The organism is Streptomyces sp. NPDC001714, from assembly GCF_042892755.1.
Lineage (GTDB): Bacteria > Actinomycetota > Actinomycetes > Streptomycetales > Streptomycetaceae > Streptomyces.
Map to the genome: position 1 here is coordinate 1 of NZ_JBIAUL010000002.1, position 56,210 is coordinate 56,210.

The window sequence follows — 56,210 nt, forward strand, 5'->3', positions numbered from 1 at the left end:
GATTCCACCTCACCACCCTCAACACCTGACGGCAGACATGCCCACGATCGGCTCCAGAGTCAACCCCCGAAGGATTTCCGGAGGGGACCACTAAGTGGCACACCATCGGTATGTTGTGAAATCATGCCGCAGCTTCTGTCTTGATCAGTCCGGTCGACCAGCGGGGTACGGACGGGGGCGGGTAACGTCTGAGTCATGCCGTCGCGGCGGCTGCGGCTCCGGATTCTCGTCGGCGTGGGGGTCGCTCCATGGATCATGTCGTTGGCGCGGTACCGCTCGCCGAGTCGCTTGACGAACGGCGGTACCTGCTGGACGTCGCATGCCGCGCGCTCGGCAGCCGCGTCGCGGCCGAACGCGTCGTCGACGAGGCCTACCGGCGGTGGTACCGCCTTACCGATCCGGAGCGGGTCCGGATGCCGTCCCCCCGCGTCTGGCTCACCCAGGTCGTGGACGAGGCGTGTCTGATGCGACCGGCGTCGGCCTGGCCCGGGGGGAGGAACGGGAGATCCAGGCCCTGCGGGCGTTGTGCGACGAAGACGTGGAACCGGTCGAGCGGGCCCTGTCGAGCGTGGGTGCGCGGCGTGCGCGGCCCGTGTCGGCGCGTCGCGAGGATGAGATCACTGTTGCCGTGCGGCAGGCGTGCAGCGATCAGGACGGCCCCCGACTGCGGTCGCTGCTGGCCCCCGATGCGACGGCCTTCTTCGACAGCGGCGGCAAGATCCGGGCGCTGACCCGGCCCGTCCGCGGCGACGAGCAGGTCGCCCGCAGCCTGTTGGTCCTGCTGGCCGAACAGCGGCGTGTGACGCTGTGCACCGGATCGGTCAACGGGCGCACCGGCCTCGTCGCCCGGTGCGACGACCAGGTCGCCGCGGTGCTGACTCTCGACATCGCGGACTCGCTGGTCGTTCAGGTCTGGGCTGTTCTCAACCCCCGACAAGCTGCGTAGCTGGAACCGTTCCCTTCCCGGGTGAGCTCACGCGCCACGGCGTCCACGGGACGCGAGGGCAGGGGCGCGCCGTGGGCGCGGGATCCGAGGAAGGCGGCGATCTTGTCGGAGGTGAACACCCACAGAACCCGGTGGATCCCCCGCCGTGTGGCGGCGACGGTCATGAAGGTGGCGGGCCGGCCGTCCCGGTACAGCAGAACCCCGGCGCGCCCGTTGGCCTGCACGGGTGCGACCTCGACCGTCGCCCAGAAGCGTGACGAGGCGGTCGACAGGTTCGCCACCCGGGCACGACCGACCACGGGTACGCGGGCCGCGCCGCGCAGCCCGTTGCCGTCGGACAGACTGACCGCGTCGGGCGTCAGGAGCGCTTCCAGCGAGGCAACGTCCCCTTCCTGGGCGGCCGCGACGAAAGCATCGAGCAGCCTGCGGTGTTCCTGGACGTCGACACTGTCCCGCTCGTCGTCCTTGAGGTGCTTGCGCGCCCTGCTCACGATCTTCCTGGCGTTGACCGGGGTGAGGCGAAGTATCTCCGCGATCTCCGAGTAGCCGTACTCGAACGCCTCCCTCAGCACGTAGGCGGCCCGTTCGACGGGTGTGAGCTTCTGCAGGACGAGGAGCAGGGCGAGCTCCAGGGCCTCGGCGCGTTCAGCGCCGGCCACCGGGTCGATGCTGGTGTCGATGGGCTCGGGCAACCAGGGCCCGATGTAGGTCTCGCGGCGCACGCGGGCGGACTGCGCCACGTTGATGGCCAGCCGAGTCGTCGTGGTCGACAGGAACGCCGCAGGGCTGACCACCGCCGAACGGTCGGTCCGCTGCCAGCGCAGCCACGCCTCCTGCACGACGTCCTCGGCCTCCGTCGCGCTGCCCAGGACGCGGTAGGCGATACCGAAGAGCCGTGGCCGCAGTTCCACGAAGGCGGTGACGGCCTCGGTGAGGTTCCTGTCCGCGGGAGGTGCCTCTGGATACATGTCCCTCTGACTCCATTCCTCCGGGGCCCGGGTTGTCGGAATGCGGCCACGAGGCGCTCACAGACCCGGCGATCGTTCGCCCTCAACGACCGAGGGACCAAGGATGCTGTGACAGTGCTTTTTGGAGCACTTTTCAGCGGCGTGGATGCGGAATCGGCCGTACGCGCCGGCTGGTCTACGGCGCCGTACAAAAAATGGGCCTGTCGTGCCACGGGTCGTGGCACGACAGGCCCAGGAAGACGCGCCTACTGCTGATGGGCGAGCCAGTCGACGAAACGGGTCTCGCCGATGCGGGCGTCCGGGCCGGGAAGCAGCGTGGTCTCCTGCAACTCGGCGCCGAAGTACGGGGCGTGCACGTCGGCGACGACCGTACGCGCATCGTTCTTGGCGGCCAGGCCGTTGCGGATCAGCTCGTCCAGCTGGAAGGTGTCGGGACCGGCCACCTCGACCACACCGTTGACCGGCGTGCCCACGGCGGTGCGGCCCACAGTGGCGGCGACGTCGTCCGAATAGACGGGCTGGATCTTCACCGGGGCCAGCTTGACGGTGTCACCCTCGGTCGCCGACTCGGCGATGCCCTTCATGAACTCGAAGAACTGCGTGGCATGCACGATCGACCACGGGATCCCGGAGGCCTTGATCAGTTCCTCCTGCGCCTGCTTGGCACGGAAGTAGCCGCTCTCCTGGAGCCGTTCCGTACCCACCACCGACAGGGCGACGTGGTGGGTGACACCGGCGTTCGCCTCAGCCTTGAGGAGGTTGGTGGTGGAGGTACGGAAGAACTCCATGACGGCGTCGTCCGCGAAGGAGGGCGAGTTGGAGACGTCGATCACGACGGCCGCGCCCTCCAGCACCTCGGCCAGGCCCTCGCCAGTCAGCGTGTTGACGCCGGTGTTCGGGGCGGCCGCCACCGCCTCGTGGCCGTGTTCGTTGAGCTTGCTCACGACCTTCGAACCGATCAGTCCGGTGCCGCCGATCACTACGACCTTCATGGGGACGTTCCTTTCACTTTTTCTCATCTGCTGCCTGCACGAGGTATGACCGGGAATTGGTCGGCGCTGTGACGCCTTTCGTGAAATTCCGTAAATACCATCCCGGCCGGGGCGGTTCCTATTCGACGAGCTTTCCGTCCGCCGAGACGTCCTCCATCAGGGCCGCGATCTCGTCGGGGACAGGGCTGATGGGCTCGCGGGTGATGCCGTCGGTCGGAGACCAGACGAGGTTCACCCGCAGCGCGGGATCCATGTCGGGGTAGTCGCTGCGGTTGTGGCACCCGCGCGTCTCGCGCCGCTCCAGCGCCGCTTCCAGTGTGGCCCTCGCCGCCAGGGCCGAGGACTTGAGGTCGAAGGCGTGGGCGAGGTCCTGGAAGCCCGCGATGTCCGGATGGACGCCGACGTTCTCCATGCGCTTCTCGATGGCGTCCAGCTCCGCCAGCCCGGTGCGCAGCCCCTCCTCGTCACGGACCACGCCCGCGTGCTCGGTCATGGTGTTGCGGATCGCGCGCTGCAGGGCACGCACGTTCTCAGGTCCGTCCGCGGCGAGCAGGTCGTCGACCTCCGCACGCGCCTGGGCCACCGCGGCGGCCGAGCGCGGCTGCGCGGTCAGGGACTCCGAGTAGGCGGCGGCCGCCTGTCCGGTGATGCGGCCGTACACCAGCAGCTCGATCAGGCTGTTGCCGCCGAGCCGGTTGGCGCCGTGCAGTCCACTGGAGGCCTCACCGATGGCGTACAGGCCCCGCACGTCCGTGCTGTGGTCCTCGGGGCGCACCCACACACCGCCCATCGAGTAGTGCGCGGTGGGCGCGACCTCGATGGGATCCCGGGTGATGTCCAGCATCTGCAAGTCCAGCAGTGTCTGGTAGACGCGGGGAAGCCGGTTCATGATGGTCTGCCGGGGGAGGTGGGAGACGTCGAGCCACACCCCGCCGTTGGGCGTGCCGCGGCCCTCCTTGATCTCGGTGTAGGAGGCGAGGGCGACCCGGTCGCGTGTGGACAGCTCCATGCGTACGGGGTCGTAGCGGTTCATGTACCGCTCGCCGAGCGCGTTGCGCAGGATGCCGCCCTCGCCGCGGGCTGCCTCGCTCACCAGGGTCCCGGCCGCGTTCTCCGGCTCGATGATGCCGGAGGGGTGGAACTGGACGAGTTCCGGGTCGCGCAGCCGGGCTCCGGCCTCCGCGGCCAGCCGGAAGGAGTCGCCGGTGTTCTCGTCGCGCCGTGAGGAGGTGCGCCGCCAGATCCGGGTGTGGCCGCCGGCCGCGAGGATGACGGCGTCCGCGTGCACGAGGTAGCGCCTGCCGTCGGCAAGGCCGAAGCCGTAGGCGCCGAAGACGGCGCCGTCGTGGACCAGGAGACGGGTGATGTAGACGTTGTCGAGCACCGGTATGTCCAGCTGGTTCGCGCGCCGGATGAGCGTGCGCTGGATCTCCAGGCCCGTGTAGTCGCCCGCGAAGGCGGTGCGGCGGAACTTGTGGGCGCCGAAGAAGCGCTGGGAGATCCGGCCGTCCTCCTCCCGGGCGAAGGCCATGCCATAGCGCTCCAGGTCGTCGATGCCGAGGGCGGCTCCCCGGGTGACGATCTCGGCGGTGCGGGGGTCGCCGAGGAGGTAGCTCTCCTTGAGGGTGTCGGCGGCGTGCTGCTGCCAGGTGTCCTCGGGGTCCATCGTGGCCAGGGCCGCATTGATCCCGCCGGCGGCGAGAGAGGTGTGGGTGTCCTCCTTGGGGCGCTTGCCGACTGCGAGGACATCGACGCCGGCCTCGGCCAGCTCGATGGCCGCGCGCAGGCCCGCTCCGCCGGTGCCGATCACCAGCACTGTGGTGGAAAGACGTTGTTCGGTGGCAACCACGATTGCTCCCATCGCTCGGGGTGGTCACCTGCTATGACCAGGTGGAGTGACGGTTTGTGACACCGCCGCCCTGGCCCAGGCCCGCCTGTCCGTGTCACACCCCGGCGGCCGGGCCGGTCATACCGCACACCGACCGGGCGCACGAAGGCCGTGCGGTCCGCAACCGCCGGCCGGCGAAGAGGAGGTGGGGACGATGACCTACGTCATCGCGGAGCCGTGCGTCGACGTCAAGGACCGGGCGTGTGTGATCGAGTGCCCGGTCGACTGCATCTACGAGGGCGAGCGGACGCTGTACATCAATCCCTGGGAGTGCGCCGACTGCCACGCCTGCGAGCCGGTCTGCCCGGTCGAGGCCGTCTTCCGCGAGGACGACCTGCCGGCACAGTGGGCGCAGTACGGGTCCGTGAACGCCGAGTACTTCCGCGACGGGCCGGGGGAAGGCACCGGGCGGTCGGAACGGGCCGACCTTCCGGTGGTCGCGGCCCTGCCCCCGCAGCATGCGGTCAAGAACGACCTGTCCGGATTCGCCGCCCGGAAGGAGGAGACCGTCGACGCCGACCTGTGGTTCCCGTCGTGAAGCGCCCGGGCCCGGGGCGTGCGGCGGACCGGCGGGTCAGGCACCCAGGGACGGCGTGCAGGGGTGCGGGTCAGGCCCCCAGGGACAGGACGTAGGGGTTCAGCTTGACCGGGTTCATCACCCACATGATGCGCTCGATGCCGGCCTCGGACGCGTCCACGCACAACAGGGCCACCGGGGCGTTGTCCCGTGCGACGAGCACGGCGGGCCGGCCGTTGGCCTCGACGAACCGGGTCTCGGCATCCGGCCAGAACCGCGGGGCGAAGGCAGCCAGGTATCGCGAGACGTGATCGCGGCCGATGACGGGGATCCTGGACGCGCCGCGGATGCCGCCGCCGTCCGAATAGCTGACGACGTCCGAGGTCAGCAGGTTCTCCAGGGTGGAGAGATCTCCCGTGCGCGCGGCGGAAAGGAAGCCTTCGAGCAGACGCCGGTGGGCCGCGGGGCTGACGCGCTCCTTGCGCTCGGCGCCCAGGTGCTTGCGCGCCCGGCTGACCAGCTGCCGAGCGTTCGCGTCGTTGGTCTCCAGGATGTCGGCGACCCGCTGGTAGGGGTAGTCGAACGCCTCCCGCAGCACGTAGGCGGCGCGTTCGATCGGGTTGAGCTTCTCCATCAGCAACAGCACCGCCAGCTCGACCGCCTCGGCGCGTTCCGCCCCCAGGTGCGGGTCCTGGGTGGTGTCGACCGGCTCGGGGAGCCAGGGCCCGACGTAGGACTCCCGGCGTACCCGCGCGGACTGGGCCAGGTTGATCGCGAGCCGGGTGGTGACCGTGGTCAGGAAGGCGGCTGGTTCGTGGATCTGCGCGCGGTCGGTGTTCTGCCATCGCAGCCAGGCGTCCTGGACGACGTCCTCGGCTTCGACGGCACTGCCGAGGATGCGGTACGCGATGCCGAACAACCGGGGTCTGGCCGAGAGGAAGTCGTCGAGACCGCGGTCGAACGTGTCGGGGTGGGCGCCGGCGCGCATGGGTCGTCCCTTCTGGCTTTGCGCCCTACATGCTACGCGCGAGGGGGGGGAGCGTACGCGCTGCGGGCCGCATCTGCTCACGCTATCTCCTTCACGATCCCCGGTCACACGGTGGCAATCGTCGCGCCCGATCCGCCAGGTTTGCCCTCCCGGAACACTGCCCGCCCCGTGCTTCGGAAGGCCGCGATCGACAGGTGAGAGGACGGTGTGAGAGGCCGGTTGTCACACATGCGCCCGGTCCCCGGTCACCAGTGACGAACGATGTTCACGCCTACGGAAGGTGCAACACAGTGTCGGACAACATGACAGCACACGACCACTCCGCCCACGGCCACCACGGGCACGGCGACCAGGAGGCCGCCGGCTGGATGACGGCGGCGAAGGTACTCCAGGACGCCGCACCGATCACCGTCCCGGAGGGGGCGTCGGCGATGACCATTCTCGTCGAGTGGGAGCCGGGCGACCCGGGCACGCCCCCGCACCGGCACTCCGGCCCCGCCTTCGGCTACGTCGTCGAGGGCGCGGTCCGTTTCGAGCTCGAGGGCGAGCCCGAGCGCGTGGTGGAGGCGGGCGGCACCTTCTGGGAGCCCGGCGGAGACGCCATCCACTACCAGGACGGCAACGCGCTTTCCGACGCGCGGACCCGGTTCGTGGTGACCATGATGTGTGCTCCGGGCAAGCCCATGCTGGAACTGGTCGACGAGAAGGAACTGGCGGAGCGCGCCCACCTGCGGGCACCGCGCCCCACCGCCTGACCGGGCACGGAGCCGGAATGGGCACGCCCGTCGTCCTGGTGCACTGCCTGCTGACGCTGCTGTTTGCGGCGGTGCTCCTGCATGGGCTGGCGCGGGGCGTCGGGTCCCCCGGTACCGGGTTCGGTGTCCGGGTGGACCGGCTGCTGGCCGCCGCCATGGCCGTGTCCATGGCGGCGATGCCCTGGATCGACCTCCGCGCGGGGCCCGCTGCCGTCGCCGGCGGTGTCTTCACCGCCGGCGCGGTGTGGTTTCTCCTGCCTGTCGGCCGCCGGGAGGCCGCGAGGAGGGCGGCGATGACCCACCGGCTGCCGCACGCGGCCGGTATGGCCGCGATGGCCTGGATGCTGCGCGTGCCGCACACCGGGACCGGACCGGCGCACGCACACCTCGGGTTGGCTGCGCACTCCACCGGGCCCGGCGCTCCGGGCGCTGGTGTTCCCCCCGGCGGCTCCGTGATCACGCTGATGCTGGCGTCCTGTCTGCTGGCGTATGCGCTGTGGTCGCTGACCCGCCCCATGCCCGCGCTGCGCTCGGCCGTGAGCGCGGCGCGCCGTGCCGCGGCGGCGACGCCGTCACGGCACGTGGGTGAAGGGGCGATGGCGCTCGGGACGGCCGTGATGCTGGTCCTGCCCCACTGAGCGCGGGGAAGGACAACGGGCGCGCACCGGGCACGGTGAAGGCGCGGTGGCCCGCGGTCATGCGCTGAGTGACCGCGGACCACCGCGCCGGACGGTCGGAGCGACGGTCGTCGCCCTACCGAGGGGCGGGCGCCGCCCACGGCAGGCCCGCGCCGAAGGAGGCGAGCGCCGTTCAGGAAGGGCCCTCGTAGACCGCCTTGCTCCGCATCAGGAAGTCGGAGAGATAGCTGTCGTGGGGGACGCCCGGCGACATCCAGTGGGTCGGCTGATCGCCGAAGTACACGTTGGCGATGCTGGGTTCCGCGACCAGGGCATCCCACAGGTCCCGGTCCCGGGTCAGTGCCGACAGCACCAGCGTGTTGCGCAGCGGCGCCATGCCGTCCGCGCGGGTCCAGGGGGCGATCCACACGCAGGGGAAGGGCAGTTCGGTGCGCAGTTGAGGGGCGCGGGCGCTCGCGGTCTGGTGCACGGCGGGGCGCAGCACGGCGCTCCCGTCTCCGAGGCCGTCGGCGATCCCGTCGCTGCCGAGCCAGGCGTGCGTCCCGGCCGCCACCGTTTTCAGATACACGCTGAGGGCTCGCGCCCGCTCCTTCGGACACACCGGCAGACGGGCCCTCTCGTCTTGCGGGGGAAGGCTGGGCAGGACGGCCAGACGTGCCGCGAGGGCTTCGGCGAGCGGGGCCGGGTCACCCTCGACGAGGATGGCGGTGGCGTTGACGCACGCGGTGCCGCTCTCGCCGGCGACGGACGCGACGAGGGCGTCCAGATGGTCACGCCAGTCGGTGTCCGCGGTGACGAGGATCTTCGACCGTCCCGGCCCCTGCGGCAGGATCCTCGCGTCGTGCGCGTACTTGGTCACCACGTCGTCGCCGCCGTAGACCACGGCCCGGTCCGCGCCGTGGACGAGCGTGTCGGCGGTCGCGTGGTCGGTGGGCAGCAGCATGAGCTGGTCGTCCCGGATTCCCGCCTGCCGCAGTGCCGCGACGAGCCGGTAGGGGGTAAAGGGCTCGCGCCGGGACGGGCGCACGGCGACGCGGTAACCCAGCGCCAGTGCCTCCAGCCAGACACGGTGTACGCCGGGATGGTTGCCGGACGCGTTGACGGCGAACACGTCGCCTTGACGCGCCCACACCGTGTGCGTCTCATGCAGGACGGGGTCGCTGAGGTCGCGGGCGGCGCCGCGCGGCCTTCCACGGTCGGCGGAGGAGGCGGCGTGTCGAACGAAGTGCGCCGTGCCCCGGGTCGCGGCGCGCACCACGGCGAGCGGTGTGCCCGAGGTCCGGCTGACGTGACGTTCGTATTCCCGGACGCTCAAGCCCCCCACGGTGCCCGCGGCGAAGGCCTCCCCGGCGGTGACGAACACGGTCTCCATGCCGGCCGCGGCGATCGGCGGTGCTTGGCGCAGGGCGTCGATCGCCCGAGCCACGTACAGCGGGGGAACCAGACTCAGCCGCGCGATCGGTGCACCGGCCACGTCGGTCACTGTGCTCGGCACGCGTGTGCGGTAGGTGCCCCGCGGGCCCAGGGCGTCGAGGTGCAGCGGCTCGGTGGTCGGTACGGGGGCCATCAGTAGACTCCCTCGATGACCGTCTCACCCTCGAGCGCGGGAACCGGCGCGACGTCGGCGACGGCGTCCCCGGCGTGGCCGTCAGCCGGGCGGACCCGCAACGCGGTGTCCCGCTCCCTGTTGTTGGGGATCAGCATGGACTTGCTGACGTGGCTCACCACCACCTGGCCCCGCTCGCCCTCCGCCACCTGTTGCCCGGTGCCGGGATCCACGATGCTCAGGAAGACGTACGGCGAGACGGGGTCGAACACACACGGCTCCGAAGCCGTGAGACCGACCCGCTCCAAAAGCGCGGTGAGCATCATGGTGTTGCCGTACATGCCGATCAGTGGCACGTCGGGAAACACCTCGGTCCGCAACAGGTCCCGGGTGTCGGGATCCATGTGGGTGCCACCCCAGATGATCGCCTGGGCTTTGCCGTTGATGACCTCCACGAGGTCGCTGTCCCGGGCGAGGCGCTCCAGCATCGGGGTGGTGGCGGCTATGACACCGATGTCCTGGCCGAGCAGGATGCGCCGGCACTGGTCCACGAGATGGTCGGTGTAGGCGTCGACCTCGTCGCGACGGCCCGCGGCGACGAGCTTCTTGACCCAGCGGGGATCCATGTCGACCCCCAGCCCGGGGCTGCCGAGACTTGCCGCAGCCCGTTGCAGCACATCGCCCACGAGGTGCGGGCCGGTCGGCGCCACGGTCAGCCACAGCGCGCCGACCGGCAGTGCGTGGTCCCGGAGCCGGCGGGTCACCTGCTCGCTGCCGTGCCGCGCCCAGTCGTCCATCTGCACGACCCGCTTGGGTGCCCCGGTCGTGCCGCCGCTCTCGAACACGTGCAGTGGTCGGGCCTGCGGACCGTAGCCGCGGGGGACGAGATCGGACACCTGCACATCGCGCAGCTCGTCGGTCAGGTCGGGAAAGAGCGCCAGGTCCGCCACGCCTTTGACGTCGTGGCGGGGGTCGAAACCGAGCCGGTCGACCCGTTCCAGCCAGTACCGGGACCCCGTCTCGGGAGCGAAGTGCCACTGCATGGCCGCCCTGACGTAGTCGTCGGGGTCCACCCCGTCGAAGGGTCCGGCGTCCAGAACGGTGAATGAGCCGATCGGCATGGAACCGCCTTTCTCGAAGTCGCTGAGGGCGGACGCGTGAGAGCCGCGCGTCCCGGGCGGTCCCGCGGGCCCGACCCGCTCTCGCAGAGAAGACCGAGGAGTGCAGGCGGATGTGACAGTCCGCGAAAGAGCGGCAGCGCCCCTGGCACCGGCACACGTCACAACGGCCCGTGTCCCCCGGTCTGATGACTGGGCCAACGCCGACCGGCGGTGTGCCGAGGGCGAGGGAGAGGGACATGCGACAGGGACTGCGGATCGTACGCGTCGACCAGGACGACGAGCCCCGTGTGGCCGCTCTGCACCGCCGGTGCTCCACCGCCACCCGGTGGCACCGCTACCACCGGGCCATGGGCGACCCCGACTCCTACCTGGGGCCGTTGCTGTCCCGGCCCCACTCGGTGCACCTGGCGGTGCAGGACTCGCGAGAGCGGCTCGTCGCGATAGGGCATCTGCTGTCGGACGACGGTGATGCCGAGGCAGCGCTGCTGGTGGAGGACGCCTGGCAGAACAGGGGGCTGGGCACCCGGCTCCTGGAAGAACTCGGCCGGTCCGCCGTCGCGTTGGGCGTACCCGAGGTCTACGGCGTCATCCACCCCGACGACGCCCGCATGGCGACCGTGCTGCACCGCACCGGCGTTCCGCTGCGCACGGTCCTGGAGACGGGCAGTGCGACGACGGTCCGGGCCCGGACGCAGGACATCAGCCTCGCCCTCGCCTGCTCGTCAACGCGAGGTGGGTGGTGGCAACGCGGCGCTGGAAAGCACCGTGTGTCGGGGTCGTCGGCACGCCCGTCGGCCCCCGGAGCTGGAGTTCCGCGCGTCCTCCGCCGCTCCTTCGAGGATGCGTGGCCTACTTGCTGAACCCGCACAGCGCAATACGTGTGACACCATTGAATGAGATAGTGTTTCGGCTGTCGCTCGACGGCGGGTGTTTCTCCCCGCGGTTCGATGCGGGCGGCTACGAGCGAGGGGATTGCCATGGCCGAGCTGTTCTATGACACCGACGCCGACCTGTCCATCATCCAGGGCCGCAAGGTCGCGGTCATCGGTTACGGGAGCCAGGGTCATGCCCACGCGCTGTCGCTGCGTGACTCGGGCGTGGACGTGCGCGTGGGGCTCCACGAGGGTTCCAAGTCCTGGGCGAAGGCCGAGGAGCAGGGCCTGCGCGTGGTAAAGGTGACGGAAGCCGCTGCCGAGGCCGACGTGATCATGATCCTCGTCCCGGACCCGCTCCAGGGCGAGATCTACCAGCAGCACATCGCCCCGAACCTGAAGGACGGCGACGCACTGTTCTTCGGGCATGGTTTCAACATCCGCTTCGGCTTCATCGAGCCGCCGGCGAACGTGGACGTATGCATGGTCGCCCCCAAGGGCCCGGGCCACCTGGTGCGTCGCCAGTACGAGGAGGGCCGCGGCGTTCCGTGTCTGGTGGCGGTCGAGCAGGACGCCACAGGAAGCGCCTTCCCGCTGGCCCTGTCGTACGCCAAGGGCATCGGTGGCACCCGTGCGGGTGTCATCAGGACGACCTTCACCGAGGAGACCGAGACCGACCTGTTCGGTGAGCAGGCCGTGCTTGCCGGTGGCGTGTCAGCCCTGGTGAAGGCGGGCTTCGAGACGCTGACCGAGGCGGGCTACCAGCCGGAGATCGCCTACTTCGAGTGCCTGCACGAGCTGAAGCTCATCGTCGACCTCATGTACGAGGGCGGACTGGAGAAGATGCGCTGGTCGATCTCCGAGACCGCCGAGTGGGGCGACTACGTCACCGGCCCGCGGATCATCACCGACGCCACCAAGGCCGAGATGAAGAAGGTTCTCGCCGAGATCCAGGACGGCTCATTCGCCGGGAACTGGATGGCCGAGTACCACGGCGGTCTGAAGAAGTACGCCGAGTACAAGCGGCAGGACTCCGAACTGCTGCTGGAAAGCACCGGCAAGGAGCTACGCAAGCTGATGAGTTGGGTCAACGACGAGGAGCACGCGTGATCGTGCCGGCCTGCACGGAAGGGAACCGGTGACGGTCTCATGACGACACTGCATGTCACCCTGCTCGGCGGTCTCCGCGAGATAGCCGCCGTACCACTGCCCGCGGCGGAAGCCGCGCACGGCACACGGTCGCTGCGCCGCTTCGTCCTGGAACTCCACGTGCCGCCGGAACGGCAGCCCGCACTGGATGCCGAATTGCAAGCTGCCGCCGCGCCGGACGGCACGTACCTGCAAGGCACCGACGGGATCTGGCGCGTGGTGGAAGGCTGGACCGTCGCGGCCAACGGCCTGCGGACCGGGATCCACCGGTACAGGGTGGAGATCGAGGAGGTGGAGGACACCGGGCAGGCCGACACCCGCGCTGGCGGGGAGGGCGCGTCAGCCGATGCGGGCAACCTGCCCGCCGGCGAGAGCGCCGACGTCATGCAGCTCAAGCTGGCCGTCCTGGTACTGCCCGTCTCGGACGTCGACCGGGCGAAGTCGTTCTACGAGGCCGTCGGGTTCCGACTGGATGCCGACCATGCCATCGACGCCTCCTATCGCGTGGTGCACATGACGCCCCCGGGATCGGCGTGCTCGATCCTGTTCGGGACCGGAGTCACCACGGCCGCCCCAGGCTCGGTGCGGGGCCTGCACCTCGTCGTCTCCGACATCGAGCGGGCCTGCCGGGAACTCGCCGCGAGGGGCGTGGTGACCGGCGGAATCTTCCATGACACGAGCGGTGTGTTCCACCGCAGCACCGATGAGAAGCGGGTCGAGGGACCCGACCCGCAGCGTCGTGACTATCACTCCTACGCCGAGTTCAGCGACCCGGACGGCAACGAATGGGTGCTTCAGGAGGTACCGGCGCGGGCCTGAGAGGCTCCTGCAGTGTTCAGTCGCGAGGGAGGGCGTCCTCCGGGGATCCGGAGCGACGCTCACCTGCGCCGTGTGTCGTCGCGGTGCCGCGCAGGGTCTGGAGGGACTCGGCGATCGACGCGATACGTGTGTTCACGACGTGAACGGCCTCACGGAGCTGGCGCAGTCGCCCCTCGAGAGCCGTCGCCTCGGCCGTGAGCGACGCCGCAACCCTGGCGGGGTCCGCCTGAAGATCAACACCTTGGGACATCTTCCTGGTCCTCCTCGGATCGTGTCGGACACCAATCCCCGTACTGACCGGACACGGGGCGCGCTTGTGACAGCCGGAGGCGTCGTACCCACAGGGCGGGTGGCCCGGGGCGTGGCCGCGGCTGACAGGTCCTGGGTTCAGCAGGCTTCCAGGGCGAAGTCGCCCAGGATGTGGTGTCGTATTCGCCGCACCTCGGCGCGATCGGGTTCCACGAGCCCCTGGCCGCGGGCGTCGCGCTCGGAGGCGCTGCGTGCCCGGCGCACCGCTGCGCACAGGGCTTCCGCGCTGTCCGGCGCCTCGCGGACGACGTAGTACAGCCAGACGATCCGGGAGTCGTCCGACCGGCACGGCAGCCCGACCAACCAGATGCGGGAGTCTGAGTCTCTGGGTGTGCTGAACATGAGGTCTCATCTCCGTTCTCTGCCGGCGGCGATGGCGGCAAAGGTGGGTGGGGCTCCGCGAGGAGTTCCGCCCTTTCTTCATTGACTGGACAGCGCCCCGGTTCGTGACAGCGAATCGGCCTGTGGCAGCTGTCCCCCTCGACTGCTGTGGCGCGGCTCGTGGATGGAGATCTTGGTGTCACAGAGACGTGTGTGCCCCTGTCTCATGAGCGAACAGATCGGGCCAGGCAGGAGAAAAAGGGTGTGCGTTCCGTGAGCCGCCGACACTCGTGCGTGGAGCCGCCATCGCCTCTCGCCGCACGAAAGACCACACATGAGCATCCCCATTCCGCGGCCGGACGTTCCGGCCGTCGATCGCTGTGGAGGACATCGGGCTCTCGAGGCCCGTCCCCGTGGGGACTTCTCCTTCTGCCGCGACCTCCGCGTGGTTCTGCTGTCCCAGGACGAACAGGACGCGGTCCACGTCCGGTGGCTGCTTCCGGACCGGCTGGCCGATGCGCTGGTTTGGCACACGAGCGTCGAGGAAGGATGCCGCACGTCCGGCACCCACGGCCCGCTGTGCGTTCTGGTGGGCAGCACACCGGCCGGACGGACCTTGGCCGACGTCGTCACCCGGGTACGCCGCCACGCCCCCGACGCGGCCGTGCTCGTTCTTGACGGCGCGCATGCGTCTCACGCCTTCCGCTCTGTCGCCGACTCGGTGCAGGGCTGGGCCGATCACCGCCGCAGCGCTCCCGACGAGTTCTGCCGGAGGATCTGGGTGGCGCTGCAACGTGCCGTCGCGGGGCGCACCGTGGCGGGCGAGGAGATCGCGCGGGACAACGCCCTGCTGGAACGGGGCCTGTTGCCCGACCTGACGCTGCAGGCAGATGGCTTCACGACCGCCTTCCACTACGCGCCGGGCCGGGCGCACACTTTGCTGGGCGGTGACTTCTGCGATGTGGTGCGCGGCGACGACGGCAGCGCCCACGTGGTCATGGGCGATGTGTCCGGGCACGGTGCCGCCGCGGCCGCCCTCGGTGTCCACCTGCGCCTGGCATGGCGCACGGCCGTGCTGTGCGGGCAGAGCCAGCTGGAACAACTCCATCTGCTCGAACGCATTCTGACCGCGGAACGAGCGGAGGAGGAGACCTACGCGACCGTGGTGTCCCTGGTCCTGTCGCCCCACCGCCGCACCCTGCGGACGGTCACCGCCGGCCATCCGGGCTTTCTGCACCGGCACAGGGGAGAGGTCCGTTGGGTGGAGCCGCCGCCAGGTCTCCCGCTGGGACTCTTCCCCGGGCAAGGGGACTGGCGCGAGAGCGAGATGGCGACGTCGGACGGGGACGGCATCGTGCTGTTCACCGACGGACTCTACGAAGGTCGTACAGCCGGCGGACGGCTCGGGGAGGAGGGCTTGCTGAGGCTGGCCGGTCGGCTCGCGCATCTGGAGGCGCAAACGTTCGTCGATGCCTTGGTAAGCGGCGTATCGCTGCTGGCCGCCCCGTTCGGTGGGCTACGGGACGATGTGGCGGTGCTTCATCTGTCCTGCGACGAAGGGGGCGGGATTTGACGTTCTGCCGACCCGCAGGACCTGCCCGGCCTACGGACGAAGCCGGTTCCCGCCGGGGAGGGGGCGGGAACCGGCTGGCACATGCGCCCCGGCCGGGGAATCTCGGCTCTCGACCTAGTCGAGAGCCCGGTGATGGGCGAAGCGCGACACCAGCGGCGGCTCCATCAGCCAGCCGTGAGCCCGGCCGTGCCGTGCGTGAGAGGTGTCGGCGGTTTCGCGCAGCAGGGCGAAGGCCATCACCGCTCCGATGGCCAGCAGGCCCGCGCACAGGGGCATGGCCCGGTTGAACGCCGTGTCGAAGGAGCCGGGGGAGCGGTAGGCGTCCGGGCTCATGCCGACCAGCAGCGGCAGTGCGGCCACGGCGACCAGCCCGGCCGCGCGTGCGGCCGCGTTGTTGATTCCGCTGGCCAGGCCCGCGTCGGCGGCCTCGACCGAGGCCAGCAGCGTCACGCTCAGCGGAGCGACCATGATGACCATGCCCGTCCCCATCACGAGCAGGGCGGGCAGAACGTCGGCGAAGTAGGAGGCGTGCGTGCCCACCCGCACCGTCATCACCATGCCCGCCCCGCACACCACAGGGCCGACGGTGAGCGGGATGCGCGGTCCCAGGCGTTGGGCGAGCGTCCCGGAGCGGGCGGAGAACAGCAGCATCAGTACCGTGCTCGGCAACATGGCAGCACCCGCCGCCAGTGCCGAGTAGCCGGCGACGATCTGCAGTTGCAGGGCGATCAGGAAGAAGAACCCGCCCAGCCCGGCGTAGACGCACAGGGTGATCAGGTTGATGGCCGTGAACGGCCGCGACGAGAAGATCGACAGGGGCATCATCGGGTCGCTGCTGCGCCGCTCCACCAGCAGGAACGCGGCCCCGGCCGCGATGCTGCCCGCGGCCGCGGCAAGGGCGACGGGCCCGCCGGAACGGGCTTCGGTCAGCGCGTAGGTGGCCAGAGCGAGCGTCAGCGCGCCCAGCGCCGCACCGGCGAGGTCGAAGCCCCGCCGGGACGGGGTGTGGGTACCGGTCGGGACGGTGGGCTGCTGGGGCCTGCCGACGGACTCCGGGACGTGGCGCATTGCCAGGGGCACGCACAGCAGCGCCGGGGGGATCGTCAGCAGAAAGGTCCAGCGCCAGCCGGGGCCGTCGACGAGCCATCCGCCGAGAAACGGCCCGAGTGCCGCCCCGATGCCGCCGAACCCGGACCACAGGCCGATGGCGCGCGGCCGGTCGTCCGGGTGGAAGGAGGCTTCGATGATCGCCAGTGAGCCGGGGGTGAGCAGCGCTCCGCCGACGCCCTGGAGCGCGCGGGCTGCGATGAGCGTGGTCGTGCCGGGAGCCAGTCCGCACAGCAGGGACGCCGCAGCGAACCAGATGATGCCCAGGACGAAGATCCGGCGCCGGCCGAAGCGGTCGCCCAGGGATCCGCCCAGCAGGATGAGTCCCGCCAGGGTCAGCATGTAGGCGTTCACGGTCCACTGGAGTGCGGTGAGGTCGGCGTCGAAGTCGTCGCCGATGTGCGGCAGCGCGACGTTGGTGACGGTCGAGCCGAGCAGCACCACGCTGGAGCCGAGGACGGTGGCCAGAAGGGTCCATCGGCCGCGGGCGCTGGCGATGCGCAGGAAGGCCGGGTCGCTCGGGGCGGGGGAGGGGTGCATGTCGTCTCCTTGGGACAGTGGGCCAGGAGGCGGCCGGTGCGTTCGTGCCGGGCAGCGGGTGCGGCGGGTCGGTCTTCTCGTCTACGCACGGGTGCGCCGGGTGGCGCGTCGCGTACGCCCGGGGTGCGGTGGTTCGCGGGTGGTCCTTCGCGTGGGACCCGGGGTGCTGCGGTTCGCGGTGTGGCGTCGTGAGGACGCAGGGTGTCCGAGGGTCCGTCTCCCGCTCGGTGGGCCGGGGCGAGCGGGAGACGGACGGTGTGCGTCCGGCGGGGCGGAGCGCGCGGGTCAGCCGAACATGCCGGGCTTGTAGCCGCCGGCGGGCTGTTGGTTGATGACGTTGATGCGGTTGTAGGCGTTGATGATCGCGATCAACGAGATCAGCGCGGCGAGCTGGTCCTCGTCGTAGTGCTTCGCAGCGTTGGCCCAGGCCTCGTCCGACACACCGCCCGCCGCGTCGGCGACGCGGGTGCCCTGTTCGGTGACCTCCAGCGCCGCGCGCTCGGCGTCGGTGAAGACGGTGGCTTCGCGCCAGGCGGCGACCAGGTGCAGCCGCTGCTGGTCCTCGCCCGCGGCGGTGGCGTCCTTGGTGTGCATGTCGGTGCAGAAGCCGCAGCCGTTGATCTGGCTGGCCCGGATCTTCACCAGTTCCTGGGTGGCGACGGGAAGCGCCGAGTGCACAGCGGCCCCGGCCGAGTTGAGGTGCTTCATGACCTTGCCCGCGAGAGCGTTGCCGAAGTAGTCGATGCGCGCGTCCATGTAGGGATCCTGATAGTCGAGTGATGGGAGATGAACTGTCGTGAGGTTGCTGCGATTTCGGGGCCGTGGGCTCCCGGCTCGCCGTTACTGCTTGCTGCTCCAGTCGGCGAAGTGCGTCTCGCCGAGCTGTGCGTCGGGGCCGGGCAGCAGGTCGGACTCCTTGAGGGCGGCGCCCCAGTAGAGACCCTTCGGGTCCGTCACGACCGTGCGGGGGTCGTTGTGGGCCGTGAGGGCCTTGCGGATGAAGTCCTCCAGGGTGAAGGTGTCGGGGCCGGCGACCTCGACGATTCCGTTGACCGGAGTGCCGACCGCCGTGCGGCCGACGGCCGCGGCCACGTCGCCTGAGAAGATGGGCTGGATCTTGATGGAGGCGACGGACACTGTTTCACCGCTGGTCGCCGAGTCCGCGAGGGTTTTGGCGAACTCGAAGAACTGCGTGGCGTGGACGATCGAGTACGGCACTCCGGAGTCCCGGATCATGTCCTCCTGGACCTGCTTGGCCCGGAAGTAGCCGGACTGCTGGAGACGGTCGGTGCCCACGACGGACAGAGCCACGTGGTGTGTGACGTCGGCGGCAGCCTCCGCGGCGAGCAGGTTGGTGGTGGAGGCGCGGAAGAACTCCATCACCGCGTCGTCGTCGAAGGAGGGGGAGTTGGAGACGTCGACGACGACGGAGGCGCCCTTCAGGACGTCGGCCAGGCCTTCTCCGGTGACCGCGTTGACTCCGGTGTTCGGGGAGGCTGCCACCGCCTCATGACCGTGTTCGTTGAGCTTGGAGACGACCTTGGAACCGATGAGTCCGGTTCCGCCTATCACTACGACCTTCATGGACTTTCCCTTCACTGATCTCGCACGGTGCCCGGCGGGTCTGCGGCGACCTCGCCCACGGCACCGGCCGCGATGGCTCGTACCCTCCTGACCAGGCGACCCCGGCATCTGTGACAGGGCGGCGCACAAAGATTTCGCGCCGCTGTCGATCGCCCTCACACGGCGGGTCCGGCATAGTCGGACGCGTCGCGTCACGGCTCGGTGATTCCGGTCGGGGCGGGCCACAGGGGTGTGCGGCGCACGCCGGTCGTCGCGGACCACACCATGGCGTCCGGCAGGACGGGCGCGGCGCCGGGGCGCTCGGACCGGTGGTGGGTCCTGGGGCCCGAGCCGCTCCCGAGCGCACTGGATGGTCGCCTGGGCGGTGAGCACGGCGGATCTGAGGTCGTAGGCGTGCGCCAGGTCCGAGAAGCTGCCGATGTCGATGTGCACACCGATGTCCGCCGTCCGGGCCTCGACAGCGGCTCTGCGGCGACGTCTCAGCCGAGTGCCGCTCCCCGGTGTCGCCGAGACGGGCGGGGGCGGGCGCCCACTCGGCATCGTCCCACGCCGCGCCGGCCTGGGCGTCTTCGCGGGCCCGCTGCGTGACCACGACGACCGCGACCCCGGCCTCGGCGACTTCGATGGCCGCTCGGAGGCCTGACGCACCGCTTCCCACCACTAGGACAGACGTGGTGAGCTGGTCTCCGAGCGAAGACATGGGTCCTCCTATGACAGCGCGCGGACAGGATCATTGGTTGGGATCGACCGGACAGGGCCCCGATTTGTGACAACCTCAGCGTGTTTCCGGGCGTGGAAGTAGTCACACCGTCTGTCCGCACCGCGGGGGAGGGGCCGCGGGTACCGTGACAAGGATTCTTCCGAACACCGCTGTGGGAGCACTGTTCCCCCCGGATCCCGCCGAGGAGCCGAGTCGCATGATCGCCAGCCCGCTTCCCGCTCTGGTCGGCCGGCAGCGTGAGTGCACAGCGCTCGACGACCTGCTGGCCGGCCTTCAGGCCGGTGGTTCCCGCGTCATGGTCGTCCGGGGCGAGGCGGGCATCGGCAAGTCGGTGCTGCTGGAGTACACAGCTGCGCGGGCGTCCCGGGTGCAGGTGACCTGGGCACGCGGTGTCGAGGCCGACATGGAGCTCCCTTACGCGAGTCTGCACCAGGTGTGCGCGCCGTTCCTGGACGGTGTCGAAGAACTGCCGCAACCCCAACGTGACGCCCTGCGCGTGGCATTCGGGACGGCGGTCGGCGATCCGCCCGACCGTTTCCTGGTCGGCCTCGCCGTTCTGACCCTGCTCACCCGCGCCTCGGAGACCCGGCCGGTGCTGGTGCTGGTGGACGACGCCCAGTGGCTGGATCAAGTGTCGTTGCAGACAATTGAGTTCGTGGCCCGGCGACTGCTCGCGGAGCAGGTCGCCATGGTGTTCGCAGTCCGCGACCCCGAGGGGCAGTCCGCGCTCGCGGGCCTGCCGGCGCTGCAACTGAGGGGACTTGACGCCGCTTCGGCTGGGGAACTCCTGGAGGGAGCTGTGGGGGGACGGTTGGAGGAGCGGGTCCGGGACCGGTTCGTGGCCGAGACACACGGCAACCCGCTCGCGCTGCTGGAATTCTCCCGGGGCCGCAGCGCCGCCGAACTGGCCTACGGCGCCGACGCGTCGAGTGCCCCGGTCGTCCAAGGGCCGGTGGCCAGCCGCGTCGAGCGCGATTTCGCCGGGCGGCTCGGCGCGCTGCCGGCCGCGACTCGCACCCTGCTGCTGATCGCTGCGGCGGAACCGGTGGGCGACGTGCGCCTGTTGATCCGCGCGGCCGCTTCCCTCGGTATCACTCCGGACGCCGCACCGGCCAAGGCAGCCGGCCTGATCGAGTTCGGCGAGCCCGTACGGTTCCGGCACCCGCTGGTCCGTTCGGCGGTCTACCACGGAGCCGAGCCGGAGGATCGACGTGCGGTGCACCGGGCCCTGGCCGAGGCCACGGACCCCCTCCTGGACCCTGACCGGCGCGCCTGGCACGCCGCGCAGGCGGCCGACGAGCCGGACGAGGAGGTCGCCGCAGGACTGGAGCAGGCCGCCGATCGCGCCCGGCAGCGCGGGGGCATCGCGGCCGAGGCGGTGCTGCTGGAACGCGCGGTGGAGGTGACGCCCGATCCCTGGCCGCGAGGGCGCCGGGCCCTTGCGGCGGCCGAGGCGCACTTCTCGGCCGCCGCGCCCGAACGGGCCACGGAATTGGCCGCGGTGGCCGACCTGTATCCCCTCAGCGTCCTGGACCGGGCCCGCCTGGCACGTCTGCGGGCCAGAATCCTGTTCGCCCGCAGCCGCAGCGACGAGGCGGCACCACTGCTCCTGAACGCGGCGGCACAGTTCACCGCGGCCGGATCTCCCCTGGCACGGGAGACGTACCTGGAGGCGATCAGCGCGACCATCTTCGCCGGCCGGGTCCACGGTCCGACAGGCGCCCGCGCCGCGGCGATAGCGGCCCGCGCGTCCGGGGCGCCCTCCTCGGGCTCCAAGGCCGCGGACGCTCTCCTGGACGGTGTGGCGGCCCTGCTCGCGGACGGCCCGGAGACGGCCGTCCCGGCCCTGCGCGAGGCACTCGACCTGCTCGAGCACGAAGAGCTCCGCACGCGGGAGGCGACCGTGCGGTGGCTGCTGCTGGCCCCGGTCGCGCTTGAGTCGTTCATCCACTGGGCCTGGGACCTGCATGCCTGGGACACACTCTCGACTCGCGCAGTGCGTCTGGCCCGCGACGTCGGAGCACTCGGCAGCCTGCCGCCGGCTCTGATCTACGCGGGCGGGGTGCACATCCACTACGGCGACTTCGCCGAGGCCGACCGGATGATCGACGAGGCCGACGCGATCGCCACCGCGACCGGCCACGCCCCGCACAAATACGCCACGCTCGTCCTGGCCGCGTGGCGGGGTGAGGCGGATGTCGCCGCCGGCATCATCGAAGAAGCGAGAGAGCGCGCCGTGCAGCGGGGCGAAGTATCCCTGCTCGGTGCCATGGGTTACATCCAGGGCGTGCTCTTCAACGGACTGGCCCGCTACGAAGAGGCGCTCGAGGCCGCCCGCACCGGTATCGAGCACGACGGGTTCAACTTCACTGGTCTGTCGCTGGTCGAACATGTGGAGGCCGCGACGCGGTGCGGTGAACTCGACCAGGCTCGCGCCTCGTTGGCCCGCCTTACCGAACTCACCCGCGCCGCCGACTCCGGGTGGGCGCGGGGTGCGAGGGCACGCAGTGAGGCGCTGCTGGTCGACGGTGAGACGGCCGACCGCCTGTACCGCACAGCGATCGAGGAATTCGGCCGCGGCGGGGTTGTCGTGGAGGTGGCACGCACCCACCTGCTGTACGGCGAGTGGCTGCGGCGCGCACAGCGCCGCGCGCAGGCTCGCGAGCATCTCCGCACGGCCTACGACATGTTCGGCGCGATGCCGGCTCACGCGTTCGCCGAACGGGCGCGCCGTGAGCTGATCGCCACCGGCGAGCAGGTGACCGCGCGGGCGACCACGCCGGCGAACGCTCTCACCCCGCAGGAGTCGCAGGTCGCAGCCCTCGCCGCCGACGGCATGACGAACGCGCGGATCGGCGCGGAGCTCTTCATCAGCCCCCATACCGTGGAATGGCACCTGCGGAAGGTCTACGTGAAGCTCGGCATCAGCTCCCGCCGAGCCCTGCCGGACGTCCTCGACATCGCACGGGCACGGTGAGTCAGAACTGACAGCCATCACGAATCCGCGGGGGCCGCGCACCTATGGGTGACGGCATACAGCGCCTGGATCCGGTGCGCTCGGTCCAGCCGCACCACGGCGGTCACTGCCTCGCGCAGGCGAGGAGCGAGGCCGGCCTCGCCCCACCTCGTGATGGGCGACGGGGAGGACAGAGCGGGCGGCCACTGGTCCCAGCTGCCGATCCGGTCCTGATCACGACGGCGCGCTGGGAACCAGTGCCCCGGTCCACGCGTGTGCATGACACGGGGAGTTGGTGATCTTCGCCGACCCGGCCGGACGTCTCTTGTGGACTGGAATTGCTGGCGCGATGAGACGTCGTCGAACAGAAGTCGCCCGCCCCATCAGTGAGAGTGTGACACGCTGCACGACGATGCATTGGTACCGTGTACTCGACTATACGCACAGCGTATAGTCGACCTGGGCATCGCAGATGGCGTTCATGCCCGTCCTCTGCCCACCCTTGCGCCGCGAGACGGCACCCTGTCCCCAGTCGTACGAGAGGAACATTGTGATCCCACCTGCACGTCGGCGTCTCGGAGGTCTCCGCGCGCTCGCCCTCGGCGCTCGACTCGCGCTCTTCGGCGGGCGGAACAGCGCGATCCGCACGTCTCTTACAGCTGTCGGAGTGGGGCTGGGTGTGGCAATGTTGCTGTTCGCCGCGTCGGTGCCGACTGCCAGACACCACCGGGACCAGCGGATCCACCATCGCATCGATGTCAACCTCAGCGACCGCGCCATCCCGCGCTCGGATCACACTGTTCTTATCAGGGACATCGACACCGTGTTCCGGGGCGAGAAGATCCGAGGGCGCATGGTGCAGCCGGAGGGGCCTGCGGCACCGCTGCCGCCCGGAGTCCAGCGCTACCCACGCCCAGGGGAGATGGTCGTCTCTCCTGCACTGCACAAACTGCTGGCCGCACCGGGAGACGGCCTGCTGCGCGAGCGCCTCGCCCATCCCGTCGCGGGTGAGATCGGCGATGCAGGTCTGCTCGACCCGGGCGAGCACGTCTTCTATCTGGTCGCGAACCACATGGCGGCCGATGCAGGGCAAACGCGACGGCTCGACCACTTCGGCAAGGCCTACGCGAAGAAGCCCCTTCCCCCCGAACTCGTCCTCCTCTGCATCGCAGGAATCGTCGTACTGCTCCTCCCCGTCGGTGCTTTCATCGCCGCGGCCGTACGGTTCGGTGGTGAGCGACGGGACCGGCGGCTGGCCGCCCTGCGCCTGGTCGGCGCGAACCGCGGGATGACCGCCACCATCGCAGCAGGCGAGGTCGCGCTCAGCACACTGGCAGGTATCGCCCTAGGTGCGGTCCTCTTTATGACGGGACGTCAGTTCGCGGGAACGGTGGAGATACAGGGGCTCGGTGTCTTCACCGAAGATCTCACGCCACAGCCCCTGCTGGCGGCGCTCGTGGTCGTCGCCGTACTTACGCTCTCCCTCGGCATCACACAACTGTCGATGCACCAGGTGGCCGTAGAGCCCCTTGGAGTCGTCCGGAAGTCCGGCAGCACCTCGCGACGCCTGTGGTGGCGCATGGCACTTCCCCTGCTCGGACTGATCTTGCTGCGGATCTCCGTACGCAGCCCTGCCGACCTGCACGGCACCTCCGGTGTCGTCCTGGTGCTCGTCGGCATCCTCTCGCTGCTCGTCGGAGTCACCGCGGTGCTGCCGTGGGCCGTGGAACGCCTCCCCCGACTCTTCGGCGGCTTCGGCCCGGTGCCTTGGCAACTAGCGCTGCGCGGCCTGCAGTTGAACGGCGACTCCGCCACCCGCTCGGTCAACGGAATCGCGGTTGCCGTGGCAGGGGCCGTGGCCCTCCAGACCCTCCTCACCGGACTCTCCCAGAACCCGGTGGACAGCACCGCCCGAGGGGCACATGGCCCCTCCGCCTCCACACGCGTCGCTATCGCCCGCCTCGACGACGGCGGGAAGCGAGGGGCGCAGTACGCCCCGGTGCTCGCCACGACTCCTGGCGTCCAACGGGCGATTGAGTACAAGGAGTTGTCGGTGAGTCCCCTGAACGGTGGGTTCCCTCAGTCCGTCCTCATCGCCGACTGCGCTCATCTGCGCCTGCTGGCACAGTTGCCTTCCTGTTCGGACGGGGACGCCTTTCTCACCGCTCCTCCGGCCACAGACACCATGCCCGACATGACCACATGGGCCACCGGCATGAAACTGCGCATGGACATGTACGGCCCCCACTGGACAGTGCCGCACATCACCGCAACCGTCCGTGCGACCCCCGCCTGTCCGGCAGAGGTTTCCTCTGAACGGACCCTGCTGGCCACCCCCTGGGCGGCCGGGCACACCGCCATCGCACACGCCGTCAGCACGGTCGGCCTCACCTATGCGACCGGGTTCAAAGACGTGCAGGACCACATCCGCACCGCAGCAGCACGGCTCGACCCGGCCTTCAGCGTCGACTTTCCTGGAAAGTCCCAGGGCGACCCCGCCTTCGACGGAGTCAGGCGGGCTCTGCTGGCCGGGGTAACCGCCGTGCTGGTACTGATCGCAGCGAGCATGCTGCTCGGTGCGATCGAGCAGGTCCGCGAGCGTGCACGAGTCCTGTCCGTACTTGTCGCGTTCGGCACGCCCCGTCGTACGCTCGCCACATCCGTCCTCTTGCAGTCCGTACTCCCCGTCGGACTTGGTCTGCTCGTGGCGGAGTCGATCGGGACGGCCCTCGGCAGCACGCTGCTCGATCTCGCCGGAAGGCCTGTGACGCACAACTGGAGCACCCTACTGGCCATAGCCGGCATCGGGGCGGCCGTCTCCCTCGGTGCCACCTTGTTGACCCTGCCGGCATTGTGGCGTTCGACCCGGCCGCAGGGACTACGTCATGAGTGAATCGCTCCCCCGGCCGCGCCACGTGTAAGGCGACCGGCCGGAGGGTGCCTTCTGGAGTCCGAACGCCAGCCGCACCCGGACTTCAGAAGACGGCGGTGATCCTCGCTCCGGAGGACAGTCATGGCCGCAGAACGCCGGCCGCAACCACGATGCACGCTGTGGTGCGCAGAATCACGAGATGAGGAAGACAGTGGCAATGGTGGATCCGGCAAGCCCGATCAGCACGTCGAACAACGGGACACGAAGCACTGAGGCTTCGCGGGAACTTGGCGCCATGGCCTCGGTGTTCGCCAACTTCCGTCAGTACCTCATGGGATGGGGCACACAGAGCCGAGCGGGCAACACTGTCGACCAGTTCCGCAGCGGGCTTGCCACCCCGCAGTTCAACGGCGTCGTACGCGTACGGTCGGTGTCCGCGGATGGGGCGGACGTGACGGCCGTCCGCAAGGAGTTCGCGAACGTTCCCTGGTGGTGGTGGGTCGGACCCGACAGCCCCGAGGACACCGCCGATGTCCTGCGGTGCCACGGTGGACGAGAGCTCACGGCCCTCCCCGTGATGGTGCTCCCGCTCGACGAACCGGCCGACCCGGGCACAGTCCCGCACACCGCTCGCACCGGTTTGCGGGTGGAGCCGGTACAGGACGATGAACGGCTGGCCGAGTTGGTCCGGACGTACCGGGCCTCGATGGGTGTCGAGTCCCGGCTGCAGGCCGAGATGGTGCGCATCGAGTCGCGACGCGCGGACAACGCCGACATCGTCCGGCTGGCCGCCGTGCTGGACGGCCGAGTGGTCGGGACGACCGTGGTGATCACCGCCCACGGGGTGGCCGGGATCTTCCTCGTCCACGTGACCGAAGCACATCGACGGCGGGGCGTCGGTGCGGTCCTGACGGCCGCCGCGCTCCAGGTGGGGTGGGAGCGCGGGATGCGCTGCGCCGCGCTGGTGGCCAGCCCTGCGGGCGAACCGTTGTACCGACGTTTCGGCTTCACGACGACATCCGAGTACCGGCTGTTCGCCTTCCCCGCCTGAGCCGCAGCCGGCCGTATGCGGAGTACGCGGTGCCCCTCCAACCTGCACGCCGGCGCCGCCGCTCGTTTGCCCGGCCGGCGGGTCGCGCCGGGACTTCACCTGCCGGGAGGGCCGGTTGGGTTGGCGAGCTCACCGCGCTCGCCTCCCCCCCCCGACGAGGTCGCCTTCTACACCTCCGGCCGGGCATTCGGGCGCGCCTTCATCCTGCGGTTCTTCGGCTGACTCCTCGGCTGCGGCGCCGGCCAGTGGTCCAAGAGGATGTACACCATCCAGTACGGCCACCGCACGTCCCTGGTCCATGAAACTGACATGCGGGTGAAGAGGGCGCGCACGAAGCCCTGGAACGTGATCCGGCCACCGTGTCACACCGAGTGCCGACGACCGGTCTAGAGGGTTAGGACCGAGAGGAACAGAGGACACCGTGCGTGAGATCTTGATCGTGGGTGGCGGGTACGCGGGCTTCTACACCGCGTGGGGCCTGGAGAAGAGGCTGCGGCCGGGCGAGGCGCGCGTCACCGTCGTCGACCCCCGCCCGTACATGACGTACCAGCCCTTCCTGCCCGAGGTCGTGGCCGGTTCGGTGGAGGCCCGGCACGCGGCGGTCTCGCTCCGCCGTCACCTCCACTCCACGCGTCTGGTGGCGGGCTCGGTGACGGAGATCCGCCACAGCGCGCGCACGGTCACGGTCCGCCCGGAGTCCGGGCCATCCCTCGACCTGCACTACGACGTGCTGGTGGTGACGGCGGGGGCGGTCACCCGGACCTTCCCGATCCCGGGGCTGAGCGATCAGGCGTACGGACTCAAGCACGTCGAGGAGGCGGTGGCGATCCGCGACCGCCTCCTCACCTCGTTCGACCGTGCGGCCGGTCTGCCGCGCGGGCCCGAACGCACCAAACTGCTCACCGTCACCGTCGTCGGTGGCGGATTCTCCGGAGTGGAGGGATTTGGTGAGCTGCTGGCCCTGGCGACCGCGTTGCTCAAGCAGTACCCGGAGATCGGCGCGGACGAACCGGCCTTCCACCTGGTCGAGGCACGGGACCGCATCCTGCCCGAGGTCGCGGACCGGCCGGGCGCCTGGGTGGTGCGTTCACTGGAGAAACGGGGGGCGCGGATGCACCTGAACACTCAGCTGGTCTCCGCCGAGGACGGCCGGGTGCGGCTGTCGGACGGCACCGAGTACGACTCGGGCCTGCTGGTGTGGACGGCCGGCAACGCCGCCAACCCGATCGTGCACAACCACAGCGACCTGCCCGTCGACGAGCGGGGCCTGCTCACCGTACGGGCGGATCTGCGGATCACTACGGACACCGAGGTGGTGCCCGACGCCTGGGCGGCGGGGGACGACGCCTCGGTGCCCGATCTCGCGGCCGGGAGGCCGGGCGCGCACACCGTGCCCAACGCCCAGCACGCCGTCCGCCAGGGCAAGCTGCTGGCGAAGAACATCCTGGCGTCGCTGCGCGGCCGTCCGATCAAGGACTACCTGCACCGCAGTCTCGGTGTGGTGGCCACACTCGGGCTCGGCCGCGGTATCTTCCAGTACCGGGGCCTGGTCATCAAGGGGTTCCCGGCCTGGCTGATGCACCGTGGTTACCACGTTCTGGCGATACCGAGCTGGGAACGCAAGACGCGTGTGTTCGCCGTGTGGTTCACGGCCCTTCTCTACGGCCGCGACATCGTGTCGCTGGCGTCGGTGCAGCACCCGAGGGAGGCATTCGTCTCTCGCGGCGAACTGCGCCGAGGAGAGGAGCCCGCACAGCCCGGAGGCCGGCTCACGGCATGACGGCGCGGTACAGTCCGCGCCCGGCCCGCTGGACGCGCGAGGCGCCGACGAGACGGTCGAGCGTGCTGCGGACGGAGTTGATGCTGCCGCTGTCGGTGTCGCGTCCCAGAGCCGACGCGACGTCGCGGGCGCGGACCTCCGTGTCCCCGGCCTGCGCGAAGTACACCAGGATCTGCTCCGTGAGCTTGCCGTACGTCGTGCCGCCGTCGCCCGCCTCGTCGCTCCGGACTGCCGTGGCCGGGGGCTCTGCGGCGGCTTCTGCGGTTGCCGCGGCGCGCGCGGCCTCTGGCTTCGCCGGCGACGGGACGCTCACGTGGGCGGGGTCCCGCGGTGATGGGGCGGCCGCCGGGCCGGCGCCGGGCATGAGGGCCTGAAGGGCGTCGAGCGCCCGCTGCACGGAACCGAGATGGGCGGTGACCGCGGCCAGCTCTCTCTCCAGCGCCTGCTTCTGGATCTCCAGCCGAGCCAGGTTCTCCTGGAGGCTGTCGGCGGTACTCTCGATGGTGCCGGCCGTCTGGGTCACGGAGCCTATGGGTTCCTCTCGTCCTCAACCCTGTGTCCTGGCGGGACCGCTCGATGTCCCGGACCGCCCCCGGCACGGCACCGGCGGGATGCTGGCGAACATCATATGCAGCGGCCCCGTCGGCCGAGAACAGAGTGGGCGGTCCCCCGCAGAACACACCGTTGATCGGGCCGTCAGGGACGGCGGGCCGGGGACGGAGCGAGCCCCGTGGCGCTCCCTTCGTCCGCTGGCGGCGCCTCGTGGTCGCCCGCTGCGGGGGACCGTTTGATCTTCTCGGAGACCGCGTTGATCCGGGCGTCCACTTCGTCGATCGCCTCCCGGAGCACCCCGAGCCGTCCCTTCAGGACGGCGGCCTCCGCGGCGAGCAAGACGGTGACGGCGGTGGGGTCGGTCCGGCGGTCGGCGTCTCGAGTCATCCTCGTGTCCCTCCTCGGCCCGCGTCGGAAGTCCGCTGGACGGGCCCCGGGGGACCGGCGGTCGCCCGGGCGCGAGTGATGAATGTCCCTGCCATGCTCCTCCTTCGTCGCCGCGGGGCCGGGGCACGGACCGCCACGAGCCGTCGGTACCGCATTGACCGGCTAGTGGTGGGAGCTGTGACAGCCGCCGTGCGGCCGCCACGTCACGGCAGTTCGCAGCCCGGGGACGGAGCGTCCTGAGAGAAGGGGCTGCCGTGCGGCAGGACGTAGAGGACGTCCAGGACGACGTCCGTGGCTCCCCGGTTCTCGCCGATGTGCACGTGGTCCGCGCCCGACGGCTCCTTCAGGAAGCTGCCCTTTTTGTACACGCCGTCGGAGGCGCAGGAGGCGTCGAAGTGACTCAGCGTGCCCTGCTTGACGAAGGCGTAGAGCGTGCCGTCGTGGTAGTGCCACCCGGTTGCCTGGCCGGGCGGGATGGTGATCTCGCGGAGGACGTAGTCGGTGTCGCCCACGGTCCGCTGGGCCAGGACGCGGCCTCTGACGCCGGGGCCGCCAGGGGTGGCCTGGGCGGTCGTCGAGGCGAGCGAGAGCCCTACGAGGCAGGTTCCGACGACCGCGGCGCGTGCTGAAGTACGCATGATGATTCCCTTCGGTACGTGAGGGTGAACAGCGGCCCGGGGTAAGCGGCCCTCAGGGGCGGCCCGTTCACATGTAACACTGTATTGCCACTGAGTGGGTCGTGACGCCGAGGTTCGGTCCGACAGTGTGTTCGTTGCGGAGATGTCAGCGTCTCTCGCACTTCCCGCTGCGGTGGGGGGCAGCGGGCAATGTTCCGTACGACGCTACCCTGTGGGTGGGGGAGTCGGTATCGAGCACAGTCGGCGGTGCCCTGCCGCTCGCGAACTGCTCGACGAGCGGTGGCACTTGGTGGAGGTCGCGCAGTGGATGCTGGGCAGCCGGGTGACGGCCGAGCGCCTTACCGACGAGGCGTACCGGCGGTGAGCGTTCGCGCATCCCGACGCCGCGGACCTGGTTGAGCTACGTCATGGGCCGCCTCGCGCCGGCCCGGCTGGCCGCGCTCGGGCCACGGGATCGGCGAGGCGTTGCTGGGGTCGGTGGACACGTGGTCAGCCGCGCGTCGGTACCGGAGCGGGCCGATCCGGCGGTCGCGGCCCGGCACGGCCTGGGGGCCGGGGCGGCAGGAATAGTGTGCGCGGGCCGTGCGGCGGGCGTGCGCCGACGGTGATCTCGACGGTTTCCGGGCGGTGCTGGCCGACGACGTCACTGCGTACTTCGACGGCGGCGGGAGGGTCCGTGCGCCAATCGTTCCAGTCACCAGCAGCGAGCACGTGGCCCGGAGCATGCTCACCCTGCTCCGTGCCCAGCCGCGGACCACCGTGGCCACCTGGCCGGTCAACGCACGCGCCGGGTTGGTCCTCCGGCAACGGGGCCGGTCGGCACGGTGATCACCCTCGACCCGGCCCCGGTCCGCACCCGGGACGACGAGGGGCCCGTCGTGACCGTGCGCGCCCAGTTCCTCCGCGGCCTTGCCGGCGGCCAGACCGCGCCTGCGACGATCACGAACGTCTTCACATGCGACACGTTGCATCCCGTCACAGTTGGTGTGGCACACACGCGAACCGTGCTGTGGGGACGTGAGGTGCGGCGTCTCACCGGCGGCCGCGCAGCGTCACGGCCAGCAGTTCCGACGCCTCGTACCCCGGGAGCGGGGCGAATCCGTGCGCTGCCAGCTCGCGGGTCAGCTGGGCGCGCGTGGCGGGCCACATCCAGAACGTCTCGGTGTGTTCCCGCAGCACGACCTCGGCGTCCCTGACCCAGTAGTCGGCGCGGGTCCGGATGCGATAGCCGTCGGCTGACATTGTCATGCGCCCGCCGTAGACGTGCGCGCCGACCCGCTTGTCCGCGAGCAGGCGCACGACGGTGCGGGCCGGGAGCCGGGCCGGCGGCAGCTGCACGAACAGCGAGCCGCCGGGGGTGAGGGCCCTGCTGAGTGCGGGCCACAACTTCTCGCGTACGCCGGGTGGAAGGCACCCCACCATGTTGTGGCAGACGGCAACGTCCGCTACCGCCTCCAGCGCGGTCTCGTCGAGGGGGTGCGGGTGCACGGTGACCCGATCCCGCTGCTCGGGGGGCAGGGCTGCAAGCCGGGTCAGCAGCGACGTACGCATAGCCCGGGCCGGTTCGACGGCGTGCACGTCGGCCCAGGAATCGGCGAGGGCCAGTATCGTCACTCGCCCGGTACCGGCCCCGACGTCCAGCACGCCGGTGCGGGCGTCGGCGATCTGGCGTGCGTAGAGCCGGCGGACCCGGGCTTCGTCCGCGTCGGCCTGCAAGATGTCGTAGAACTCCGCGGTGACCGCGTAGGAGTTGGATTCCCGTCGGAGACCCGACGGTCCGCTGAGGAGAGTGTGCATGCCCGACATGACAACGTATGGACATAGTGTGTGACAGCGAGGACAGGCGACCGCAGCGCGGACCGTTGTCACAGAAGCACACGGTGCGCAGTCAATGGTGCGGCTCCGTCCGCGGCCTTTCGGGACGTCCAGGACCGGACCGGAGCCCCGGAAAACATCGTGAGAGCGGAGTACGTCGTCATGACCGCGCGATCCCCCCAGGTATGGCTGCCCGCGCAGTTCGGCCGCCTCGCCGATCTGCCGTCGGGCCTCGACTATGCCCGCTGGGACGGCCGTTCGGCCTTTCCCACGGACCCGGCGGAGGTCGAATTCTACGTGCCCCCGCTGACCAAAGACATCGCCGTCATTGCCCGGCCGCTGGCCCGGATGACCCGGCTGCAGGCGGTGCAGGCGCTCAGCGCCGGAACCGACGAGCTGCGGGCGGCACTGGACCGGCTGCCCCGTGAGGTGACCTTGTGCAACGCGAAGGGCGTGCCTGCTGCAGGCACGGCCGAGCTGGCCCTGACGTTGATCCTCGCCAGCCTGCGTGGCATACCTGAGTCGCTCCGCGCCCAGGACCGGGAGGAATGGGACCCGCGGACCTTCTCCACCCTGCACGAACGGTCCGTACTCATCGTCGGTCACGGCGCCGTCGGCTCCGCCCTGGGGGAGCTCCTGACGCCCTTCGGCTGCGCCGTCACCCGCGTCGGGCGCGCGGACAGGGACACGCCCCAAGGGCCGGTGCGCTCCGTGTCGCTGCTGCCCCGGCTCGTCGCGGACGCCGACGTGATCGTGCTGTGCACTCCGCTGACGGCGGCGACCCGCGGGCTCTTCGATGCCGCACTGCTGTCCCGCGTCAAAGACGGCGCCCTGCTGGTCAACGTGTCCCGGGGCGCGGTCGTTGACACCGACGCCCTGCTGAAGGAGGTGCACGGCGGCCGACTGCTGGCCGCCCTCGACGTGACCGACCCCGAACCGCTCCCGCCGGGCCACCCGCTCTGGACCGCACCCGGTGTCCTGATCACCCCGCACGTCGGCGCTTTCACTCCCGGCCTGTGGCCCCGTCTCGAAGCACTCGTGCGACGGCAGCTGGCCCGGTTCGCCGAGGGCGGGGAACTGGAGAACGTCGTCAGACGCTGACACCAGGCCGCCGTAGTGTCACACCTTTGCGTCCTCACCGGTCTTGACTGGGGCCAGGTCGTGGACGGCCCGCTCGGCAGCGCGACATTGGTGACGGTGGAGCCGAGCATCAGGACGCTCGACCCGAGCACCGTGGTGAGCAGGGTCCACCGACCGCGGGCGCCAGCGATCAGGAGGAACGGGGCGGGCACGGGGTGGCGGGGTCTGTGGCGGGGAGTGTGTCATGTCGGGTCTTGTCGTCATCGTCCGGCGGAGCGGGCACCAGGCGGCCGGGCGACGGACCCGCGTGTCCGGCCGGGCCGGAGCGGCCGGCTCAGCGGCGCGTTCCGTACCTGATGGCCCGGCGCGTCACACATGGCCCCCGGGCCGGTCTGTGGGGAGGGAAGGGCCTCCCGACCCCACCGCCCGTAAAGGACCACGCCATGAGTGACAACCTTCTCGAACGCGCCGCGCAGGAATTCGCCACCGCAACCGCGAAGCCGCCGCCGCTGTACGAACCGGGCGTCGAGGGCGCCCGCAAGCTCCTGGACGACGTCCAGTCCGGACCTATGCCCGCCGCACAGCGGCCGGTGGCGGACGCGGCGCCGGCCGAGAGCGCCTCCGCCCCCCGCCTGGCGGGACATCCCGTCCTGAGTCCTGGTGGCGACCGTGGACCCTAACATCCCGGCCCAGATACAGATCTTCATGGCCGAGCGCACGAAGGCCACGGTCGACCGTCGAGGCCTCCCACGCGGTCGCCGTCTCCCGCCCGGGCGACGTCGCCCGACTGATCGACGAGGCGGTACTGCCCACCGGCTGAACCGCCTGGGGTATTGAGACGCGGTGCCCACGGCACCGCGCCGTCCTCGCGGGCCCGGCTCCGCCACGGACGCCGGACCGCCTACTTCGGGAGCGCATTCATGAGCACGGATGAGCAGGCCGCTCGCGGGCTGGCCGACCTGGAGGCCTACCTGTACCAGGAGGCCCATCTCAGCGCCGCCCGGCTGCGCGTGGCCGCCTTCCTCGCGCAGTCGGCCGGGCTGAGCCACCGGCAGAAGAGGGACTTCGAGGAGTGGTATCTCTACGAGCAGAAGTACGTCGCCGGGACGGTGACACAGCATATCGCCGACAGCATCGCCCAGGCCCACTCGGCCCGGCACCGCAGCAACCTCCGGTGGATGCTGTGGCTGCTCATCGCCGTGACCGTCCTGACCCTGCTGACCTTCATGGGCACCGTACTCCTCGTGAGCACCCGCTCCTGACTCTCGCCGCCGCCCCGGGGGAGAGCGGGGAGGAACGGCATTTTCGAGCCAGCCGCGGCCACCCGGAACCCCGCAGCGCGAGCGCGCCGTCCTGGGACCGTCCTGCCCGCCCAAGCGCTTCCTCCCCCCAGCTCGGCACGCCGGACCCGCACTGCCAGACCCTGGTCGCTCCCACCCAGCCGCAGCGGCTCGTCATCTAGACCGTCACGCCGGGTCCTGAGAGCGACACGTACGTGCGCCTGCTCAACCTGCTCCCCGGCAAACGGACACAGCAGGCGGTCGTGCCCGGTTGTTATCGAGGAAAGAGCCCGTCGGCTCAGACCCAGGCGACGGCATCCTCGTGCGCGAGGCGCGGCATGCGGTCAAACTCCGGAGGGCCCGCAGGGTGGCCAATGTTTACGACGAGCACGGAGTGCCAGGAACTGCCAGGGAAGAACTCCTTGTCGATCCCCGCCGCGTCGAAGCCGGCCATTGGTCCGGCGGCGAGGCCGCAGGCGCGGACGGCGAGGATGAAGTAGCCCGCCTGGAGGGGGCCGTTGAAGGACGTGATGCCGTCGCGCTGGGCGGGATCGGCAGCGAAGTGCTCCCGCAGCTCGGGCTTGATCGGCAGGATGTGCGGGATGTGCTCGTGGAAGCGGTCGTCCACGGCCAGGACCGCGACGGCAGGGGCGGAGGCCGATTTAGGCCGGTTCCCCTCGTCGAGGTGCGGCAGCAGGCGTTCCTTGCCCTCGGGCGTGCGGACGTACAGGACGCGCAGGGGCTGAAGGTTCGCGGCGGTCGGGGCCCAGCGGGCCAGTTCCCAGATGCCGGTCAGTATCGCGTCGTCGACCGGCGTGTCGGTGAAGGAGTAGACGGTGCGCGCGTCGGTGAAGAGCGCGGCCCGGGCGTCGGCGCCGACCCGGGAAAGAGGGACCGAGGTGGTCACGTCGAACTCTCCTAGCTCGTAAATACGAAGTGACTTCGCCTGTCGATGTCGCTTCGAAAAACAGAGTGGCAAGGGGGAGAGTAGCACCCTCGCTATCCTGGAGACATGACGGAAGCAGCGGACCCCCGGTCGCCCCGCGCGGGCGACGCCCTCACCGGGCAGCACCATCCGGCGTCCTGCGACGGGGCCCTGACGAGGGCGTTCGGCTTTCTCGGTAAGCGGTGGAACGGCGTCATCCTGGCCACGCTGCAGCACGGGCCCCTGGGCTACGCCGATTTGCGGCGCGCGGTGGAGGGCATCAGCGACTCCGTCCTCTCGGAGCGCCTCTCCGAGCTGTCCGGCGCGGGGCTCACCGTGCGCGAGGTCGAGCCCGGACCGCCGGTCATGGTCCGCTACCGGCTCACCCCGGACGGGACGGCCCTCATGCCCATCCTCGGCGAGCTGGCCGGCTGGGCGTCCCGGCACCTGCCCGAAACACCGGCCGCCCCCCAGCGCCGCGCCAGGAACTGAACCGGACGCGCACTCCCCGGCTCAGATGAGCCGCCGCGGCGACCCGGCGTCAGCCGACACGTCCCGCATCAGGTCGGCGACATGGGTAGGCGTCGGCGGAACGGCACCCCGCCGCACCCCGGTGGCCGGGGACCACACCAGAGTGACCGTCAGTGAGATCTTTGCCGACCACGACATCAACGTCCTCATGCGGAAGCAGGTACAGGCCGGGTCGGAAGGCGGGTCATGAGTTGACCCCACGGGCTCGGCCGCGGGGTCCCCACGGGGGTGACCCACGGAAGCCCCGCTGGTCCGGGGAGCGGTCCCCAGGGGGGAGCCCCACGGGGGCCCACGGACTCCACCACGGGCAGCCAGGGGCGCGGGGCGAGGGTCCCAAGGCGAGGGTGGAGGCGCGCCCTGGACGGGCGTTCCTTCCACCACGAGGAGTTCCCCATGCCCGCGACCGGCCAGCAGACCACGACGATCGAACCCGCGCTCGTCCGGACGGCCGGGGAAGACGACATGGACGCCGCCCTTGACGCGTTCCTAGCCGAACGGACACGGCTCATCCGCATCGCCTACCGCATTCTCGGCGACGTCACCGGAGCCGAGGACGTGGTCCAGGAGGTGTGGCTGGGCTGGCAGCTCACCCAGCGCGAGGAGGTCGACAACCCGACCGCGTTCCTGGTGACGGCGACCACCCGCCTGGCCGTCAATGTCGTCCGCTCCGCCCGCCACCGCCACGAGGTCCCGGTCGAGCCTCAGTTGGCCGACCTCGGCGACCGGGCCGCCCCGGACCCCGTACTGAGCTTCGAGCGCAGCGTTGCGGTCGAGGGGGCCCTGGCACTGCTCATGGCGCGACTGACGCCGGACCGGCTGGCCGCCTACGTCCTGCGCAAGGGATTCGGCTACGCCTACGCCGAGCTCGCGTCCCTGCTGCGGATCACCGCCCCGAACGCGCGCGTGGTGGTGCACCGGGCACAGGCCCGGTTGGAGGCCGGCCGGGAGCGCCCGGTCCCCGTCGAGTCGCACCGCCGCCTCGCCGCGGCGTTCCGGACGGCCGCCCAGACCGGCGACCTGGACGGCCTGGTGAAGTTGCTTGCCCCTGCCGCGTGACGAGTCGCCGACAGTGTCACACTGTTCAATGTTTTGCCGTTGAGTGGGGCACACTATATTGAGTATGCACACCAGTGAAGACAGAAGGAACATGTGATGTCCGCAGACCTTTCCGCCTTGACCTTCGCGGGCCACGTGGCCATCGTGACCGGAGCCGGTTCCGGCATCGGCCGGGCCACGGCAGTCGCCTTCGCCGAAGCGGGCGCGCACGTGCTCGGAGTGGGACGGCGCGAGGCGCCGCTGACCGAGACCGCCGCACTTCACGCGCGCATCGGCGTCCTGGCGATCGACGTCTGCGCCGAGGGAGCCCCCGCCGAGGTGATCAGGACCGCCGTACGGCGGTGGGGACGCATTGACCACCTGGTCAACAACGCGGGTGGCACAGCGGTGATGACACTCGCCGACACCGACGAGCAGACTGTCACGAACTTGCTCGCGCTGAACGTCGTCGCGCCGAGTCTCCTCGCTCACGCCGCCCTGCCACACCTGCGCGAGACCTCCGGCACCATCGTCAACCTCTCCAGCACCTACGGGCACCGGCCTATGCCGGGCGGCGCGCACTACGCGGCCACCAAGGCCGCCGTCGAACAGCTGACCCGCAGCTGGGCACTGGAACTAGCGGAGGAGGGAGTCCGCGTCAACGCGGTCGCCCCCGGCCCCACCCGCACCGACGTCATGCTGCACGCCGGACTCACCCCCGAGGCCGCCGACGACATGTACGCCTACGAACGCGAGCGCATCCCCACCCACCGCATCGCGGGCACCGAAGAGATCGCCCACTGGGTCCTGCGGATGGCCGACCCCGCGGGACGGCACGCCACCGGCCAGGTCGTCACCGTGGACGGCGGCCTGGAACTCGTCTGACACCGTCTCGGACAGCGAAACCGATCGGTGGTGCTTCCCGCCCCCCCGTATCACACATCAGGCACCGGACCGGTCAAACCCCTCGACCGACCAGGCGTTGGGGAGGTTGATGCGCGATGAAGGTCGTGGTGTTCGACGACGGAGGACTGATGGGCGTCGGGACCGCCCTGTGGGTCAGGGACCACGGACACGAGGTGGGCATCGTCTCGGCACCCGCGAGGTTCGACGCACTCACCCCGGAAAAGGACGCCGACGCCCTGCACGGCTGTGCGGGGGTGATCGACCTCGTCCATCACCCCCCGCCATCGGCACGTTCCCCACGGAGAACGGCCCGGCCGGCGGCCTCCTGCGCGCCGCGATCGCCGCCGCGGTGCGGCATCACGTGTGCCTAGGTCGATCTGGTGGCGAGCGCTGTCCACCAGCACGACCCACGGCTGCAGATGTTTCGGTCACGGGCCTCGGCTGGTCGAAGGCGTCGGAGATCACGTACTCGAGCGAGCGGATCACCGAGGCGGGGGCCTTGACCGTTGCCCATCAAGCGGACACCACTTCCGAGGTGTCGGACCAGCGGCGCACGGGCTGGACCACTGCCGTGCGCCGCTGTCGTTCCGTTCACCCGGTCACGGCGGACATGGGTCCGGTGCCCGCTAGCGATGGATCAGTCGTGCCAGCGAGAAGTTGTCGATGTTGGCGAGCTTGACGCCGGTCGGGATCGCCTGCTCCCCGCGCACGCGGGGATGATCCCGGCGGCCCGGTTCGCAGCGTGCGCGGTGTCCTCTGCTCCCCGCGTACGCGGGGATGATCCCGACGTGGGGACGGCGCTGGTGTAGCTGTCCAGCTGCTCCCCGCGCACGCGGGGATGATCCCCAGATCTTCGCGTTCTTCGGCCGGAAGGGCTCGGGCAAGAGCTGCTCCCCGCGTACGCGGAGATGATCCCTGGGTCGGGCTGTCCGACTCTTCCGGCAAACGCTGCTCCCCGCACGCGCGGGGGATGTTCTCGATCCGGCCTGGGGTCTGGCCGCCTGATCCTCCTGCTCCCGGACCCGCAGCGATGATCCCAGCCCGGCCGGCAGGTCTATTGCGCAGGTTGCCTGGTGCCACGAGCTGGGACCGTCGCGTGTTGCGTTTGTGGAGACCCGATAACTGGGTCTGCGGTCAGCATGGTTCCCAGGGGGTGGGGATTTTCGCTCGCGCTAGGAGGAGCGGTTCGTAGGTGACTCGCGGTGCGAGGCCGAGACCGCCGAGGTCAGCGTGGCGCGTGAAGCGAGGGTGGAGCCTTCCCGGAGAACCTGACCACCTGTCAGTAAAGTCAGCATTGAGTCAGCATCAGTCCGATCAAAGCTGACTACGGCTGACGAATCCTGCACTTCGAGGGGCGGTGGAACGGGCGGTGTTACGTGGTTTTGCTCGCGCTATCTTGATGAACCGGGCGGGGCGTCTCTCGCCTCGCCCGGTGGCGCGTGTGCAGGGTCGCGAAATCCCAGCTCAGCGCACTCTTCCCCGCGGTTTCAGCGGCACCGGCGGCAGTTCGGGGGCGGGTAGAGGGGCTCCGTCGTAACCTTTCACTTCCCCAAATCGCGACCCGTTCATCCAGTCCTCGCGGGCCTGCTCGATGTCCTCCTGGGTACGCCCGACGAAGTTCCACCACATGATCAGCTCCTCCTCGAACGGCTCGCCGCCCAGGAGCATGATCGCCGCGTCCGACTCCGCGCGCAGGGGGAGTTCGGTGCGGCCGCAGCCCAGGTAGAGCATGGAGCCCGGGAGTACCGGAACGCCGTCGACGTGCACCTCGCCGGACATCGCCAGGACGCCGTACTCGAAGTCGGGCTGCAGCGGCAGGCGGAGGTCGGCGCCCTGGGCCAGGGCCAGGTCCGCGCCGACGATGGGGGTGAACGTGGTGCCCGGGGACGTCGCGCCGTCGAGGGAGCCGAGGATGACCGTGGCGGTCAGGCCGGGGGCCGTGACCGTCGGCAGGTCGGGGTGGTGCTCGAACCTCGGGTCGGTGTGGCGGTGCGAGTCCGGGAGGGCCACCCACAGCTGCGCGCCGTGCAGGTACCGGGCGTGCGACTTGGGGCTCTCCTCCGAGTGGCTGATCGCCCGGCCCGAGGTCATCAGCCCCAGCTCGCGTGGGCGGATCGTCTGGAGGCTGCCGGTCGAGTCGCGGTGCAGCACCTCGCCCTGGTGCAGCCAGCTGACCGTCTGCAGCCCGATGTGCGGGTGCGGCGGAACCTGCATCCCGGGCTCGTCGGCGATGTCGTCGGGGCCGTAGTGGTCGACGAACGCCCAGGCACCGATCATGCGGCGACCGAGGTTCGGCAGCAGCCGGCGCACCTCGGTCGACTCGCCGAGTTGCACGTGGCGGGGGCTCAGCAGCTCGCGGACGGGTTCGGCGACGACGAATCCGCGGCCGCCGCACACGCTCGGAACGGGCGCGCGGTCAAGGTTGCTCATGTCGGACAACTTAGCGGCCGAAGGTCCCCGTTGCCGAGCGGTCGGCCGGTCGTACGGAATCCGTCCCTCACGTTGTCGAAGACCGGCCGGTAGGTTAGGTGTCCCCTGTCGCGTCGGGCGGAGAGGTAGATGGCGTACTCCCGGCCGCCCTCCCTGCCGTAGCCCAGGTCGATGACGCGGAAGACGCGGGCCCGGCCCCGGAAGGTGAACTCCCAGACCGCGGCCGGCTGCCCGCGGGAGGCGGTCCGCTGCATCCGCAGCCTGCGGTAGGCCGGGTAGTCGACCCAGCGGCTCGACGGGGTCGGTGACGACGGCGTACGCGGTCTCCCTCGCGGTCTCGCGCCGGAACGGCGGCCGGCCCTCAACCGCCTGGTACTGCGTGGTCCAACGGACCACAGGTCGGAAGCCGGTCCCGGCGTCAGCCCGCGCAGCCGCTCCGGGGCCATGCAGGGGATCGAGCCGACCATCTGGCCGGTCTGGGTGAGCGTCGACGAGCCGGCGGTCAGCGCGATGCCGAGGGCGGTGAGCACGACCCGGTCGCCCGGACCGAGCAGCACGTTGCCGGGCTTGACGTCCCGGTGCAGGACCCCGGCGGCGTGCGCCGCGCGCCGATCGTGCCGAGGCCGATCCGGGCGGCCTCCTCGTGCGGGAGGGTCCGGCCGCCGTCGAGGAGGTCGGCGAGGGCGGGCGCGGGGACGTACTCCATGACGACGCAGGGGCGGCCGTGGTCGTCCACCACGTCGTGCAGGACGGCCACGTCGGGGTGGACGACCCGGGCGGCGCTGCGTTCGGATCTGCCGGCGGCCCGACCTGGGCTCCCGGGAAGGCGGGGGCGGGCCGGTCTTTTCGGTTGCGAATCGAGTGGAGAGGGCTGTGCGGGGCAACGAATGGAGGTCGTCGCCCCGCACGGGTGTGCTCGGGTTCACTGCGGCGTACGTCAGCGGGCGGTCAGTTTCCACAGGTGGTCGGCGGTGCCGTTGTCGTCCCACTGGAGGACCTGGGCACCGGAGGAGGTGCTCATGTTGGTCACCCCGAGCAGCAGCCCGCTGTTGTAGTTGGCGATCTTGTAGTAGCCGTCGCCGGACGGGATCAGCTGCCAGAGGTGGTCGGCGGTGCCGTTGTCCCCCCAGATCAGGGCGGTGCCGCCGTCACTCGTGCCCGCGTTGGTGATGCCGAGGAGCAGGCCGCTCGCCTGCTGCTGGATCTTGTAGAGGCCGTTGCCGGCGGCCAGCAGCGTCCAGTTCTGGTCGGTGCCCGTGGTGGAGGTGGCCTGGACGACGGCGGTGCCCTGGGCGGTGCCCGCGCCGCTGGTGTCGAGGGCGAGGCCGCTGTTCCTGTTGGTGATCTGGTAGCGGCCGGCCAGTGAGGTGGTCGTGCCGCTCGGGGTGATGGTCAGGTGGTAGCCGTCGGAGGCGTTCATCGTCACCGGTACGGTGATCGAGCCGCCGCTGACCGTGTAGTCGGTGTCCGAGATCGTCACCGGTCCGGAAACGGCGGTCGTCCGGCCCTTGGACGGGGTGTACTCCAGCTTGACGTGCACGGTGCTGCCGAAGGCGGAGAGCGACGACAGGCCGTTGACGGTGACGGCGCACGAACCGGTGCAGCCGCCGGTCACCACGCTGATCTGGTTGCCCGCGCCGTTGCGGGAGGCGAAGCCGTCGATGCCGGTCTGCGCCGGAGGCGTGGTGACGAGCATGTTCCCGGACATGTCGCCGTACCACTTGTAGAGCCAGTACGCGCCGTTGGGTGAGCCGCCGGTGTCGGTGAGGGTGTCACCGAGGGTGCCGTAGTGGTTCCAGAAGGCCAGTTCGGCGTCGTGCACGCCGGCCCGCTCGAACTTGGCGACATAGCTCGCGAGCGGCCCGGGGACGCCGACCTCGCTCGTGGTGCCGTACTCCTCGATGGCGATCGGGCGGGCGCTGATGCCGAGGCTGCTCTCCAGGGCGCGGTAGGCGGCGACATGGGCGGCGATGTTCTGCGAGCCCTGCAACTCGTGCCAGGAGACGATGTCGGGCACCGTGCCGCTCGCCTTGGCGTCGGTGAGGAACGTGGTCATCCAGCTCTGGTTCCACGCCGAGTAACTCGGGCCCTGGATCGGGGTGGTGGAGTCCTTGGCGCGGACCTCCTTGAACGTCGTCGCCCATCCGGAGTCGAAGCTGCCGGCCGACGAGGTGTTCCAGGTCCAGTCGGGTTCGTTCCACAACTCGTAGGCGGCGATGTTCGTGGCGCCGGAGGACTTCACCGACGCGACCTGCTTGTCCACCGCCGACAGCCAGTCGCTCCAACTCACCCATTTGTAGGGGAAGTCGGGGTACCAGTCCGGCATGCGTACGACGACCTTGGCGCCGGCCTTCGCCGCCTCGGGGGCCACGGTCAGGGCGTCACCGCCGGGGCTGGACTCGCCGTTGGGCAACTGGCTGCCGCCGGGTGCCATCTGCACGAAGGTGTTCGGCCTCAGCGGTTCGACCAGGCTGTCGGCCGGCACGCTCGCCGTGTCCAGGCCGTAGAGGCTGCCCGAGGCCACGTGGGTCACCGAGCGCAGGTTCTGGTTGGCACTCACCACGAGGGTGGTGGCGGAGGTGGGGGCCGCGTGGGCGGGGGCGGCGGTGCCGAGGGCGGCCGTGAGTATCACGGCACCGAGGGCGGCTCTGCGGGGTGTGCGGCTCATGGCGTGCGTCTCCTCGAGGAGTCGGGGGGGTGTCAGTCCTTCACCGCGCCCGCGGTCACGCCCGCGGCCACATAGCGCTGGGCGAGGACAAGGAGGACGGCCGCGGGGACCGACGCGACGACGGCGGTGGCCATGATCGCGTTCCACTCCTGGTTGTTGTTGCCGATGTACTTGTAGATGCCGAGCGTGATCGGTTTCCAACTGCCGCCACCGTCGAGGGTGTTGGCGAAGACGAAGTCGGACCAGGCCCACAGGAAGCCGAACAGCGAGACGGTGACGATCGCGTTGCGGCTCAGCGGGAGGACGACCGACCGGAAGGTGCGCCAGGTGCCGGCGCCGTCGATCCGGGCGGCCGAGACGAGTTCGCCGGGGATGCCGGACATGAACGCGGTGAAGATCATGACGCCGAAGGGCACGGCGATGGTGGAGTCCGCGACGATCAGTCCCCACCAGGAGTTGAGCAGGCCGAGGTCCAGGAAGATGCCGTAGAAGCCCATCGCCATGACGATCCCCGGGATCATCTGCGCGATCAGCAGGGCCAGGCCCAGGGCCCCGCCTCCGCGGGGCCGCAGCTTCGCCAGCGCGTAGCCGGCCGGGGCGGCGATCACGAGGGTGAGGGCGACCGTGCCGACCCCGATCAGCAGACTGGTCCCGAGGTACGGGAGTTGGTCGTCGAGGACCGCCCGGTAGCCCCCGAATGTGGGGTGCAGCGGGAGCAGGTCCGGCGGGTCCTTGCGCATGTCCTGCTGCGGGGTGAGGGACACGTTGAGCATCCAGTACACCGGGAACAGCATCAGCGCGGTGAGGCAGAGGCCGATCAGGGTGTAGCCGCGCGACTTCATGCTTCCTGCCTCCTCTGGACGCGGATGTAGAGGAGGCCGAAGGCCAGGGCGATCAGGATCAGGATGTCGCCGACCGCGGCACCGGGACCGAACTTGGGCAGCAGCGTGCCGAAGCCCAGCTGGTACGACCAGGTCGCCAGGGTGGAGGAGGCGTCGCCGGGACCGCCCTTGGTCATGATCCAGATCAGGTCGAACACCTTGAGGGTGTAGACGAGCCCCAGCAGCAGGGTGATCGCCGACACCGGGCGCAGCAGCGGGAAGGTGATCCGGCGGAACTGCTGCCAGGCGCCCGCACCGTCGAGCGCCGCCGCCTCGTACAGCTCGCCCGGGATGTTCTGCAGGCCGCTGTGCAGGATGACCAGGTTGAAGGGGATGCCGATCCAGATGTTGGCGACGATCACCGAGATCAGCGCCCAGTCCGGCGAGGTCAGCCAGCCGACGGCGTCGACGCCGAGGAAGTGCAGGAAGTAGTTCACCACCCCCGACTCACTGTTGAACATCCACGACCACGTGGACGCCGACACGATCAGCGGCAGCAGCCAGGGGATCAGGAACAGTGCCCGCAGCACGGTCGAGAGTCTGAAGTGGCGGTTGAAGAAGACCGCGAGGGCGAGCCCGATGACGTACTGGAAGGCGATCGACACGAAGGTGAAGACCATGGTGTGCCGCATCGCCGGGCCGAACGTCGGATCGTCCAGCACGGTGCGGAAGTTGGCCCAGCCGGAGAACGGCGCGTCGCCCGCCACGAAGGAGCGCACGGTGTAGTCGCGCAGGCTGAGGTCGAGGTTGCGGTAGAGCGGATAGACGTAGAAGGCGGCGAGGTAGGCGAGCAAGGGGGCCACGAAGGCGAGGGCGGTCAGCCGCCGCCTGCGGCGCAGGGAGCGGGCGCCGGTGTCGCTCGCCCGCGCCGCGGCGGCCGGTGCGCGCCGCGGTCGGTCGATCCGGGCGACGGTCATGCCGGTGCTAGCCCTTCTGCGCGCTGGACTGGGCGGCCGCCAGGGCGTCCTGGGGGCTCTTGCTGCCGGAGAGCGCCGCCTGGACGGCCGTCCACAGGGGCTGCGAGATGGTCGGGTACTTGGTACCGAGTCCGCCGCTGGTCCGCCCCCGGGCCGCCGCGACCGCCGCCACCCATGGCTTCAACTCGGCGTTCTTCTTGACCTGTTCGGTCTGCACGGCGGAGGTCGGCGCCACGTACATGAGCGTGGTGTCGGTGGCCAGCAGGCTGGAGTCGCTGGTCAGGCAGTTGACGATCTTCTTGCTGACGTCGTAGCGCGAGGTGTCCTTCTGCACGGGCACGGTGACGAACTCGCCGCCCGTCGGCACCGGCGCCGAACCGCCGTTCTGCGCGGGGATGTTGATGACACCGTACGAGAACCCGGCCTTGTCGGCGTTGCCCAGCTGCCAGGTGCCGTTCTCGCTGAACGCGTAGTCGCCGGTGGCGAACTCCTGCCAGCTGGTGGTCTGGGTGTTCTGCAGCACGTCCTTCGGTGCGTACCCCGCGTCCACCCACTGCTTCCACAGCGAGAGCGCGGCGACTCCCTTGGCGGAGTCGAGCTCGGTGAGGTCGCCGCCCGCGCCCCAGAACCACGGCAGGAACTGGAAGCTGCCCTCCTCGGTGTTGATCGCCGAGAAGGTGATCCCCTTCTTCCCGGCCGCCTCGACCTTCTTCAGCGCGGCCGTGAGCGACGCCCAGTCCTTGACGGAGGCCGGGTCGACGCCGGCCGCGGAGAGGACCTTCTTGTTGTAGTAGAGCGCGAGGGTGTTGGCGCCGATCGGGACGCCGTAGGACGCGCCGTCGATCGTGCCGGCGCCGATGATGTTCTTCTGGATCGAGGAGGTGTCGAGCCCGAGGTCGCTCGTCTTGTTGAGGATCCCCGCCTCCACCAGCGTGGAGACGACCGGGTTGTCGACCAGCATCACGTCCGGCGCGTTGCCCTGCTGCGCGGCCAGCAGCGCCTTGTTGCCCAGGTCGGTGGTGTCGTACGCGGTCCGCTTGAGTTTCACCCCGGCCGCGGTCCCGCACGCGGTGACCCGCTTGCCCCAGTCGGAGGAGGCGTCGAACTGCGGGTACGGGTCCCAGAAGGTGTACGTCCCGCCGGCCGAGGACGACGATCCCGAGGAGCCGGAACCGCCACCGCAGGCGGTGAGAGGGAGAAGGGCGGCGGCCGTGGCGACGGCCATGAGAGTACGGCGGGTGGGTATCACGGGGTGACCTCGTTGTCGTAGGACGGGGGTGTCTCAGGAGGTGGGGAGCCAGACGCGCATGCTGCCGTCCTCGCGGTTGGCCCAGACGTGGTACGGGATCGCGGTCAACTCGACCGGCTCGCCCTCGGGTTCGGCAGGAACGCCGCGGGCGGGGGAGTACGGCCACCAGCCCCGGTCGGGGAGGCGGCGGCGCCGGCCCGCGGCCACCACGGTGGTGACACCGCCGAGCAGGTCCGGGCGGTGCTTCACGGCGAGCGGCCGGGAGGTGTCCAGGACGATGTCGTCAAGCCCCCCGCCCGGGTGGTCGACCTGCTCCAGGCAGTGCACGAGCGGCCCGCGTTCGATCGCCACGCAGCCGCGTACCGCGTCCACGCGTGGGTCGGCGGCGGTGAGCCGGGGCTCCATCGTGAGTTCCAGCAGCACCCGGTCGCCCGGTGCCCAGGTACGCGACAGCCGCAGCCAGCCGTCGTCCGCCTGGGAGTCGTACGTCTCCTCGCCGCACCGCACCCGGAACTCCCGGCACCATGCGGGGATGCGCAGCGACAGCGTCCAGGGGCCGTCGGACGGGCTCTCCTCGACGGTGAACGCGATCGTGCCGTGCCAGGGATAGTCCGTCTCGGCGCGCACCCGGACCCGGTCGGTCGCGTACCTCCCGGTGACGAACTGGTGGATCTGCAGGCCCTGTTCGTCGGCCGATGCCAGGTAGTGCTCCAGGCTCGCCAGCAGTCGCATCACGTTGGGCGGGCAGCAGGCGCAGCGGAACCAGCGGGTGCGGCGGGCCGACTGGTCGCCGCCGGTGTCGGTGTGGCCGTCGCGGACCTGGAGCGGGTTGACGTACAGCCATCGCTCGCCGTCCAGCGAGACCCCGGCCAGGAAGCCGTTGTAGAGGGTGCGCTCGATCAGGTCGGAGTAGCGGGCCTCGCCGGTGAGCAGGGCCATGCGCCAGCTCCACTGGACGGAGGCGATCGCGGCGCAGGTCTCGCAGTAGGCGCGCTCGTTGGGGAGTTCGAAGGGGTCGCCGAAGTCCTCCCGGTCGTGGTGCGCGCCGAGCCCGCCGGTGAGGTGGGTCTTGGTGGTCGTCATGGCGTGCCACAACCGTTCGCCCGCTGCCCGGAGTTCGGCGTCCCCGGTCTCCGCAGCCAGGTCCGCGGCCGCCGCCAGCAGGTACAACTGCCGTACGGCGTGGCCCTCGACGTTCGTCGCCGCGCGCAGCGGGACCCGGTCCTGGCAGTAGGCCTCGCCGCCGAGCAGGCCGTGGCCGTGCCGGTCGACGAAGTAGCCCGCCAGGTCGAGGTAGCGGCGCTCGCCGGTCTCCCGGTACAGCTCCACCAGGGCCGTCTCGACCTCCGGGTGGCCGTCGATGCCGTCGAGAGGCCTGCCGCTGCCGGGGAGACCGAAGACCGAGTCGATGTGGTCGGCGAACTTTCTTGCCACATCGAGGAGTTCGGGGCGCCCGGTGGAGCGGTGGTGGGCCACGGCGGCCTGGATCAGATGCCCGGCGCAGTACAACTCGTGGCCCCAGCGCAGGTCCTGGTACCGCTCACCGCCTTTGACCAGCTGGAACCAGGTGTTGAGATAGCCGTCGGGCTGCTGGGCCGCCGCCACCAGGGCGATGATCCGCGCCACGTCCGCGGCCAGTGCTTCGTCGCTTTCTTCGCCGGTGTCTCGGGCGAGGTGCCAGGAGGCCGCCTCCAGCCACTTGTAGACGTCCGTGTCGACGAAGGGATACGCGCCCTGGAACCCGCCCTCGGCGGTGCCCGCCGCCAGGCGCAGGTTGTGCAGGTTTCCGGCGGACTCCAGCAGATCCGGGCCCTGGGGGAGGGAGACGCCGGCGTTGGTCGCGCGCCGGTCGTGCCAGAAGCCGCCGTCGACGGTGACGGCCGCCGGGCGCAGCGCGGTGCGGGCATCGGGGGTGAGACGGACCGGGCCGGCGGGGGAGGGCAGGGCGGAACGGGTGCGGGGCATGGCTCTCCGGGGTGGGGAGGGGCGGGGTGCCTGGACACGTTGTCGAAATGTCGAACGCCGTTTGGAAAGTCGCGCACGGGGCGGCGGGGAAGGCGGCGAGGAACCGGTGTGCGCAACCGTTTTCTCGCCGAGAAGTACAGGGCAGCCGGAGGGAGGGGTCAAGACGCCTGGCGCAGTTTTTTCAAGTTGTCCGGCAGGGCTGGCACTTCAGGTGGGCGGCTGCGACGATGTGGGGCGGCTCTGCCGTCGGGAGGCCGACGGCGGCGCCGAGGATCCGTCTAGGAAAAGGTTTGCCCGTGACCTCTGTTCCAGGCTCTCCGCCCACCGGCCGGGCCAGGCTCGCCGATGTCGCCGCGCTCGCCGGTGTCAGCGTCGGGACCGCGTCCAAGGCGTTGAACGGCGCCGGCCGGATGCGCCCCGAGATCCGGCAGCGGGTTCTGGACGCGGTGGCGGCGCTCGGGTTCCGGCCCAACCAGCACGCGCAGAGCCTGCACAGCGGCCGCAGCTGGACGGTCGGCCTGATGACGACGGACGGCATCGGGCGCTTCAGCACCCCGGTGCTGCTGGGCGCCGAGGACGCGCTGGGTGCCGGGAAGATCTCCGTCCTGCTCTGCGACACCCGCGGCGACGCCATCCGTGAGCAGCACCATCTGCGCACCCTCACCGACCGCCGGGTCGACGGCATCATCGTCGCCGGCCGCCGTACCGATCCCCGCCCGCCCCTGACCGGCATCGACCCGGCGATCCCGGTCGTCTACGCCCTCTCCCCGTCGACCGACCCGGCCGACACCTCCGTCGTCACCGACGACCGCGGCGGGGCCCGGCTCGCCGTGGAGCACCTGCTCGCCACAGGTCGTACCCGCATCGCCCATGTCACCGGGCCCGAGCACCACCAGGCCGCCCGCGACCGGGCCCGGCACGCCGTCGAGCACCTGGCCGAGGCAGGCCTCGAACTCGCCGCCGGGCGTGTGCACTTCGGGGAGTGGAGCGAGGCCTGGGGGCGGCGCGCCGCCGACGCGGTGCTGCGGACGGCCCCCGACACGGACGCCGTCTTCTGCGGGAACGACCAGATCGCCCGGGGGGTCGCGGACACGCTCCGTGAGCGGGGCAAGGACGTGCCGGGAGACATCGCCGTGGTCGGCTACGACAACTGGGACACCATGGCCCTCGCCTGCCGTCCGCCGCTCACCACGGTCGACATGAACCTGGCCGAGATCGGGCGGATCGCCGCGCTGCGGCTGCTCCAGGCCATCGACGCGGAGCCGCAGCCCGGGGTGCACACGGTGCCGTGCCGGCTGGTGGTGCGCGAGTCGAGCTGACGCCGGACGTGCGGCGAATCTTCACCGTCCGCACGCGAATCGTGGTTGCTTAAGTCAATCAATTGACTTACATTCGGGAGGGTCGTGCAGACCCCAGCGGCCCTACGGAGGCCCGACCATGTCCCATGCACAGCCCCGGCCGGAAGTCGCCGGGGACTCCGCCGCGCCGCGGACCGACGTCGTCGTCGCGGTGCTGGCCTTCGGCGGGATCGTGGTCTCGCTGATGCAGACCCTGGTGATCCCCATCGTGCCCGAACTGCCGAAGCTGCTCAACGCCTCGGCGTCCAACGCGGCCTGGGCCGTCACCGCCACCCTCCTCGCGGCCGCCGTCGCCACCCCCGTGATGGGGCGGCTCGGCGACATGTACGGCAAGCGGCTGATGCTGCTGACCAGCGTGGTCATGCTGGTCGCCGGCTCGGTCACCGCCGCGCTGAGCGACACCCTGGTGCCGATGATCGTCGGGCGGGCCCTGCAGGGGCTGGCCTCCGGCGTGATCCCGCTCGGCATCAGCATCATGCGCGACGAACTCCCCGCCGAACGGCTCGGCTCCGCCACGGCGTTGATGAGCGCCTCCCTCGGCGTCGGCGGCGCCCTCGGCCTGCCGGCCGCCGCGCTGATCGCCGACCACTTCGACTGGCACATGCTGTTCTGGACCTCGGCCGCGCTCGGCGTCGTCGCCGCGCTGCTCGTGCTGGTCCTCGTGCCGGAGTCGAAGGTGCGCACCGGCGGCCGCTTCGACCTGCTCGGCGCTCTCGGCATGGCGGCGGGCCTGGTCTGTCTGCTGCTCGGCATCTCCAAGGGTGCCGACTGGGGCTGGTCCAGCGGCACCACGCTCGGCCTGTTCGGCGCCGCCGTGGTGATCCTGCTCGCCTGGGGGTTCTACGAACTCCGCACCCGGGAACCGCTGGTCGACCTGCGCACCACGGCCCGCCGGCAGGTCCTCGTCACGAACCTCGCCTCGATCGCCTTCGGGTTCTCGATGTTCGCGATGTCCCTGGTGCTTCCGCAGCTCCTGCAGTTGCCTGAGGCGACCGGCTACGGCCTGGGCAAGTCGCTGCTCGACGCCGGCCTGGTGATGGCCCCGACCGGCCTGGTGATGATGGCGATGGCGCCCCTGTCCGCCCTCATCTCCAAGAACTTCGGCCCGAAGACCACCCTGATGTGCGGAGCGGTCATCGTGGCCGCCGGATACGGGCTCAACATCGTGCTGATGGACGCCGTCTGGCAGCTCGTGCTGGTCTCCTGCATCATCGGGGCCGGCATCGGCTTCGCCTACGGCGCGATGCCCGCGCTCATCATGGGCGCCGTCGACCCGCACGAGACGGCCGCCGCGAACAGTCTCAACACCCTGATGCGGTCCATCGGCACGTCGACCGCGAGCGCCGTCGCCGGGGTGATCCTGGCCCAGATGACCACCGTCCTCGGCACGTCGACCGTTCCCTCCGAGAACGGCTTCAAGGTGGTCATGGCGGCGGGCTCGGGCGCGGCGGTCCTCGCGCTGCTCGTGGCCGCGTTCATCCCGCGCCGGAAGCCGGCCTCGGAGGCGGGCGGGGCGCCGCCGGCCGTGGCGGAGCCGGTGCCCGCGGTGCCGGCGAACGCGGAAGAGGCCCCGGAGGGCGCGGAAGGGGCTCCGGCGTACGTCCCCGTCGTCGGCGACGGCATCCAGGTGCACGGCCGGGTGCGCGGCGCCGACGGAACCGGGGTCGGCCGGGCCGCCGTCACCCTGATCTCCCCCGGCGGCCGCCAGCTCGGCCGCGTGGTCGCGGACGCCGACGGCGGCTACGCGGTGGCGGCACCGGGCGAGGGGACGTATGTCCTGATCGCCTCCGCCGACGGCTGCCGGCCACAGGCCACCACCCTCGTCGTGAGCTCCGCGGCGGTCGCCTACGACGTGCTGCTCAGCGGCGCCGGCGGCGTGGCCGGGGTGGTGCGGGCCGCGGACAGCGGGGCGCCGGTCGCCGGGGCGACGGTGATCGTCACGGATGTGCGCGGGGACGTGCTCGCCACCCAGCAGACCGACGGACTCGGCGAGTTCACGGTCGGCGACCTGGCGCCGGGCACCGTGACCCTCGCGGTCAGCTCGCCCAAGCACCGGCCGCTCGCCCTCCCCGTCGAGGTGGCCGGGACCGGGACCACCCGGGTCGACGTGGAGCTGCGGCCCGGCGCCCATGTGCGGGGCACCGTCCGCGGAGCGGGGGGCCCGCTGGGCGACGCCCGGGTCACGCTGGTGGACGCCGCAGGCAACGTCGTCGGCACGACCACCACCGGCGACGACGGCGCGTACGCCTTCTCCGACCTGGACAGCGGCCAGTACACGGTCGTCGCCACCGGCTACCCGCCGCACGCCGCCGGAGTGGCCGTCTCCGGCGCCGACATCCACGACCACGACATCGAACTCGCCCATCCCGGGGCGTAGTTCGCAGGAGCTGCCCAGCGGGTCCGGCGAAGTGCGCTGCGGTTCGGCACGCCCCGAAGGGGCACCGGGGGTACCTCCGGCCGAAGGCTGGGGGCGGAACCGCGCGACCAGCCACGACGGCGCCGCAGTCGGCTGACGACTCGTCGCGGCACTTGCAGCGGAGCACTCAGCCGTGCTCGGGTCGCCGGGCCGCCCACAGGCCGCGGACGTGGCCGAGGTGGCGGGTCATGACCTCGCGCACGGCCTGCTCGTCGCGGGCCAGCAGGGCGTCGAGGAGCTCCAGGTGCTCCTCGGCGGAGGCCTTCAGACGCCCCGCCTCCACCAGCGCCGTCAGCCCGTACAGCCGCGAACGGCGGCGCAGGTCCCGTACCACCTCGACGAGATGGTCGTTGCCCGCCAGCGCCAGCAATCCCAGATGGAAGGCCAGGTCGGCCTCGACGTAGGCGATCAGGTCGCCCTTCACGGCCGAGGTGACGATCTCCAGGGCGACCGGCCGCAGCGCCTCGAGGTCACCGGGGTCGGCGGTGGCCGCGAGGGCGACGGTCGTCGGGATCTCGATCAGGGACCGTACGTGCGTGTACTCGTCGAGCTGCTGCTCGGAGAGGGCGGTGACCCGGAACCCCTTGTTCGGGACGATCTCGACCATGCCCTCCTTCACCAGCTCCAGCATGGCCTCGCGCACCGGGGTCGCGGAGACGCCCAGGCGGGGAGCGAGCCCCGGCGCCGAGTACACCTCGCCGGGGCGCAGCTCACCGGCGATCAGCGCGGCACGCAGGACGTCCACGACCCGCTCCCGGAAGTTCGGCCTCCGGCCGCCGAGCGACGGAATGGCGGGCTCGACGGCGCTGGGCCTGCTGATGGGCCGGTCGGCCATGGAGGAACTCCTGAAGGGTCGTCGCTGGAGGATCGTCAGGGGAATCAGAGTACGAACCCGGCCGGGAACGGGTCCGTCGGGTCCAGCAGATACTGGGCGGTGCCGGTGATCCAGGCCCGGCCGGTGAAGCTGGGCAGGACCGCGGGGCGCCCGGCGACCTCGGTGGTGCCGAGCAGCCGGCCGGTGAACCGGGTGCCGATGAAGGACTCGTTCACGAACTCGGTGTCCAGCGGGAGTTCGCCGCGGGCGTGCAGCTGGGCCATCCGCGCACTGGTGCCGGTGCCGCATGGGGAGCGGTCGAACCAGCCGGGGTGGATGGCCATCGCGTGCCGGGAGTGCCGGGCCGTGGCCCCGGGAGCGACCAGGTGGACGTGGTGACAGCCGCGGATGGACGGGTCCTCGGGGTGGACGGGCTCCGCCTCGGCGTTGATCGCCGCCATGAGGGAGAGGCCGGCCCGGAGGATGTCGTCCTTCCGGGTCCGGTCGAAGGGGAGGTCGAACTCGTCGAGGGGGAGGATGGCGTAGAAGTTGCCGCCGTAGGCCATGTCATAGGTCACCGACCGGCCGTCGGCGAGCACGATCTTCCGGTTCAGCGCGACCGAGAAGGACGGCACGTTCCGCAGCGTGACGTTCTTCGCCGCGCCGTCCTCCACCGCCACCTCGGCGACGACCAGACCGGCCGGGGTGTCCAGCCGGATGGTGGTGACCGGCTCCACGACCTCCACCATCCCGGTCTCCACGAGCACCGTCGCCACGCCGATCGTGCCGTGCCCGCACATCGGCAGATAGCCCGAGACCTCGATGTACACCACACCCCAGTCGCAGTCGGGCCGGGTCGGCGGCTGCAGGACCGCCCCGCTCATCGCGGAGTGCCCGCGCGGCTCGTTCATCAGCAACTGCTTGATGTCGTCGCGGTGTTCACGGAAGTACAGCCGCCGCTCGTTCATGGTCGCGCCGGGGATGGTGCCGATCCCGCCGGTGATCACGCGGGTGGGCATGCCCTCGGTGTGCGAGTCGACGGCGTGCAGGACGAGTTTGCTGCGCATGACGCTCCGCTCTGGGAGGGTGGGCGGGTTCGGTTACGCCAGGCCGGCCGCGACGGCCTTCTCGGTGGCCGCGCGGACCGCGGCCTCCTGCTCGGGCAGCAGCGGCACGCGCGGCGGGCGGCAGGCACCACCGTGCCGGCCGACGATGTCCATGGACACCTTGATGGCCTGCACGAACTCGACCCTGGAGTCCCAGCGCAGCAGCGGATGCAGCTGCCCGTACAGCCGCTTGGCGGTGTCCAGGTCCCCGCCCACCGCGGCGCGGTACAGCTCGACCGTCGCGGCCGGCAGCGCGTTGGGGTAACCGGCCACCCAGCCCTTGGCGCCCGCGATGGCCAGCTCCAGCAGGACGTCGTCGGCGCCGATCAACAGGTCCAGCTCCGGGGCGAGTTCGGCCAGCCGGTAGGCGCGCCGGACATCGCCGGAGAACTCCTTGACGGCGTGGATGTGCCCCTCGCCGTGCAGCTTGGCGAGGAGTTCCGGAACCAGGTCGACCTTGGTGTCGATGGGGTTGTTGTACGCCACCACCGGCACCGCCGCCTTCGCGACCTCCGCGTAGTGCGCCAGCACCGAACGCTCGTCGGCGCGGTAGGCGTTGGGCGGCAGCAGCATCACGGCCGCGCAGCCGGCGTCCCGGGCCTGCTCGGCCCAGCGGCGGGCCTCGGCCGAGCCGTAGGCGGCGACCCCGGGCATCACCCGTGCCCCGCCGACCGCGGCCACCGCGGTCTCGACGACCCTGGCGCGCTCCTCGGGCGTGAGCACCTGGTACTCACCGAGAGAGCCGTTCGGCACGACGCCGTCGCAGCCGTTCTCCACCAGCCAGGTGCAGTGCTCGGCGTACCGGTCGTAGTCGACGGAGAGGTCGTCGCGCAGGGGGAGGGCGGTGGCTACGAGGACTCCGCGCCAGGGGCGGGGGTGGGGGGTGGTCATCAGGGCTCCTCCGAGTGGTCCGGGTGATCCGGGTGGAATGTGACACAGCACTGTTCGTCATCGGTGCCGCCGGCCCGCGCGAGCACCCCGAGCGGTACCGGCCGGGCGAACGGCCTGCGTGCCGCCGTCTCCGGGCATCCGGCGAGCCCGGCGACCGCCGGCCCGCACATCCGCCCCTGGCACCAGCCCATTCCGGCCCGCGTGAGCAGTTTGACGGTCCGTACGTCTCCGGCGCCCAGCTCGGTCACGGCCCGCCGGACCGCCCCGCCGGTGACCTCCTCGCAGCGGCAGACGACCGTGTCGTCCGTGACCTGCTCGGTCCAGTGCGCGGGCGGTGCGTAGGCGTCGTCCATCGCCGCGGCGAACCGGCGCAGTCCCGCACGGGTCCGGGCGGCTCCCGCCCACCCGCGCGGGTCGGGCTCCCGGCCCGACAGCCGTTCGGCGGCCGACCGGCCCGCGATGTGCCCCTCCGCGAGGGCGAGGACCGCGCCGCCGACGCCGGTGGCCTCGCCCGCCGCCCACACCCCCGGCACGTCGGTGCGCTGCTCGTCGTCCACGCGCACCGCGAGCCCGTCGATCCGGCAGCCCAGGCCCTCGGCGAGGTCGGTGTGCGGGAGCATGCCGTGCCCGACGGCGAGGGTGTCGCAGGTGATGCGCCGCCGGGTGTCCGGCCGTACCCGGCCCGCGGTGTCCAGTGCGGCGACGGTGACGGCTTCGAGCCCCTGGTCGCCGTGTGCCTCGACGACGGTGTGGTGGACCAGGGTTCGGACGCCGTGCCGGAACAACCGGATCGCGTAGTGGGCGCCTTCGGCGAGCTTGGCCGGCTGGGCGGCCAGTGCGGGGGAGCGCCGTACGAAGCCCCGTGGGCCGGCGGACTCCACCAGGGCCGCGACCCGGGCGCCGGCTGCCGCGAGGCCGGTCGCGACCGGCAGCAGCAGCGGTCCGGTGCCGGCGACGACCGCCGTACGGCCCGGCAGCACCAGTCCGCCCTTCAGCATGGCCTGCGCCCCGCCCGCCGTGACCACCCCGGGGAGCGTCCAGCCGGGGAAGGGCAGCACCTTCTCGTAGCCGCCGGTCGCGAGCAGTACCGCGTCCGCGTGCACCTCGACGGGCCGCTCCTGCTCGGGGCCGAGGAGGGCGTGCACGGTGAAGCCGGACCGCCGCCGCGTCACGCACCACACGTGATGATCGCGCAGATGCGTCACCAGCCCGGTCGCGATGTGCCGGTCGAGGCCGTCGCGCAGCAGCTCCCAGCTGCGCCACCGGTGGTGCAGCGCCTGCGGGCGGCGGGCGCCGAGCCCGGCGGCGGGCTGCCGGTAGAACTGGCCGCCCGCCTCGGGCGCCGCGTCGATCAGGGCGACGCGCAGGCCGTGCCGGGCGGCGGCCAGGGTGGCGGCGAGGCCGGCCGGGCCGGCGCCGATCACGGCGAGCCGGGGTGCCGTCCCCGGCCGGCGCGTGTCAGTCATGGTGCCCCGTCCCCTCCTGCGTACCGATCGCGTCTCCCGGGTGCACGGGCACCAGACAAGCCCGTTGATTGGGGCGGCCGTTGACGGTGACCAGGCAGTCGAAGCAGACGCCGATCCCGCAGAAGACCCCGCGTGGCCGGCCCTCGCCGCGGGTGGTCCGCCAGGACGTGACACCGGACGCCCAGAGCGCGGCCGCGACCGTCTGGCCGGGCAGCGCCATGATCTCGCGCCCGTCGAAGGTGACGGTGAAGGCCGGGCCCGGCCGGGCCTTCACCAACTCCAGGGGGTTCACGCGCTCTCCTCGCCGAAACGCTCGGGACGGAACGGGGTCAGGTCCAGCTCGGATGCCTTGCCGCTGAGCACCTGGGCGATCAACTGCCCGGTACCGGTGGCCAGTCCGATGCCCGCGCCCTCGTGCCCGCAGGCGTGGAAGAGGCCGGGTGCCCGGGGGTCGGGACCGATCGCGGGGAGATGGTCGGGCAGGTACGGGCGGAAACCCAGGTAGGTGCGCATCGCCCGGACCCGGGACAGGAACGGGAACAGCCGGATCGCGCCCGCCGCCAGCGCCCGCACGGCCGGCAGCGACAGCGACCGGTCGAAGCCGACGCGCTCCCGGCTCGCGCCGATCAGGACCGGCCCGGCCGCCGTGCCCTCGACGACCGGCGAGGTCTGCAGGGCGGCCGAGTCGCTGGCCACGTCGGCGACATAGTCGGCCGCGTACACCTTGTGCCGCACCCGGCGCGGCAACGGCTCGGTGACCAGGACGAAGCCCCGCCGGGGCAGGACGGGCAGGTGCACACCCGCGAGCGCGGCCACCTCGCCGCCCCAGGTGCCGGCCGCGTTCACCACGGCCGGGGCGTGGACGTCGCCGCGGTCGGTACGGACAC

The 56,210-nt window shown here is 70.9% G+C and carries 50 protein-coding genes (1 of these 50 running past the window's edge); 20 read left to right on the plus strand and 30 right to left on the minus strand.

What is annotated here, in order from left to right; genetic code table 11:
- Positions 1–457 precede the first annotated feature (457 nt).
- Positions 458–946 carry a hypothetical protein gene (locus ACFY0P_RS04560; RefSeq protein ID WP_388907338.1) on the plus strand — a complete coding sequence of 163 codons (489 nt, stop codon included), beginning with the start codon at positions 458–460 and terminating at the stop codon, positions 944–946.
- On the opposite strand, the gene ACFY0P_RS04565 is transcribed toward ACFY0P_RS04560, so the two are convergent.
- The 3 genes from ACFY0P_RS04565 to ACFY0P_RS04575 all read right to left on the minus strand — a co-directional run bounded on the left by ACFY0P_RS04565 (position 907) and on the right by ACFY0P_RS04575 (position 4,755).
- Positions 907–1,914 (minus strand): sigma-70 family RNA polymerase sigma factor, encoded by a 1,008-nt coding sequence (locus ACFY0P_RS04565; RefSeq protein ID WP_388907340.1) that lies wholly within the window; start codon positions 1,912–1,914, stop codon positions 907–909. The genes ACFY0P_RS04560 and ACFY0P_RS04565 overlap by 40 nt on opposite strands.
- Positions 1,915–2,159: 245 nt before the next feature.
- Complete coding sequence (locus ACFY0P_RS04570; RefSeq protein WP_388907342.1) at positions 2,160–2,906, minus strand: SDR family oxidoreductase; 747 nt, start codon at positions 2,904–2,906, stop codon at positions 2,160–2,162.
- Positions 2,907–3,024: 118 nt separating this feature from the next.
- Positions 3,025–4,755: an L-aspartate oxidase gene (locus ACFY0P_RS04575; RefSeq protein ID WP_388907344.1), complete on the minus strand. Its 1,731-nt coding sequence runs from the start codon at positions 4,753–4,755 to the stop codon at positions 3,025–3,027.
- Between the two features lie 193 nt (positions 4,756–4,948).
- Between ACFY0P_RS04575 and fdxA the strand changes: the two genes are divergently transcribed.
- Complete coding sequence (gene fdxA / locus ACFY0P_RS04580; RefSeq protein ID WP_388907346.1) at positions 4,949–5,332, plus strand: ferredoxin; 384 nt, start codon at positions 4,949–4,951, stop codon at positions 5,330–5,332.
- A gap of 70 nt (positions 5,333–5,402) precedes the next feature.
- Here the strand turns inward: fdxA and ACFY0P_RS04585 are convergent, their stop codons facing one another.
- Complete coding sequence (locus ACFY0P_RS04585) at positions 5,403–6,299, minus strand: RNA polymerase sigma-70 factor (RefSeq protein ID WP_388907347.1); 897 nt, start codon at positions 6,297–6,299, stop codon at positions 5,403–5,405.
- A 302-nt stretch (positions 6,300–6,601) separates the two neighbouring features.
- Here ACFY0P_RS04585 and ACFY0P_RS04590 point away from each other — a divergent pair, with 302 nt between their 5' ends.
- A complete protein-coding gene (locus tag ACFY0P_RS04590; protein ID WP_388907349.1) occupies positions 6,602–7,054 on the plus strand; it encodes a cupin domain-containing protein in 453 nt (150 codons plus the stop codon).
- Positions 7,055–7,071: 17 nt separating this feature from the next.
- Positions 7,072–7,692, plus strand: a complete 621-nt coding sequence (locus ACFY0P_RS04595) for a DUF5134 domain-containing protein (protein ID WP_388907351.1) — start codon at positions 7,072–7,074, stop codon at positions 7,690–7,692.
- Between the two features lie 172 nt (positions 7,693–7,864).
- Here ACFY0P_RS04595 and ACFY0P_RS04600 read toward each other — a convergent pair whose 3' ends face one another.
- Both ACFY0P_RS04600 and ACFY0P_RS04605 read right to left on the minus strand, forming a co-directional pair.
- Complete coding sequence (locus ACFY0P_RS04600; protein ID WP_388907353.1) at positions 7,865–9,259, minus strand: aldehyde dehydrogenase family protein; 1,395 nt, start codon at positions 9,257–9,259, stop codon at positions 7,865–7,867.
- Positions 9,259–10,359 (minus strand): phenazine antibiotic biosynthesis protein, encoded by a 1,101-nt coding sequence (locus ACFY0P_RS04605; RefSeq protein WP_388907355.1) that lies wholly within the window; start codon positions 10,357–10,359, stop codon positions 9,259–9,261. Before ACFY0P_RS04605 ends, ACFY0P_RS04600 begins: the two co-directional genes overlap by 1 nt.
- A 236-nt stretch (positions 10,360–10,595) precedes the next feature.
- Here ACFY0P_RS04605 and ACFY0P_RS04610 point away from each other — a divergent pair, with 236 nt between their 5' ends.
- The 3 genes from ACFY0P_RS04610 (at position 10,596) to ACFY0P_RS04620 (ending at position 13,199) form a co-directional block, all read left to right on the plus strand.
- Positions 10,596–11,219 carry a GNAT family N-acetyltransferase gene (locus ACFY0P_RS04610; RefSeq protein ID WP_388907357.1) on the plus strand — a complete coding sequence of 208 codons (624 nt, stop codon included), beginning with the start codon at positions 10,596–10,598 and terminating at the stop codon, positions 11,217–11,219.
- 117 nt (positions 11,220–11,336) lie between these two features.
- Positions 11,337–12,341 (plus strand): ketol-acid reductoisomerase, encoded by a 1,005-nt coding sequence (gene ilvC, locus ACFY0P_RS04615; protein WP_388907359.1) that lies wholly within the window; start codon positions 11,337–11,339, stop codon positions 12,339–12,341.
- Positions 12,342–12,764: 423 nt separating this feature from the next.
- Positions 12,765–13,199, plus strand: a complete 435-nt coding sequence (locus ACFY0P_RS04620; RefSeq protein ID WP_388908801.1) for a VOC family protein — start codon at positions 12,765–12,767, stop codon at positions 13,197–13,199.
- Between the two features lie 387 nt (positions 13,200–13,586).
- Here the strand turns inward: ACFY0P_RS04620 and ACFY0P_RS04625 are convergent, their stop codons facing one another.
- Positions 13,587–13,850 (minus strand): hypothetical protein, encoded by a 264-nt coding sequence (locus ACFY0P_RS04625; protein WP_388907361.1) that lies wholly within the window; start codon positions 13,848–13,850, stop codon positions 13,587–13,589.
- 313 nt (positions 13,851–14,163) lie between these two features.
- Between ACFY0P_RS04625 and ACFY0P_RS04630 the strand changes: the two genes are divergently transcribed.
- On the plus strand, positions 14,164–15,402 hold the full coding sequence (locus ACFY0P_RS04630; RefSeq protein ID WP_388907363.1) for a PP2C family protein-serine/threonine phosphatase: 1,239 nt from the start codon (positions 14,164–14,166) through the stop codon (positions 15,400–15,402).
- Between the two features lie 114 nt (positions 15,403–15,516).
- Here ACFY0P_RS04630 and ACFY0P_RS04635 read toward each other — a convergent pair whose 3' ends face one another.
- The 4 genes from ACFY0P_RS04635 to ACFY0P_RS04650 all read right to left on the minus strand — a co-directional run bounded on the left by ACFY0P_RS04635 (position 15,517) and on the right by ACFY0P_RS04650 (position 19,333).
- The gene (locus ACFY0P_RS04635; protein WP_388907365.1) at positions 15,517–17,049 is read right to left on the minus strand and encodes an MFS transporter; all 1,533 of its coding nucleotides are present in this window, start codon (positions 17,047–17,049) and stop codon (positions 15,517–15,519) included.
- A gap of 285 nt (positions 17,050–17,334) precedes the next feature.
- Positions 17,335–17,805: a carboxymuconolactone decarboxylase family protein gene (locus ACFY0P_RS04640; RefSeq protein WP_388907367.1), complete on the minus strand. Its 471-nt coding sequence runs from the start codon at positions 17,803–17,805 to the stop codon at positions 17,335–17,337.
- 84 nt (positions 17,806–17,889) lie between these two features.
- Positions 17,890–18,633, minus strand: a complete 744-nt coding sequence (locus tag ACFY0P_RS04645) for an SDR family oxidoreductase (RefSeq protein ID WP_388907369.1) — start codon at positions 18,631–18,633, stop codon at positions 17,890–17,892.
- Entirely contained in the window at positions 18,557–19,333 is a 777-nt protein-coding gene (locus ACFY0P_RS04650; RefSeq protein ID WP_388907371.1) for an FAD-binding protein, read from the minus strand. The genes ACFY0P_RS04645 and ACFY0P_RS04650 overlap by 77 nt, the downstream gene beginning before the upstream one ends.
- Before the next feature lie 217 nt (positions 19,334–19,550).
- On the opposite strand from ACFY0P_RS04650, the gene ACFY0P_RS04655 reads away from it, so the two are divergent.
- The 4 genes from ACFY0P_RS04655 to ACFY0P_RS04670 all read left to right on the plus strand — a co-directional run bounded on the left by ACFY0P_RS04655 (position 19,551) and on the right by ACFY0P_RS04670 (position 28,013).
- The gene (locus ACFY0P_RS04655) at positions 19,551–22,331 is read left to right on the plus strand and encodes an AAA family ATPase (RefSeq protein ID WP_388907373.1); all 2,781 of its coding nucleotides are present in this window, start codon (positions 19,551–19,553) and stop codon (positions 22,329–22,331) included.
- 451 nt (positions 22,332–22,782) lie between these two features.
- Positions 22,783–25,203: an FtsX-like permease family protein gene (locus ACFY0P_RS04660; protein WP_388907375.1), complete on the plus strand. Its 2,421-nt coding sequence runs from the start codon at positions 22,783–22,785 to the stop codon at positions 25,201–25,203.
- A 274-nt stretch (positions 25,204–25,477) separates the two neighbouring features.
- Positions 25,478–26,233: a GNAT family N-acetyltransferase gene (locus ACFY0P_RS04665; RefSeq protein WP_388907377.1), complete on the plus strand. Its 756-nt coding sequence runs from the start codon at positions 25,478–25,480 to the stop codon at positions 26,231–26,233.
- Positions 26,234–26,654: 421 nt separating this feature from the next.
- Positions 26,655–28,013 carry an NAD(P)/FAD-dependent oxidoreductase gene (locus ACFY0P_RS04670; protein ID WP_388907379.1) on the plus strand — a complete coding sequence of 453 codons (1,359 nt, stop codon included), beginning with the start codon at positions 26,655–26,657 and terminating at the stop codon, positions 28,011–28,013.
- On the opposite strand, the gene ACFY0P_RS04675 is transcribed toward ACFY0P_RS04670, so the two are convergent.
- The 4 genes from ACFY0P_RS04675 to ACFY0P_RS04690 all read right to left on the minus strand — a co-directional run bounded on the left by ACFY0P_RS04675 (position 28,003) and on the right by ACFY0P_RS04690 (position 31,387).
- Positions 28,003–28,545 (minus strand): hypothetical protein, encoded by a 543-nt coding sequence (locus ACFY0P_RS04675; protein WP_388908803.1) that lies wholly within the window; start codon positions 28,543–28,545, stop codon positions 28,003–28,005. The genes ACFY0P_RS04670 and ACFY0P_RS04675 overlap by 11 nt on opposite strands.
- Positions 28,546–28,709: 164 nt before the next feature.
- A complete protein-coding gene (locus tag ACFY0P_RS04680) occupies positions 28,710–28,952 on the minus strand; it encodes a hypothetical protein (protein ID WP_388907381.1) in 243 nt (80 codons plus the stop codon).
- A gap of 203 nt (positions 28,953–29,155) precedes the next feature.
- The gene (locus ACFY0P_RS04685) at positions 29,156–29,590 is read right to left on the minus strand and encodes a cupin domain-containing protein (RefSeq protein ID WP_388907383.1); all 435 of its coding nucleotides are present in this window, start codon (positions 29,588–29,590) and stop codon (positions 29,156–29,158) included.
- Positions 29,591–30,622: 1,032 nt separating this feature from the next.
- Positions 30,623–31,387, minus strand: coding sequence for a class I SAM-dependent methyltransferase (locus tag ACFY0P_RS04690; protein WP_388907384.1), 765 nt, complete (start codon positions 31,385–31,387; stop codon positions 30,623–30,625).
- A gap of 180 nt (positions 31,388–31,567) precedes the next feature.
- On the opposite strand from ACFY0P_RS04690, the gene ACFY0P_RS04695 reads away from it, so the two are divergent.
- The 3 genes from ACFY0P_RS04695 (at position 31,568) to ACFY0P_RS04705 (ending at position 33,747) form a co-directional block, all read left to right on the plus strand.
- Positions 31,568–32,506, plus strand: a complete 939-nt coding sequence (locus tag ACFY0P_RS04695; protein ID WP_388907386.1) for a 2-hydroxyacid dehydrogenase — start codon at positions 31,568–31,570, stop codon at positions 32,504–32,506.
- Positions 32,507–32,928: 422 nt separating this feature from the next.
- Positions 32,929–33,165 (plus strand): hypothetical protein, encoded by a 237-nt coding sequence (locus ACFY0P_RS04700; protein ID WP_388907388.1) that lies wholly within the window; start codon positions 32,929–32,931, stop codon positions 33,163–33,165.
- Positions 33,166–33,405: 240 nt separating this feature from the next.
- The gene (locus ACFY0P_RS04705; protein WP_388907390.1) at positions 33,406–33,747 is read left to right on the plus strand and encodes a hypothetical protein; all 342 of its coding nucleotides are present in this window, start codon (positions 33,406–33,408) and stop codon (positions 33,745–33,747) included.
- Positions 33,748–34,063: 316 nt separating this feature from the next.
- Here ACFY0P_RS04705 and ACFY0P_RS04710 read toward each other — a convergent pair whose 3' ends face one another.
- Positions 34,064–34,672 (minus strand): malonic semialdehyde reductase, encoded by a 609-nt coding sequence (locus ACFY0P_RS04710; protein WP_388907392.1) that lies wholly within the window; start codon positions 34,670–34,672, stop codon positions 34,064–34,066.
- 105 nt (positions 34,673–34,777) lie between these two features.
- Between ACFY0P_RS04710 and ACFY0P_RS04715 the strand changes: the two genes are divergently transcribed.
- The 3 genes from ACFY0P_RS04715 (at position 34,778) to ACFY0P_RS04725 (ending at position 37,141) form a co-directional block, all read left to right on the plus strand.
- Complete coding sequence (locus ACFY0P_RS04715; protein WP_388907394.1) at positions 34,778–35,182, plus strand: winged helix-turn-helix transcriptional regulator; 405 nt, start codon at positions 34,778–34,780, stop codon at positions 35,180–35,182.
- Between the two features lie 432 nt (positions 35,183–35,614).
- On the plus strand, positions 35,615–36,277 hold the full coding sequence (locus tag ACFY0P_RS04720; RefSeq protein WP_388907396.1) for a sigma factor: 663 nt from the start codon (positions 35,615–35,617) through the stop codon (positions 36,275–36,277).
- Between the two features lie 96 nt (positions 36,278–36,373).
- Complete coding sequence (locus tag ACFY0P_RS04725; RefSeq protein WP_388907398.1) at positions 36,374–37,141, plus strand: SDR family NAD(P)-dependent oxidoreductase; 768 nt, start codon at positions 36,374–36,376, stop codon at positions 37,139–37,141.
- 1,485 nt (positions 37,142–38,626) lie between these two features.
- Here the strand turns inward: ACFY0P_RS04725 and ACFY0P_RS04730 are convergent.
- From ACFY0P_RS04730 to ACFY0P_RS04765, 8 genes are all read right to left on the minus strand, one after another.
- On the minus strand, positions 38,627–39,592 hold the full coding sequence (locus ACFY0P_RS04730; protein ID WP_388907400.1) for a pirin family protein: 966 nt from the start codon (positions 39,590–39,592) through the stop codon (positions 38,627–38,629).
- Positions 39,589–40,149, minus strand: coding sequence for a hypothetical protein (locus ACFY0P_RS04735; RefSeq protein WP_388907402.1), 561 nt, complete (start codon positions 40,147–40,149; stop codon positions 39,589–39,591). Before ACFY0P_RS04735 ends, ACFY0P_RS04730 begins: the two co-directional genes overlap by 4 nt.
- Entirely contained in the window at positions 40,095–40,349 is a 255-nt protein-coding gene (locus ACFY0P_RS04740) for a hypothetical protein (RefSeq protein ID WP_388907404.1), read from the minus strand. Before ACFY0P_RS04740 ends, ACFY0P_RS04735 begins: the two co-directional genes overlap by 55 nt.
- A gap of 180 nt (positions 40,350–40,529) precedes the next feature.
- Positions 40,530–42,260, minus strand: coding sequence for an RICIN domain-containing protein (locus ACFY0P_RS04745; protein ID WP_388907406.1), 1,731 nt, complete (start codon positions 42,258–42,260; stop codon positions 40,530–40,532).
- Positions 42,261–42,292: 32 nt separating this feature from the next.
- On the minus strand, positions 42,293–43,102 hold the full coding sequence (locus ACFY0P_RS04750; RefSeq protein ID WP_388907408.1) for a carbohydrate ABC transporter permease: 810 nt from the start codon (positions 43,100–43,102) through the stop codon (positions 42,293–42,295).
- Positions 43,099–44,058 carry a carbohydrate ABC transporter permease gene (locus ACFY0P_RS04755; RefSeq protein WP_388907410.1) on the minus strand — a complete coding sequence of 320 codons (960 nt, stop codon included), beginning with the start codon at positions 44,056–44,058 and terminating at the stop codon, positions 43,099–43,101. Before ACFY0P_RS04755 ends, ACFY0P_RS04750 begins: the two co-directional genes overlap by 4 nt.
- A 7-nt stretch (positions 44,059–44,065) precedes the next feature.
- Positions 44,066–45,283, minus strand: a complete 1,218-nt coding sequence (locus tag ACFY0P_RS04760; RefSeq protein ID WP_388907412.1) for an extracellular solute-binding protein — start codon at positions 45,281–45,283, stop codon at positions 44,066–44,068.
- Between the two features lie 57 nt (positions 45,284–45,340).
- Entirely contained in the window at positions 45,341–47,272 is a 1,932-nt protein-coding gene (locus tag ACFY0P_RS04765) for a glycoside hydrolase family 127 protein (RefSeq protein ID WP_388907414.1), read from the minus strand.
- A gap of 296 nt (positions 47,273–47,568) precedes the next feature.
- Between ACFY0P_RS04765 and ACFY0P_RS04770 the strand changes: the two genes are divergently transcribed.
- Together ACFY0P_RS04770 and ACFY0P_RS04775 are read left to right on the plus strand one after the other, a co-directional pair.
- Positions 47,569–48,591 (plus strand): LacI family DNA-binding transcriptional regulator, encoded by a 1,023-nt coding sequence (locus tag ACFY0P_RS04770; RefSeq protein WP_388907416.1) that lies wholly within the window; start codon positions 47,569–47,571, stop codon positions 48,589–48,591.
- Between the two features lie 118 nt (positions 48,592–48,709).
- Positions 48,710–51,007: an MFS transporter gene (locus tag ACFY0P_RS04775; protein ID WP_388907418.1), complete on the plus strand. Its 2,298-nt coding sequence runs from the start codon at positions 48,710–48,712 to the stop codon at positions 51,005–51,007.
- Between the two features lie 166 nt (positions 51,008–51,173).
- Here ACFY0P_RS04775 and ACFY0P_RS04780 read toward each other — a convergent pair whose 3' ends face one another.
- The 6 genes in view from ACFY0P_RS04780 to ACFY0P_RS04805 are tightly spaced (at most 44 nt apart) and all read right to left on the minus strand, a layout consistent with a single transcriptional unit that may run on beyond the window.
- Positions 51,174–51,881 carry a GntR family transcriptional regulator gene (locus ACFY0P_RS04780; RefSeq protein ID WP_388907420.1) on the minus strand — a complete coding sequence of 236 codons (708 nt, stop codon included), beginning with the start codon at positions 51,879–51,881 and terminating at the stop codon, positions 51,174–51,176.
- Between the two features lie 44 nt (positions 51,882–51,925).
- Entirely contained in the window at positions 51,926–52,927 is a 1,002-nt protein-coding gene (locus tag ACFY0P_RS04785) for a proline racemase family protein (RefSeq protein WP_388907422.1), read from the minus strand.
- A 33-nt stretch (positions 52,928–52,960) separates the two neighbouring features.
- Entirely contained in the window at positions 52,961–53,857 is an 897-nt protein-coding gene (locus ACFY0P_RS04790) for a dihydrodipicolinate synthase family protein (protein WP_388907424.1), read from the minus strand.
- Positions 53,857–55,323, minus strand: coding sequence for an FAD-dependent oxidoreductase (locus ACFY0P_RS04795; RefSeq protein WP_388907426.1), 1,467 nt, complete (start codon positions 55,321–55,323; stop codon positions 53,857–53,859). The genes ACFY0P_RS04790 and ACFY0P_RS04795 overlap by 1 nt, the downstream gene beginning before the upstream one ends.
- Positions 55,316–55,615 (minus strand): (2Fe-2S)-binding protein, encoded by a 300-nt coding sequence (locus tag ACFY0P_RS04800; RefSeq protein ID WP_388907428.1) that lies wholly within the window; start codon positions 55,613–55,615, stop codon positions 55,316–55,318. The genes ACFY0P_RS04795 and ACFY0P_RS04800 overlap by 8 nt, the downstream gene beginning before the upstream one ends.
- Positions 55,612–56,210, minus strand: the 3' portion of a protein-coding gene (locus ACFY0P_RS04805) for an NAD(P)/FAD-dependent oxidoreductase (protein ID WP_388907430.1). 553 nt of this gene lie beyond the right edge of the window; 599 of the gene's 1,152 nt are visible here — the last part of the coding sequence; its start codon lies beyond the right edge, outside the window — the gene reads right to left on this strand; the stop codon is at positions 55,612–55,614. Before ACFY0P_RS04805 ends, ACFY0P_RS04800 begins: the two co-directional genes overlap by 4 nt.

Bases quoted from the DNA above. Each gene is read 5' to 3' on its own strand.
- ACFY0P_RS04725 (WP_388907398.1), top strand. From the start codon at position 36,374: ATGTCCGCAGACCTTTCCGCCTTGACCTTCGCGGGCCACGTGGCCATC.
- ACFY0P_RS04655 (WP_388907373.1), top strand. From the start codon at position 19,551: ATGATCGCCAGCCCGCTTCCCGCTCTGGTCGGCCGGCAGCGTGAGTGC.
- ACFY0P_RS04650 (WP_388907371.1), bottom strand. From the start codon at position 19,333: ATGTCTTCGCTCGGAGACCAGCTCACCACGTCTGTCCTAGTGGTGGGA.
- ilvC (WP_388907359.1), top strand. From the start codon at position 11,337: ATGGCCGAGCTGTTCTATGACACCGACGCCGACCTGTCCATCATCCAG.
- ACFY0P_RS04640 (WP_388907367.1), bottom strand. From the start codon at position 17,805: ATGGACGCGCGCATCGACTACTTCGGCAACGCTCTCGCGGGCAAGGTC.
- ACFY0P_RS04700 (WP_388907388.1), top strand. From the start codon at position 32,929: ATGAGTGACAACCTTCTCGAACGCGCCGCGCAGGAATTCGCCACCGCA.
- ACFY0P_RS04625 (WP_388907361.1), bottom strand. From the start codon at position 13,850: ATGTTCAGCACACCCAGAGACTCAGACTCCCGCATCTGGTTGGTCGGG.
- ACFY0P_RS04780 (WP_388907420.1), bottom strand. From the start codon at position 51,881: ATGGCCGACCGGCCCATCAGCAGGCCCAGCGCCGTCGAGCCCGCCATT.
- ACFY0P_RS04620 (WP_388908801.1), top strand. From the start codon at position 12,765: ATGCAGCTCAAGCTGGCCGTCCTGGTACTGCCCGTCTCGGACGTCGAC.
- ACFY0P_RS04745 (WP_388907406.1), bottom strand. From the start codon at position 42,260: ATGAGCCGCACACCCCGCAGAGCCGCCCTCGGTGCCGTGATACTCACG.
- ACFY0P_RS04680 (WP_388907381.1), bottom strand. From the start codon at position 28,952: ATGACTCGAGACGCCGACCGCCGGACCGACCCCACCGCCGTCACCGTC.
- ACFY0P_RS04630 (WP_388907363.1), top strand. From the start codon at position 14,164: ATGAGCATCCCCATTCCGCGGCCGGACGTTCCGGCCGTCGATCGCTGT.
- ACFY0P_RS04565 (WP_388907340.1), bottom strand. From the start codon at position 1,914: ATGTATCCAGAGGCACCTCCCGCGGACAGGAACCTCACCGAGGCCGTC.
- ACFY0P_RS04720 (WP_388907396.1), top strand. From the start codon at position 35,615: ATGCCCGCGACCGGCCAGCAGACCACGACGATCGAACCCGCGCTCGTC.
- ACFY0P_RS04645 (WP_388907369.1), bottom strand. From the start codon at position 18,633: ATGAAGGTCGTAGTGATAGGCGGAACCGGACTCATCGGTTCCAAGGTC.
- ACFY0P_RS04570 (WP_388907342.1), bottom strand. From the start codon at position 2,906: ATGAAGGTCGTAGTGATCGGCGGCACCGGACTGATCGGTTCGAAGGTC.
- ACFY0P_RS04715 (WP_388907394.1), top strand. From the start codon at position 34,778: ATGACGGAAGCAGCGGACCCCCGGTCGCCCCGCGCGGGCGACGCCCTC.
- ACFY0P_RS04730 (WP_388907400.1), bottom strand. From the start codon at position 39,592: ATGAGCAACCTTGACCGCGCGCCCGTTCCGAGCGTGTGCGGCGGCCGC.
- ACFY0P_RS04690 (WP_388907384.1), bottom strand. From the start codon at position 31,387: ATGCACACTCTCCTCAGCGGACCGTCGGGTCTCCGACGGGAATCCAAC.
- ACFY0P_RS04660 (WP_388907375.1), top strand. From the start codon at position 22,783: ATGGCGTTCATGCCCGTCCTCTGCCCACCCTTGCGCCGCGAGACGGCA.
- ACFY0P_RS04635 (WP_388907365.1), bottom strand. From the start codon at position 17,049: ATGCACCCCTCCCCCGCCCCGAGCGACCCGGCCTTCCTGCGCATCGCC.
- ACFY0P_RS04595 (WP_388907351.1), top strand. From the start codon at position 7,072: ATGGGCACGCCCGTCGTCCTGGTGCACTGCCTGCTGACGCTGCTGTTT.
- ACFY0P_RS04760 (WP_388907412.1), bottom strand. From the start codon at position 45,283: ATGGCCGTCGCCACGGCCGCCGCCCTTCTCCCTCTCACCGCCTGCGGT.
- ACFY0P_RS04590 (WP_388907349.1), top strand. From the start codon at position 6,602: ATGACAGCACACGACCACTCCGCCCACGGCCACCACGGGCACGGCGAC.
- ACFY0P_RS04705 (WP_388907390.1), top strand. From the start codon at position 33,406: ATGAGCACGGATGAGCAGGCCGCTCGCGGGCTGGCCGACCTGGAGGCC.
- ACFY0P_RS04775 (WP_388907418.1), top strand. From the start codon at position 48,710: ATGTCCCATGCACAGCCCCGGCCGGAAGTCGCCGGGGACTCCGCCGCG.
- ACFY0P_RS04585 (WP_388907347.1), bottom strand. From the start codon at position 6,299: ATGCGCGCCGGCGCCCACCCCGACACGTTCGACCGCGGTCTCGACGAC.
- ACFY0P_RS04610 (WP_388907357.1), top strand. From the start codon at position 10,596: ATGCGACAGGGACTGCGGATCGTACGCGTCGACCAGGACGACGAGCCC.
- ACFY0P_RS04685 (WP_388907383.1), bottom strand. From the start codon at position 29,590: ATGCGTACTTCAGCACGCGCCGCGGTCGTCGGAACCTGCCTCGTAGGG.
- ACFY0P_RS04665 (WP_388907377.1), top strand. From the start codon at position 25,478: ATGGCCTCGGTGTTCGCCAACTTCCGTCAGTACCTCATGGGATGGGGC.
- ACFY0P_RS04605 (WP_388907355.1), bottom strand. From the start codon at position 10,359: ATGCCGATCGGCTCATTCACCGTTCTGGACGCCGGACCCTTCGACGGG.
- ACFY0P_RS04765 (WP_388907414.1), bottom strand. From the start codon at position 47,272: ATGCCCCGCACCCGTTCCGCCCTGCCCTCCCCCGCCGGCCCGGTCCGT.
- ACFY0P_RS04750 (WP_388907408.1), bottom strand. From the start codon at position 43,102: ATGAAGTCGCGCGGCTACACCCTGATCGGCCTCTGCCTCACCGCGCTG.
- ACFY0P_RS04695 (WP_388907386.1), top strand. From the start codon at position 31,568: ATGACCGCGCGATCCCCCCAGGTATGGCTGCCCGCGCAGTTCGGCCGC.
- ACFY0P_RS04755 (WP_388907410.1), bottom strand. From the start codon at position 44,058: ATGACCGTCGCCCGGATCGACCGACCGCGGCGCGCACCGGCCGCCGCG.
- ACFY0P_RS04795 (WP_388907426.1), bottom strand. From the start codon at position 55,323: ATGACTGACACGCGCCGGCCGGGGACGGCACCCCGGCTCGCCGTGATC.
- ACFY0P_RS04790 (WP_388907424.1), bottom strand. From the start codon at position 53,857: ATGACCACCCCCCACCCCCGCCCCTGGCGCGGAGTCCTCGTAGCCACC.
- ACFY0P_RS04600 (WP_388907353.1), bottom strand. From the start codon at position 9,259: ATGGCCCCCGTACCGACCACCGAGCCGCTGCACCTCGACGCCCTGGGC.
- fdxA (WP_388907346.1), top strand. From the start codon at position 4,949: ATGACCTACGTCATCGCGGAGCCGTGCGTCGACGTCAAGGACCGGGCG.
- ACFY0P_RS04785 (WP_388907422.1), bottom strand. From the start codon at position 52,927: ATGCGCAGCAAACTCGTCCTGCACGCCGTCGACTCGCACACCGAGGGC.